At 60.8% G+C, this 57,671-nt stretch carries 51 protein-coding genes and 1 tRNA gene (1 of these 52 cut by a window edge); 23 read left to right on the top strand and 29 right to left on the bottom strand.

Annotated features, from left to right (window positions below):
• From DCC24_RS02545 to DCC24_RS02535, 3 genes are all read right to left on the bottom strand, one after another.
• Window positions 1-330 carry the start of a tRNA (adenine-N1)-methyltransferase gene (locus tag DCC24_RS02545; protein WP_110098341.1) on the bottom strand. 792 nt of this gene lie to the left of the window's left edge, so the window shows 330 of its 1,122 coding nt (coding positions 1-330); the start codon lies at window positions 328-330; the stop codon falls past the left edge of the window.
• Window positions 331-401: 71 nt separating this feature from the next.
• Window positions 402-1,613 carry a site-2 protease family protein gene (locus DCC24_RS02540; RefSeq protein ID WP_158524579.1) on the bottom strand — a complete coding sequence of 404 codons (1,212 nt, stop codon included), beginning with the start codon at window positions 1,611-1,613 and terminating at the stop codon, window positions 402-404.
• Complete coding sequence (locus DCC24_RS02535; RefSeq protein WP_110098339.1) at window positions 1,610-2,338, bottom strand: HAD family phosphatase; 729 nt, start codon at window positions 2,336-2,338, stop codon at window positions 1,610-1,612. The genes DCC24_RS02540 and DCC24_RS02535 overlap by 4 nt, the downstream gene beginning before the upstream one ends.
• A gap of 214 nt (window positions 2,339-2,552) precedes the next feature.
• On the opposite strand from DCC24_RS02535, the gene DCC24_RS02530 reads away from it, so the two are divergent.
• Window positions 2,553-3,506, top strand: a complete 954-nt coding sequence (locus DCC24_RS02530; protein ID WP_233491947.1) for a proteasome assembly chaperone family protein — start codon at window positions 2,553-2,555, stop codon at window positions 3,504-3,506.
• Here the strand turns inward: DCC24_RS02530 and mshC are convergent.
• The 3 genes from mshC to DCC24_RS02515 all read right to left on the bottom strand — a co-directional run bounded on the left by mshC (window position 3,454) and on the right by DCC24_RS02515 (window position 6,139).
• Window positions 3,454-4,785 (bottom strand): cysteine--1-D-myo-inosityl 2-amino-2-deoxy-alpha-D-glucopyranoside ligase, encoded by a 1,332-nt coding sequence (gene mshC / locus DCC24_RS02525; RefSeq protein WP_110098338.1) that lies wholly within the window; start codon window positions 4,783-4,785, stop codon window positions 3,454-3,456. The two genes, DCC24_RS02530 and mshC, sit on opposite strands and share 53 nt — an antisense overlap.
• 103 nt (window positions 4,786-4,888) lie before the next feature.
• Window positions 4,889-5,725 (bottom strand): undecaprenyl-diphosphate phosphatase, encoded by an 837-nt coding sequence (locus DCC24_RS02520; RefSeq protein ID WP_110098337.1) that lies wholly within the window; start codon window positions 5,723-5,725, stop codon window positions 4,889-4,891.
• Window positions 5,726-5,863: 138 nt separating this feature from the next.
• On the bottom strand, window positions 5,864-6,139 hold the full coding sequence (locus DCC24_RS02515; RefSeq protein WP_110098336.1) for a hypothetical protein: 276 nt from the start codon (window positions 6,137-6,139) through the stop codon (window positions 5,864-5,866).
• Window positions 6,140-6,336: 197 nt separating this feature from the next.
• Between DCC24_RS02515 and DCC24_RS02510 the strand changes: the two genes are divergently transcribed.
• A complete protein-coding gene (locus tag DCC24_RS02510) occupies window positions 6,337-6,567 on the top strand; it encodes a DUF5703 family protein (protein WP_110098335.1) in 231 nt (76 codons plus the stop codon).
• Between the two features lie 30 nt (window positions 6,568-6,597).
• Here the strand turns inward: DCC24_RS02510 and DCC24_RS02505 are convergent, their stop codons facing one another.
• On the bottom strand, window positions 6,598-7,782 hold the full coding sequence (locus DCC24_RS02505) for an acyl-CoA dehydrogenase family protein (RefSeq protein WP_369859753.1): 1,185 nt from the start codon (window positions 7,780-7,782) through the stop codon (window positions 6,598-6,600).
• A complete protein-coding gene (locus DCC24_RS02500) occupies window positions 7,779-9,131 on the bottom strand; it encodes a M20/M25/M40 family metallo-hydrolase (protein ID WP_110098334.1) in 1,353 nt (450 codons plus the stop codon). The genes DCC24_RS02505 and DCC24_RS02500 overlap by 4 nt, the downstream gene beginning before the upstream one ends.
• A gap of 164 nt (window positions 9,132-9,295) precedes the next feature.
• Between DCC24_RS02500 and DCC24_RS02495 the strand changes: the two genes are divergently transcribed.
• Window positions 9,296-9,381: transfer RNA gene (locus DCC24_RS02495), tRNA-Leu, on the top strand.
• Window positions 9,382-9,477: 96 nt separating this feature from the next.
• Here DCC24_RS02495 and DCC24_RS02490 read toward each other — a convergent pair.
• Window positions 9,478-9,879, bottom strand: coding sequence for a hypothetical protein (locus DCC24_RS02490; protein ID WP_146206256.1), 402 nt, complete (start codon window positions 9,877-9,879; stop codon window positions 9,478-9,480).
• A gap of 745 nt (window positions 9,880-10,624) precedes the next feature.
• Between DCC24_RS02490 and malQ the strand changes: the two genes are divergently transcribed.
• Together malQ and DCC24_RS02480 are read left to right on the top strand one after the other, a co-directional pair.
• On the top strand, window positions 10,625-12,886 hold the full coding sequence (gene malQ / locus DCC24_RS02485) for a 4-alpha-glucanotransferase (RefSeq protein WP_110098332.1): 2,262 nt from the start codon (window positions 10,625-10,627) through the stop codon (window positions 12,884-12,886).
• Window positions 12,879-14,294, top strand: a complete 1,416-nt coding sequence (locus tag DCC24_RS02480; protein WP_110098331.1) for a glycosyltransferase — start codon at window positions 12,879-12,881, stop codon at window positions 14,292-14,294. Before malQ ends, DCC24_RS02480 begins: the two co-directional genes overlap by 8 nt.
• Here DCC24_RS02480 and DCC24_RS02475 read toward each other — a convergent pair.
• The 3 genes from DCC24_RS02475 to DCC24_RS02465 all read right to left on the bottom strand — a co-directional run bounded on the left by DCC24_RS02475 (window position 14,206) and on the right by DCC24_RS02465 (window position 18,011).
• The gene (locus DCC24_RS02475) at window positions 14,206-15,225 is read right to left on the bottom strand and encodes a MaoC/PaaZ C-terminal domain-containing protein (protein WP_110098330.1); all 1,020 of its coding nucleotides are present in this window, start codon (window positions 15,223-15,225) and stop codon (window positions 14,206-14,208) included. The two genes, DCC24_RS02480 and DCC24_RS02475, sit on opposite strands and share 89 nt — an antisense overlap.
• A 3-nt stretch (window positions 15,226-15,228) precedes the next feature.
• Window positions 15,229-16,605, bottom strand: a complete 1,377-nt coding sequence (locus tag DCC24_RS02470) for a 3-oxoacyl-ACP reductase (protein ID WP_110098329.1) — start codon at window positions 16,603-16,605, stop codon at window positions 15,229-15,231.
• Window positions 16,606-16,673: 68 nt separating this feature from the next.
• Window positions 16,674-18,011 carry an acetyl-CoA C-acetyltransferase gene (locus DCC24_RS02465; protein ID WP_110098328.1) on the bottom strand — a complete coding sequence of 446 codons (1,338 nt, stop codon included), beginning with the start codon at window positions 18,009-18,011 and terminating at the stop codon, window positions 16,674-16,676.
• Between the two features lie 87 nt (window positions 18,012-18,098).
• On the opposite strand from DCC24_RS02465, the gene DCC24_RS02460 reads away from it, so the two are divergent.
• Both DCC24_RS02460 and DCC24_RS02455 read left to right on the top strand, forming a co-directional pair.
• On the top strand, window positions 18,099-18,833 hold the full coding sequence (locus tag DCC24_RS02460) for a TetR/AcrR family transcriptional regulator (RefSeq protein WP_158524578.1): 735 nt from the start codon (window positions 18,099-18,101) through the stop codon (window positions 18,831-18,833).
• Between the two features lie 148 nt (window positions 18,834-18,981).
• On the top strand, window positions 18,982-21,054 hold the full coding sequence (locus DCC24_RS02455; protein ID WP_110098327.1) for an acyl-CoA dehydrogenase: 2,073 nt from the start codon (window positions 18,982-18,984) through the stop codon (window positions 21,052-21,054).
• Window positions 21,055-21,180: 126 nt separating this feature from the next.
• Here DCC24_RS02455 and glgA read toward each other — a convergent pair whose 3' ends face one another.
• Window positions 21,181-22,380: a glycogen synthase gene (gene glgA, locus DCC24_RS02450; protein WP_110098326.1), complete on the bottom strand. Its 1,200-nt coding sequence runs from the start codon at window positions 22,378-22,380 to the stop codon at window positions 21,181-21,183.
• Window positions 22,381-22,529: 149 nt separating this feature from the next.
• Between glgA and glgC the strand changes: the two genes are divergently transcribed.
• The 3 genes from glgC (at window position 22,530) to DCC24_RS02435 (ending at window position 28,305) form a co-directional block, all read left to right on the top strand.
• The gene (gene glgC / locus DCC24_RS02445; protein WP_199445861.1) at window positions 22,530-23,789 is read left to right on the top strand and encodes a glucose-1-phosphate adenylyltransferase; all 1,260 of its coding nucleotides are present in this window, start codon (window positions 22,530-22,532) and stop codon (window positions 23,787-23,789) included.
• Window positions 23,790-23,841: 52 nt separating this feature from the next.
• Complete coding sequence (pepN, locus tag DCC24_RS02440; protein WP_110098324.1) at window positions 23,842-26,607, top strand: aminopeptidase N; 2,766 nt, start codon at window positions 23,842-23,844, stop codon at window positions 26,605-26,607.
• Between the two features lie 66 nt (window positions 26,608-26,673).
• The gene (locus DCC24_RS02435; RefSeq protein ID WP_110098323.1) at window positions 26,674-28,305 is read left to right on the top strand and encodes a Na+/H+ antiporter NhaC family protein; all 1,632 of its coding nucleotides are present in this window, start codon (window positions 26,674-26,676) and stop codon (window positions 28,303-28,305) included.
• Here DCC24_RS02435 and DCC24_RS02430 read toward each other — a convergent pair.
• Window positions 28,302-29,420: a lipoate--protein ligase family protein gene (locus DCC24_RS02430; RefSeq protein ID WP_369859748.1), complete on the bottom strand. Its 1,119-nt coding sequence runs from the start codon at window positions 29,418-29,420 to the stop codon at window positions 28,302-28,304. The genes DCC24_RS02435 and DCC24_RS02430 overlap by 4 nt on opposite strands.
• A 17-nt stretch (window positions 29,421-29,437) precedes the next feature.
• Here DCC24_RS02430 and DCC24_RS02425 point away from each other — a divergent pair, with 17 nt between their 5' ends.
• From DCC24_RS02425 to DCC24_RS02405, 5 genes are all read left to right on the top strand, one after another.
• On the top strand, window positions 29,438-30,028 hold the full coding sequence (locus DCC24_RS02425) for a hypothetical protein (RefSeq protein WP_110098322.1): 591 nt from the start codon (window positions 29,438-29,440) through the stop codon (window positions 30,026-30,028).
• 129 nt (window positions 30,029-30,157) lie between these two features.
• A complete protein-coding gene (locus tag DCC24_RS02420) occupies window positions 30,158-31,846 on the top strand; it encodes an ABC transporter substrate-binding protein (RefSeq protein ID WP_110098321.1) in 1,689 nt (562 codons plus the stop codon).
• Window positions 31,847-31,909: 63 nt separating this feature from the next.
• A complete protein-coding gene (locus tag DCC24_RS02415; protein ID WP_233491946.1) occupies window positions 31,910-32,947 on the top strand; it encodes an ABC transporter permease in 1,038 nt (345 codons plus the stop codon).
• On the top strand, window positions 32,944-33,759 hold the full coding sequence (locus tag DCC24_RS02410; RefSeq protein WP_110098319.1) for an ABC transporter permease: 816 nt from the start codon (window positions 32,944-32,946) through the stop codon (window positions 33,757-33,759). The genes DCC24_RS02415 and DCC24_RS02410 overlap by 4 nt, the downstream gene beginning before the upstream one ends.
• Window position 33,760: 1 nt before the next feature.
• The gene (locus DCC24_RS02405; RefSeq protein ID WP_110098318.1) at window positions 33,761-35,458 is read left to right on the top strand and encodes an ABC transporter ATP-binding protein; all 1,698 of its coding nucleotides are present in this window, start codon (window positions 33,761-33,763) and stop codon (window positions 35,456-35,458) included.
• A gap of 72 nt (window positions 35,459-35,530) precedes the next feature.
• Here the strand turns inward: DCC24_RS02405 and DCC24_RS02400 are convergent, their stop codons facing one another.
• The 4 genes from DCC24_RS02400 to DCC24_RS02385 all read right to left on the bottom strand — a co-directional run bounded on the left by DCC24_RS02400 (window position 35,531) and on the right by DCC24_RS02385 (window position 38,744).
• The gene (locus DCC24_RS02400; RefSeq protein ID WP_110098317.1) at window positions 35,531-35,788 is read right to left on the bottom strand and encodes a type B 50S ribosomal protein L31; all 258 of its coding nucleotides are present in this window, start codon (window positions 35,786-35,788) and stop codon (window positions 35,531-35,533) included.
• 188 nt (window positions 35,789-35,976) lie between these two features.
• The gene (locus tag DCC24_RS02395) at window positions 35,977-36,822 is read right to left on the bottom strand and encodes an RNA methyltransferase (RefSeq protein WP_110098316.1); all 846 of its coding nucleotides are present in this window, start codon (window positions 36,820-36,822) and stop codon (window positions 35,977-35,979) included.
• Window positions 36,823-36,875: 53 nt separating this feature from the next.
• The gene (locus DCC24_RS02390; protein WP_110098315.1) at window positions 36,876-37,721 is read right to left on the bottom strand and encodes a sulfite exporter TauE/SafE family protein; all 846 of its coding nucleotides are present in this window, start codon (window positions 37,719-37,721) and stop codon (window positions 36,876-36,878) included.
• A 165-nt stretch (window positions 37,722-37,886) separates the two neighbouring features.
• The gene (locus DCC24_RS02385; protein ID WP_110098314.1) at window positions 37,887-38,744 is read right to left on the bottom strand and encodes an ABC transporter ATP-binding protein; all 858 of its coding nucleotides are present in this window, start codon (window positions 38,742-38,744) and stop codon (window positions 37,887-37,889) included.
• 49 nt (window positions 38,745-38,793) lie between these two features.
• On the opposite strand from DCC24_RS02385, the gene serB reads away from it, so the two are divergent.
• Window positions 38,794-39,825 (top strand): phosphoserine phosphatase SerB, encoded by a 1,032-nt coding sequence (gene serB, locus DCC24_RS02380; protein ID WP_110098313.1) that lies wholly within the window; start codon window positions 38,794-38,796, stop codon window positions 39,823-39,825.
• A gap of 21 nt (window positions 39,826-39,846) precedes the next feature.
• Here the strand turns inward: serB and DCC24_RS02375 are convergent, their stop codons facing one another.
• Both DCC24_RS02375 and fabG read right to left on the bottom strand, forming a co-directional pair.
• Window positions 39,847-40,632, bottom strand: coding sequence for an SDR family oxidoreductase (locus DCC24_RS02375; protein WP_110098312.1), 786 nt, complete (start codon window positions 40,630-40,632; stop codon window positions 39,847-39,849).
• A gap of 66 nt (window positions 40,633-40,698) precedes the next feature.
• Window positions 40,699-41,439 (bottom strand): 3-oxoacyl-ACP reductase FabG, encoded by a 741-nt coding sequence (gene fabG, locus DCC24_RS02370; protein ID WP_110098311.1) that lies wholly within the window; start codon window positions 41,437-41,439, stop codon window positions 40,699-40,701.
• 189 nt (window positions 41,440-41,628) lie between these two features.
• Here fabG and DCC24_RS02365 point away from each other — a divergent pair, with 189 nt between their 5' ends.
• The 4 genes from DCC24_RS02365 to DCC24_RS02350 all read left to right on the top strand — a co-directional run bounded on the left by DCC24_RS02365 (window position 41,629) and on the right by DCC24_RS02350 (window position 44,982).
• Window positions 41,629-42,156 (top strand): DUF3099 domain-containing protein, encoded by a 528-nt coding sequence (locus DCC24_RS02365; RefSeq protein ID WP_110098502.1) that lies wholly within the window; start codon window positions 41,629-41,631, stop codon window positions 42,154-42,156.
• Window positions 42,153-42,413: a hypothetical protein gene (locus DCC24_RS02360; protein ID WP_233242744.1), complete on the top strand. Its 261-nt coding sequence runs from the start codon at window positions 42,153-42,155 to the stop codon at window positions 42,411-42,413. The genes DCC24_RS02365 and DCC24_RS02360 overlap by 4 nt, the downstream gene beginning before the upstream one ends.
• A gap of 11 nt (window positions 42,414-42,424) precedes the next feature.
• Complete coding sequence (locus tag DCC24_RS02355) at window positions 42,425-43,321, top strand: SURF1 family protein (RefSeq protein WP_110098310.1); 897 nt, start codon at window positions 42,425-42,427, stop codon at window positions 43,319-43,321.
• A gap of 170 nt (window positions 43,322-43,491) precedes the next feature.
• Entirely contained in the window at window positions 43,492-44,982 is a 1,491-nt protein-coding gene (locus DCC24_RS02350; protein WP_146206255.1) for an HNH endonuclease signature motif containing protein, read from the top strand.
• 2 nt (window positions 44,983-44,984) lie between these two features.
• On the opposite strand, the gene DCC24_RS02345 is transcribed toward DCC24_RS02350, so the two are convergent.
• From DCC24_RS02345 to DCC24_RS02315, 7 genes are all read right to left on the bottom strand, one after another.
• On the bottom strand, window positions 44,985-46,583 hold the full coding sequence (locus tag DCC24_RS02345; RefSeq protein WP_110098308.1) for an ABC-F family ATP-binding cassette domain-containing protein: 1,599 nt from the start codon (window positions 46,581-46,583) through the stop codon (window positions 44,985-44,987).
• A 110-nt stretch (window positions 46,584-46,693) separates the two neighbouring features.
• Window positions 46,694-47,425 carry an RNase H family protein gene (locus DCC24_RS02340; RefSeq protein WP_110098307.1) on the bottom strand — a complete coding sequence of 244 codons (732 nt, stop codon included), beginning with the start codon at window positions 47,423-47,425 and terminating at the stop codon, window positions 46,694-46,696.
• Window positions 47,426-47,678: 253 nt separating this feature from the next.
• Window positions 47,679-48,005 carry a metal-sulfur cluster assembly factor gene (locus DCC24_RS02335; RefSeq protein ID WP_110098306.1) on the bottom strand — a complete coding sequence of 109 codons (327 nt, stop codon included), beginning with the start codon at window positions 48,003-48,005 and terminating at the stop codon, window positions 47,679-47,681.
• Between the two features lie 66 nt (window positions 48,006-48,071).
• Entirely contained in the window at window positions 48,072-48,839 is a 768-nt protein-coding gene (sufC, locus tag DCC24_RS02330) for a Fe-S cluster assembly ATPase SufC (RefSeq protein ID WP_110098305.1), read from the bottom strand.
• An 83-nt stretch (window positions 48,840-48,922) separates the two neighbouring features.
• Window positions 48,923-50,134, bottom strand: coding sequence for a Fe-S cluster assembly protein SufD (gene sufD, locus DCC24_RS02325; protein WP_110098500.1), 1,212 nt, complete (start codon window positions 50,132-50,134; stop codon window positions 48,923-48,925).
• Window positions 50,135-50,199: 65 nt separating this feature from the next.
• Window positions 50,200-51,660 (bottom strand): Fe-S cluster assembly protein SufB, encoded by a 1,461-nt coding sequence (gene sufB / locus DCC24_RS02320; RefSeq protein ID WP_110098304.1) that lies wholly within the window; start codon window positions 51,658-51,660, stop codon window positions 50,200-50,202.
• An 80-nt stretch (window positions 51,661-51,740) separates the two neighbouring features.
• Window positions 51,741-52,520 (bottom strand): metalloregulator ArsR/SmtB family transcription factor, encoded by a 780-nt coding sequence (locus DCC24_RS02315; RefSeq protein ID WP_199446175.1) that lies wholly within the window; start codon window positions 52,518-52,520, stop codon window positions 51,741-51,743.
• A 174-nt stretch (window positions 52,521-52,694) separates the two neighbouring features.
• On the opposite strand from DCC24_RS02315, the gene DCC24_RS02310 reads away from it, so the two are divergent.
• The 3 genes from DCC24_RS02310 to DCC24_RS02300 all read left to right on the top strand — a co-directional run bounded on the left by DCC24_RS02310 (window position 52,695) and on the right by DCC24_RS02300 (window position 55,742).
• A complete protein-coding gene (locus DCC24_RS02310) occupies window positions 52,695-53,684 on the top strand; it encodes an ABC transporter ATP-binding protein (protein ID WP_233491945.1) in 990 nt (329 codons plus the stop codon).
• Window positions 53,681-54,568 (top strand): ABC transporter permease, encoded by an 888-nt coding sequence (locus tag DCC24_RS02305; protein WP_233491944.1) that lies wholly within the window; start codon window positions 53,681-53,683, stop codon window positions 54,566-54,568. The genes DCC24_RS02310 and DCC24_RS02305 overlap by 4 nt, the downstream gene beginning before the upstream one ends.
• A 61-nt stretch (window positions 54,569-54,629) precedes the next feature.
• Window positions 54,630-55,742, top strand: coding sequence for a heme A synthase (locus DCC24_RS02300; protein ID WP_233491943.1), 1,113 nt, complete (start codon window positions 54,630-54,632; stop codon window positions 55,740-55,742).
• 87 nt (window positions 55,743-55,829) lie between these two features.
• On the opposite strand, the gene DCC24_RS02295 is transcribed toward DCC24_RS02300, so the two are convergent.
• On the bottom strand, window positions 55,830-56,396 hold the full coding sequence (locus tag DCC24_RS02295; RefSeq protein ID WP_146206254.1) for a Cpe/LpqF family protein: 567 nt from the start codon (window positions 56,394-56,396) through the stop codon (window positions 55,830-55,832).
• Window positions 56,397-56,509: 113 nt separating this feature from the next.
• Entirely contained in the window at window positions 56,510-57,508 is a 999-nt protein-coding gene (locus DCC24_RS02290) for a heme o synthase (protein WP_110098302.1), read from the bottom strand.
• Between the last annotated feature and the right edge of the window lie 163 nt (window positions 57,509-57,671).

The following is a 57,671-nucleotide window of genomic DNA, read 5'->3' as shown; positions in this document are numbered from 1 at the left end:
CTGTTGCAGAATTTGACCGGAATCCTTCGGATAGACCACGGTGGCTCCGCGTGGCATGGAGAGCACGAAGTCGTTCAGTAGCGGTCGCAACACCCGGTACTGGTGGCCCAAGGAATTGGTGACCACCACGCCGTCGGGTCCGCCAATCAACTCGTCGTGGGATAAATACCCCTGGTGAGAATGAAACACTTCTCCCGGTACCAGCGTGATGGTGTTCATCTTGCCCTTCTCATCGGTGAGTTGCACTCGCTGGCCGGCCAGCAATGGGCCACGCCGGGCGGTCAGGCCGGTAGGCCGGGGCGTGCCGGGTGTGCAGGGAGTGTACGGCATTGAAGACGTCTCCTGTGGGGTTGAGGGATAGCGTTCGTTTTTGTGCGGGAGCCAGGACCGGGGTCGCAGGCTTATGGGCCGGTGGACAGATATACCGCGATGCGACTGCCCAACACAGCTGCCGCCGGGAGCTGGCTGGTGCTGGCCGGGGTGCCTGAGCCAGGGGTGAGCAGCAAGACCTGATCGGGATCTGTGGCTAGGGCCGAACCTAGCTCGGAGATCCGCCGGTCCGCGGGCACGTAGTGGGTGCTTCCGGTAAAGGCCTGGCTGACCTGGTGGGCGCTGGTCTGGTGGCGGAATTCGGTCGGTACCTGGGCCAGTGTGGCCGGATCAATCAGACCGGTCACCCGAGGGGGACCGGTCTCCTGCGACGAACTGAGCTGCACAATAAGTGGCTGGTCGTGATAACCGGACGGGTATTTCTGCAACTTGTCGATCACCTGGGCCACCGGGGTGGTTGCACTGACGAGGATGACAGCAACGGCGAGCTCTGCCAGCACCGTCGCCTCGGCGCGACGCAGGGCGTTGCCACGTTTAATTCCCTCACCGGCAGCCCCCCAGAGCATCAGCACCAGCACCCCGACGACGACCAATAACAGGATGGGTAGCTGATCGCCTCTCAGGATGAGCACAGCCACCACCCCGATGATCAGCGCGGCGACGATCAGGCGCCCAGACCAGCCGGCAGCAATCAATCCTTGGGCCTTGGAACCGGTGATCTTCCAGCCAATGGTTTCCACCACGCTACCACCGTCCAGCGGGTGCCCAGGCAGGAGATTAAAGGCAGCGATCAGCCAGTTTCCAGTGGTGAGCACGGAGATCAGGCCCAGCCAGGGGCTGGGAAGGTGGGGGCCGGTCAGCTCAGCCACCAGGGTCAATATCAGCGCCAGCAGGATATTGGCAGCCGGGCCGGCCAGAGCCACCACCATGGAGCGCATCGGGGTGCGGGGATGGTTGCCATCGTGCTCAGCAAAGGAGGTGTATCCGCCCCAGAGGGTCAGTCGGATCTCATAGACTCGCCACCCGAACGACCGGGCGGCGATGGCGTGGGCAAGTTCGTGGCAGAGCACCGTGATCAGTAGCCCGAGCACGAAGAACGCCGAGAGCAACCAAGGCAACCAGCCCGGGGCCGTCGGCGGGGTGAGGATCACGAAGAACGGGCGAATCAGGATCAGCAAGGCCGTAGCGAAGATCCACCAGCTCCAGGCCAACCGGATCGGGGTCCGATCGTAGCGGGCGATGACAATGCCCTGCTCCGAGATGGTGGCTGATGAGGCACTCACGATGGGGCCACCCAGTCTTGCAAACGCTGATAGCTCACTTCGGTGAGTGAATTCACCACCAACAACTTCCCGGACCGGGCCAGCCGGTGTTCGGTGATCTGGTCGGGTAAGGGGACCGAGCCGGTGCGACGGATGGCCACGGTGGGCAGTCCGGCGCTCAGTCCAGACAGGATCCCGGGGACCGAATCCTCCAAAACCACCACGCGACCAGACTCAGCGGCCCGGTCTAGCCCGAGCCGGGCGACGGCGGTGAGGTAGGGTTCTGGGTCCGGTTTGCCGTGGGTCACCTGGTCTCCCCCCACGGTGGCGGTGAACCCATGGTTCGGCACGGCAGACAACACGGACTCAATCAGGGAGGTAAACGAGGCAGAGACCACCGCGTGTAAAACCGCGCGCTTGTTGAGGTCCGCCAGTAGATCGGCTGCTCCCGGGGTCAGTGGCGCATGGCCGACCACCTGGGCGGTGACTCGCTCATATTCCATCCGGGTCAGCTCCTCGGCCGGAATCTGTACACCAAGTGAGCTGAAGATTTCGGCGGTCGCGGCCATGGTCTGGCCCTGGAGCCGGTGGGCCAGCTCCTCGGTGAACTCCACACCGTGCTCGGCTAAGATCGCGGCATGGGCGGCGTTCCAGGCCGGTTCGGTATCCACGAGGGTACCATCCATGTCCCACAGCACGGCCTGCAGTGCTCGGGGCGGAATGTCACAGCGGTTGGTGTCAGTCACAGTGGTGATGGTTTGCCTTCAGACGTTCGGTGGCATGAGGACTAAAGGTTAACTCTAGCGCTCGCCGTGGGCATTCCCCACTGATCTTTTCGCTCACCGTCGCTGACCCGGCACTTATCCAATAATGAACGTGAGGAGATTTCCCGGATGTCTCCAGCGGTAGTGGGTAAGGTGGATCAATAGTCTCTATTGCGTTGACCGAGGTGAAACGAGCGTGAGTTTTGAAGAATCCATGGATCGGCCAGCCGAGGCCGAGCCGGATGATCGGGAACCGGTGCGGTCTCTGCCGGACTACCTGCACTACCGTGCAGAACAGCCCACGTACCGTTCCCCGGGACCGTTGCGGATTATGGTTGCGGCCTTTGAGGGGTGGAACGATGCCGGTGAGGCGGCCACCGACGCGGTGGAAGAACTCGCCACCCAGGCCCATGCCGAGCAGTACCGGCAGGTCAACGATGACGACTATTACGATTTTCAGATGACTCGCCCGGTGGTCACTCGTGCGGAGAACTCCCTGGGGCAGATCAACTGGCCACAGACCCGGATTCTGCATTCTGCTGCCGGAACCACCACCGAAGACCAGCCGGATCTGTATTTTATGCTTGGCGTCGAGCCGTCACTGCGGTGGCGGGCCTTTGTGTCCGAGATCGTGGAAGTAGCCGAAGACCTCGACCTCGACGCGGTGGTGATGGTCGGTTCGTATCTTTCTGACGTGCCACACTCCAGGCCGCTGACCGCGACCTTGTTCTCGACCCAGTCGGCGGTACGGGCCGGTTTAGAGGATGTGCTCAGCCCCCACTATGAAGGCCCGACCGGCATTACCGGAGTGATCGCCGAGGAAGCCGCCCGTGATGGTTTTACGGTGCTCTCGGTCTGGAGCGTCGTTCCCCACTATGTCTCCCAGGCGCCCTCCCCGAAGGCGAAGCTGGGTCTGGTGACCCGGCTCGAGGAGCTACTGGGCATGCGGGTTGAGGTGGGCTCGCTGACCGAAGACGCTGAGGCCTGGGAGCGTGGCGTTGATGAGCTGGCCGAGGAGGATCAGGAAGTTTCCGATTACATTCGCCGGTTAGAAAAAGCCCAGGACACCGAAGAACTGCCCGAGGCCTCGGGTGAATCTATTGCCCGGGAATTTGAGCGGTTTCTGCGTCGACGGGATGATCAGCAGTAATCAGCTGGATCCCCAATACCGCCTCCACAACCTCCGCCACACCGGGGCGTGCCTCGGTTGGGGCGTGAGCCGAGGGTTGCGGTCCTCGTGCGCGGGCGCTTTCTGCCCAGACATCCACGGCCCGCAGTGCCGTGGGAGCATCCAGGTCATGGCTGAGGGCTTGGTGTATGGCAGAGAGCAACTCGGCCCCATCCTGTGTTGCTTCACCGGCCAGGGCTCGGCGCCAACCAGCGATCCGATCGGCGCTGTCGGTGAGCTCTCGGGTGGTAAATGACCAGTCGGTGCGGTAGTGGTGGTTGAGTAAGAGCGCCCGAATCGCTGCCGGCTCGTGGCCGTCGGCAGTCAGTTGGGAGACTAACACCAAGTTGCCCAAGGACTTCGACATCTTCTCCCCGTCGAGACCGACCATCCCGGCATGCACATATAACCGGGCCATCGGCGTGTGATCCACGGCGGTGGCGTGGGCAGCAGAGAATTCATGGTGCGGGAACCGCAGATCGGAGCCTCCAGCTTGCACGTCGAAAGGGGCCGGGAGGGTCTTGCGGGCAATCATTGAGCACTCAATATGCCAGCCGGGACGACCTCGACCGATGACGGCCGCATCCCAGGAGGGTTCCCCTTCGCGGGCGGCCTTCCATACCAGCGGGTCCAGCGGATTCTTCTTGCCGGGACGTTGCGGGTCTCCCCCACGTTCGGGAAAGACCTCCTGCATCTCCGCCAGACTCATCCCGGACACGCTACCCAAGCGCCAGTTGCAGGCAGCTTCGGCAGCCTCAATAGAAAAATAGAGGTCGCCGTCGGGGTCACCGTTGTCTCCGGGCACCGGATAGGCGATACCGAGCTCGTAGAGCTGGGTGACGATCTCAATGACCCAGTCCACCGTCTCGGAAACACTGAGGTAGTAGTCCGGTGGCAATACGTTCAGCTGGGCCATATCTGAGCGGAACAGATTGGTCTGGTCTTCAGCGAGTTGCTGCCAGTCCACGTTGGTGGATTGGGCGCGTTCAAATAGCGGGTCATCGACGTCGGTGACGTTTTGGGTGTAGACCACGGACTTGCCAGCGCTACGCCAAAACCGGTTCAACAGATCAAAGGCTACGTAGGTGTTGGCGTGGCCGAGGTGCGTGGCGTCGTAGGGCGTAATACCGCAGACGTATAGGGAGGCCTGATCGCCGGTGACCGTCGCATCCTGCAGGGACCGGGTTGCGGAATCGAAGAGCTCGAGGCGAGCTGATTGCGGTGGAAGCGACGGTGGTTGTGTGGCAGACCAGGATTCCACGGACCCTCCTGAAAGCGGTGTTGTCAGTGATGGCCGACGTCATCTCACAACGTCGTTGGTACCGTCTTGACTCTAATCGACGGTGCTGATCTGGTCATGTTGATTAGGCCGAGATGACATCAAAGCCCAGCAGAACGAACAGCACCGTACCCAGCGCAATGCGATACCACACAAAGGGCTTATACGAGTTCTGCGAGATGAACCGCATCAGCCAGGCAATGACGGCATACCCAACAACGAAAGACACGACGGTGGCCACGAAGGTCTCACCTAACCCGAAGGCTCCTTGGGCTTCGGCGGGGTCAGTCAGGGCGCCAAAGAGCTTATAAAAACCTGAGGCGAACACGGCCGGCACCGCCAGCAGGAAGGCGTAGCGGGTGGCTGCTTGGCGTGTGTAGCCCAGCGCCAGCCCCATAGTAATCGTGCCACCAGAACGCGAGACGCCCGGTATTAACGCCAGCGCTTGGGCGAAACCGTAGAGAATACCGTCACGCCAGGTGAGTTTCTCCAGCGGTTTGACCTGGCGACCTAACGTATCGGCGACAGCCAGCAACACACCGAAGACGATGAGCATGGTTGCCACGATCCATAGCGAACGGAAGCTGGTATCAATCCAGTCTTCTAACAGCAATCCCAGCACTCCAATGGGGATGGAACCGACAATGATCAGCCAGCCCATGCGCACGTCGGGATCGGATTGAGGTACTTTACGCGCTAAAGCCTGGAACCATTTGCTGATGATGTTGACGATATCTCGCCAGAAAAAAATCAGCACGGCCAGTTCCGTACCGATCTGGGTGATCGCAGTAAATGCAGCTCCGGGATCTTCGGCCCGGGGCAAGAACTCTCCGGCGATACGCAGGTGCGCCGACGACGATATCGGAATAAATTCTGTCAGGCCTTGGATTAGCCCGAGAATGATTGCCTCAATCCAACTCACGCCGGACGATTCTACGTCAGTTCTCTGAGAACCTTAGACACGGGTCGGGTGAGTCGAAAAATGTGGTGGTCGAACAGGGTTCATCCGCCCAGGCCAGCGATATACGTTCAGAAAGACGATCAGACCAGATGGGCCAGCCTAGTAATCCTCGTCCTCGTCGTCCTCGTCGTAGTCATCATCGTCAAAGTCGTCGTCATCGTCGTCGATGTCGTCATCTTCGAAAATGTCGAGAGGGGTGACCTCGCCGGTGACGTTGTAGAGGGCGTCCTCGTAGTTCTCAAATGCCTCAACCAGGGCGTCTTCGGCAGACTCCAACGTGGTCGTGTCCGAATCGTCCTTATTCAACGCCGCCATCATGTGCTCCTGCAGGGCGGATACTAACGACTGGAGCTCTACGCGTGGATCGCTACTCATAGTAGATACGCTAGCTGGAAATCGTGGCGTGGTACACCTTTATTCGGCATCTGTGTCCGATTTTCTTTCACGGTAAGCAATACGGTATTACGCCCACCTGCCTGGAGTGTCCTTGATCGGCTAGTCTGGACTCCAGCTGAGGATGCCTGCACCCCACACGCGTGCAGGTCCCACCACAACGTCAAGGAGAAGGCTCTGTGCGCGAAGATCCCGTGGTCTCAACCGTCGATAGTCTGACTCGCCAGGACCGCTGGGAATACCTGGTTTTGACAGTTGCCCCGAATGACTCCCTCCCAGAGGCTCGTCGCCGGCTGGTCGAGCACGCCGAGTACGGTAAATGGGAACTGAAACGGTCCTTGATCTACCGCGGTGGGGCGCGCCGTTTCTGGATGCGTCGGAAGATCTATAAAGTCGCGTCCACCCTCTAGACGGGCTGACTGGGGGATCCCGGTCCGTGGCTACTGGTCAAGCGGACCGAGCGCCCAGGTGGCCAACGTGTTGTGCGCCGACGCGTCGTTGGAGGGGTGGAAGAATCCGGCAATCACGTCACGATAAAGCCGTGAAATCTCGGTGTGGCGGTTGAAGCTGGCCCCACCCGATATCTGAAACGCGTAATCCACCTGTTCTTTTGCGGTGCGCACCGCGTGAGTCTTATTGGCCACCAGTCGTGGGAACCACTCCGGGCCGAAGTCTTTGTTGTCTCGGATTGCTTCGGACAGGTAGCGCAGTTGCGCGTTCTGGGTGAGTTGCCGCAGCGCTGCTTCACCGGCGTGATACCGCAACACCGGATCCTGATCCAAGGTGATGCCCTGAACTGTGGAGGTCCGAAGAGCCAAAGCCTGCTGGGCCAGTTCCGCCGCCCGGTCCCCGATCCCGGTGTAGACCGCAGACAGTAGCGTCAAAAAAGTCGAGAAAATACCGAAGACCAGCAGATCTTGGTTGGGGCCTACCGGTAAGCGACGAATGACTTTTTCTGCTGAGATTGTGGCCTGCTCCAAGCGGGTGACCAGTGAGAAGGTAGCGCGCATGCCGAGCATGTCCCAGCTGGAATCATCGGCGCTGATTCCCTCAGCGCTACGATCCAGGACGCCGAAGATCAGTTGCGATCCGTCGGGCGTTTTCCCGAAGGTCAGCAGGTGCGTCCAGGCCGGTGAGAGGCTGGTGAAGATCTTGGTTCCGGTCAACGTCACCGAGCCGTCGGGGTTCGCCACGGCTTCGGTGCTGGAGTCGAACAGCACGGCGTCATTACCAGCCTCGGAGATACCAAATGCGTATATCTCACCATTGGCAGAGCCACGGTGAATAAACCTCAGCGAGTCATCTCCGTGGATGGCGAAGACCGAGGCGACGGCGTTGATGATCTGGTGCATATTGACCGCCAACGCGGTCGCCGGAGAAGCGGTGGCTAGCAGCCGCTGGGCCTCGGTGATCACGGCGAAGTCCCACCCAAGCCCGCCCAATTCCACCGGGGTTTGGGCGCGCAAATAGCCGGTCTCGGCTAAGTCCTGAAGATCGTCGTGTGGGAACGTGTTGTTTTCATCGTGCTCGACGGCGCGAGCCCGCAGTGTTTCTAAGAGTTCAGGGGTGAGAACTCTGCTGATCTTTGCTGAATGCTCTGAGGTGATCTGCGTCAACAGTCTCACCGATTCCTTTCATCGTGTCCGGGTTCCAGCACGCGCACCAGAGTGCGTACTCCGAAGTCCAAGGAATCCACCGGAATACGTTCATCGATGCCGTGGAAAAGGGCCGTGAAGTCCAGATCAGCCGGAAGTTTCAGAGGCATGAAACCATACCCGGTGATGCCGAGCTGGGACAGGTGGTTATTGTCAGTGCCACCAGACATCATAAAGGGCAACACACGAGCGCCGGGGTCTTCGGCTTCAATGGCTGCGACCATCAGCTCAATGAGATCGCCAGAGAAGGGCACCTCTAAGGACGAGACCTTGTGTTCATAGTCGAACTCGATGCCGTCACCGGCCAGTTCACGAAGCTGTTCCATGACCTTGTCGTCTTCACCCGGTAACACGCGAGCATCGACTGTGCCTCGTGCTGTCCCGGGAATGACGTTGTGTTTATATCCGGCTGTCATGCCTGTGGGATTGGCGGAATTGCGCAAGGTAGAACCGACGAATTTTGCCGCAGAACCCAAAGCTTCCAACTGCGGGGAGGGATCGGTCTCGTCAAAATCGACCCCCATCATCTCTGAGACCTGCTCCATCAAATCCCGCGTGGTTTTGGTGTAATTTAGTGGCCAGGTGTGGTGGCCAATGCGGTCCATGGCTCCGGCCAGTCGGGTGACGGCATTATCGGGGTGCACCGAGGATCCGTGCCCCGGTGAGGCGGTGGCGGTGAGATTCAGCCAGGCGATGCCTTTCTCGCCGGTTTGCAACAGATAAGCCCGTTGCCCGGCAATCTCCGCGGAAAAACCGCCCACCTCGGAAATGGCCTCGGTGGCATCGGTAAGTAGCTCCGGACGGTTCTGCACCATCCACTGGGCTCCGTAGACTCCCCCGGCCTCTTCGTCGGAGAACAGGCATAAGATGATGTCACGACGGGGACGAAGCTCGTTGTGGACCAGGTATTCAAGTGCGGTGAGCATCATGGCATCCATGCCCTTCATATCCACCGCACCACGGCCCCAGATCATGCCGTCCTCGTCAATCTCACCGCTGAACGGGTCCCGGGACCACTCTTCAGCTTGAGCCGGGACGACGTCGAGATGGCCGTGCAGAATCAGTGCTGGAGCCTCCGCGTCCCACCCGGCTAAGCGACCGATGACCGAAAACCGGTCGGGTACCGATTCGATGATTTCGGGATTCATGCCCAGATCCGACATCACGTGGGCACAGTACTCGGCTGCTTCGCGTTCTCCGCGACAGTTATTACCCCCGAAATTCGTGGTGTCAATGCGAATCAAATCCGAGGTGATCTGCGCGACCCGCTGGCTGAGCAGACCGGGTTCTGGAATGTGCGACTCCGGTGAAGCTGTCATGTATCCCACTCTAACGGGAGGGGCTAAATTGGTCACAGATTCGCGGTGAGACGATACGCGCTATAGCACTGTTACCGCAGAACGTTTTTTCTCGTGCTAAGATGTACAGGTTGCCACTCCCCGATGCCGGTCTAAACCGTTCATGGTGGGACATTACTTCACCCGCGCGGGTGGCGGAATTGGTAGACGCGCAGCGTTGAGGTCGCTGTGACCTTTATCGGTCGTGGGGGTTCAAGTCCCCCTCCGCGCACGGATGGAAAACAGTTCGAGCCTGAGAGCATTTGCTCCCAGGCTCGAACTGTTTTGAGCCGTGACATTCCGGGGCTCATTGACGTTTAAGCGGTGCTTATACAGTGCGCTTCCGACCGAGTAGCTGCACCAAAAGCATGATGGAAAAGATCACCATACCCAAGGATGCCAGCAACAACAGCCACATACCGATTCCGGCCATCCCGCCGTCTTCGAAGAAGAAAACGGTGTAGTCATACCCGGCTTCTTCGTTGATCCAGTACAGCATGTAGATGATGTGGAAGGCACCGACCAGGGCCGCCAACAGCGCGGTGGTGAACTGAAAGCCACGAGCTGATTTGCCTAAAGCCAGCAAACTGAACGCCAGGGTGACCAGGAACAGGAGCAGGTGAACCCAGCCGAGGGTTTCAGCATCCTCCTCCAAGGCCGAGACGGACGCCGACAAGGGCTCCGAGAATGAAAAAATTCCGCCAGAATACGAAACCTGTGCTAATGGCATGAAAAGCGATAGTGTGCCCACCCCGGTGAGAACGGCCAGCACCACGGGAACCCAGGATTTCGTGGCGCCGAGCTCCTGTCCAGGAGCTTGTTGCTGAGCAGACTGTCTGGTTGGTCCTGGTGCTACTTGGTGTGCAGTTCAGTGGGCGGTTGGTGCTTGTGGCTGTGAGCGATCATGTGGTGGTTGGGGCTGCTGGTTTTCGGGTTGAGTCATGGTAATCCTCCGCGGTGTTGTACCGCCCAATCGCCAACCCTCGACCGGTGGACCATACCGCGCACCTCAGGCGATACCATCGCGTTGACTGGCCACCATAGACCACCGTTTTGGTCTCGTGGATCCGCTCGTGAGTGTGTTGACGGTCTCCCACGAGATGAGTTGGAAACGAGGTCGGAAGCCAATCATTAAGCGCAGTGTGTGGGTGCCACGAATGGCCCGCAAGAGGTCGGTGAATCGGACGGAGTGACGAGAACCCCTGGTCGAACGAAAGCCCTGATAGTCTTCAGTGCTGTTTTCGTCAGAAGTTGATGACAATAGGACACTGTATATAGAAAGTGCAACTATCACAATGGTTTAGCTCCTCCGTCCATCAACACTTCACTGAGACCTATGCTGGGTGAAGCACGACTCATCATCTCGAGTAGGCATGTTGAGGATGTCGGGGTATCGACAAAGGTTCAGCCAGGGCGAAGAAAAGTGAGACACTAAAGGGTGAAGTCCCGCTGAGTCTTGAGCACGGAGAAGCCAGATGCCTGCACGTCAACCTACACATCAGCCGTTGCGCGAACGGTTGCTGACGGAGCTAGCCGAATACTACGGGGTGCAAACGCATTTCACAGCCCAAAACGGGGACGACGCCAGCGTGGACCTCGACACCGTGGTGCAGATACTCCAGTTTTTCGCCGCACCCCTGCCCGATCAAGCGCAGGAGTTCGCCGACCTCAGCGCACTCGATCTACGTCAAGCCATCGATGAGGCAAAATCTCGACCGACTGAACAACCCTTCACGACCACGGTCATCGTCGATAGCGACCAGGGCCGAGAGCTGTCCTTGCCGTTTGAAACTGGCGACTGGGTGGTTGAATCATTCCAGCCCGTTGATGTGCTCGGAGGCCATGAGACCATCGCAACCGAGTGGTCCACACAGGAGTTGCTCCCTGAGATACAGCATGCGCCTCAGCGGGTCTCAACAGACTGTTCCGAAACCGCCCCGCGACTGATTTTTCCGGCCGGGCTTCCGGTCGGTGATTACCAGCTGAGACTGACTGCGCCGGCTTCAGATGTGGTCGATCTCTCAGTCATCGTGGTGCCTTCCACGATTTCGGCCACCGCAAGATACGACAACCGTCGCGGTTGGGGCGTGACCGTTCAGCTATACTCGGTGCGCTCCAGCGACTCTTGGGGTATTGGTGATTTTGCCGACCTGGCCCGGATCATGGAACTGGCAGCCTTAGAAGGCGCCGATTTTGTGCTCACCAACCCGCTGCACGCCTCAGAGCCGGTACCGCCACTTCTTGACTCACCGTATTCGCCGGTGACGCGAAGTTTCCTCAACCCGCTGTATCTCCGGGTAGAAGATGTGGCCGAATACCAGGGCCTCTCGGTGGATGATCAAAACCGGATTGCCCAGCTGGCTAGCCCGTTGAAGGCCACGAACAACACCGCAGACCGGCTGGACCGTACCGCAAGCTACCGGGCCAAAATTCAGGCGTTGCGCCTGATCTTCACCCGGTTCGAAGAAGAACTCACGACCAAGGCCATCACGGCCGGGGCCTTCCATGATTTCTGCCAGGATCGTGGTGCTCAGTTGCGCAATTTCGCTGCCTGGTGTGTCTTGCGCGAAGACGGACGAGACGACCAGATTCAGCTGAGCGACCTGCCAGCATGCCGGTCGTTGCTCGACCACGATCTGAACCATCACCCTCAGATCGATTCCTCACGACTGCTGTTCTTCGCCTGGCTTCAGTTCCTATGCACCACCCAGCTCCGGGTAGCCCACAAGCGCGGGCTACAGGCCGGGATGCGCACCGGGGTCATGGTGGATCTCGCAGTGGGAGCTGACCGGTATACCGCCGATGCTTGGATGCATCCGGACGCGCTGGTGGAGCCATTCTCGGTAGGTGCTCCCCCGGACATGTACAACCAGCTCGGACAAGACTGGTCCCAGCACCCCTGGAACCCTCGGACCCTCGGTGCCACCGGATACCGGGCCTACCGGCAGATGCTTCGTAGTGTCTTTGCCGGGGTCGGTGCGGTGCGTATCGACCATATTCTGGGCCAGTTCCGCCTGTGGTGGGTCCCCGAAGGCACCACGCCGAACCATGGGGCCTACGTTCGTTACGACTCCCGCGCCATGCTCGGCATTCTTGCACTCGAGGCCCAACGCGCCGGAGTGCTGATCGTCGGAGAAGACCTGGGGACCGTCGACGATTCGGTGGTTACCGAACTGTCCTCCCGAAAGATTCTGGGCACCAGTATTGTCTGGTTTGAACAAGATGACGGCATCCCCCACGATCCCTCCGAGTACCGCCGGTTGTGCCTAGCCACTGTCAACACCCACGATTTGCCACCCACCGCCGGCTACCTGCGCGGAGTCCACCTGGATTTACGGGAAGAACTCCAGTTGCTAACCACCTCTGCCGAGGCCGAGCGAGCCACCTTCCTCCGTGATATACGCGGCTACCTGAAGGCCCTGGTCCAACGCGGACTCTTGACGGCCAGTTCGGCCCGTGTGCACGACCTCGACGAAATTCCCCTTATTCCCGTGATTCAGGCGCTGCACCGCTTCATTGCTCGCGCACCCTCTCGGCTCCATGCCGTGGCCTTGGTCGATGCCGTGGCTGATCAACGCATCCAGAATCAGCCCGGCACCACCCAGGACCAGTATCCCAACTGGTGCCAACCACTCACCAACCTGCACGGTGACCCGGTGCTGGTCGACGATCTGGAGACCACCCCGGAATACCGTGAGCTCTTCCGCGTGATGAACACTGCCATCCATCATGACTAAAGCTGATCGTGCTCACTCAACCAGCAGTCGTGGAACCTCGCTGGCTCAGGGGCCACGTTGCCTGGTGGTGATGCTGAGTATGCACACCTCAGCCTTAGCGCAGCCTGGGTCCGGCGACGCTGGCGGGATGAACGTCTACGTGGCCAATATGGCCCGGGCACTGCGCGCCCTCGGCCACCGGGTGGTGATCTACACCCGTGCGACCGAACCGGTCACCGACCCGCAAGCCGGGGCCCTGCCCGCCGGGCGGCTACTACCGGGCACCGAGGATGTTGCAGAAATTTCCGTCCCCGCAGGTCCACGCCAGCCCATCGCCAAAGAAGCCCTGTCCGAATACGTTGAGGAATTTGCGCAAGCCGTCCACGCTCACCTGTCTGGGCCCGTAAGCCACCTGCCTGGGTTCGACGAAGACATTCTGGTCTATAGCCACTACTGGCTATCGGGCTTGGCTGGGCGGAGCCTCGTCGCCCGGCTACGCGATGAGCACCAGGCGGTCCGAATTACCCACGCCCACTGCATGCACACCATCGCCGCGGTGAAAAATCACGGAGAAGCCCACGCCTGGCAGGACGCTTCCGGCCAACGGTCTCACCCCGAGCCCTCGGCGCGCGAAGCCGGTGAAACTCAGATCGTCGCCGCAGCTGATATATTGACCGCCAATACCGCCACCGAAGCTGAAGAGCTGGTCACCTATTGTGGGGCCGATCCGGACAAGATCCAGATCATCACCCCCGGGGTGGACCACCGGATCTACACCGAACACGGCCCCCGATGGTGGCCCAGCACCGCTGAAGATAGCCCCGAGTCCGGATTCCGCATCCTTTTCGCTGGTCGTTTCCAACCTCATAAAGGCCCGCAGATTCTGCTCCACGCCTTAGCACAGGTACAAGCGGACCTCGATCGGCAGCGCTCGCCACAGACCGGGCTACTGGACGTGATCTTCACTGGAGCACCGTCCGGGGCGGTAGCACAGCACCTGCCCGAGCTCGCCGATCGGTTGGGAGTCTCCGACGTGGTGCGCTTTATCCCGCCGGTGGAACCCACCAAGCTGGCTGCCATGATGCGCACCGCCGATCTGGTGGTTATGCCCAGTGTGACCGAAAGCTTTGGTCTCGTTGCTGCCGAAGCCCAAGCCTGCGGCACCGGTGTGCTGGCACACCGAGCCGGAGGGCTCAGCACTGTCGTCGACCACGGTCACACCGGAGAACTTCTCGAGGACCTCAACCCAGATACGTGGGCCACCGCCTTGAAACAGGCGCTGGCCCAGCCACAGGTCTGGGAGAACTACGGTCGCGCAGCGGTTGCCCATGCCCAAGGCTTTAGCTGGCAGACCTCGGCGCAACGGGTGATGCAGTTCGTAGCTGACCGAAGAAATGCGGCAATTTCTTCATCGGGTTCCAGCCGGTGAACTCGGTAACCTCTTCCGAGTTGTGCTCCACGGCCACCGCGACCGTGGTCGGTAGCGTCACCGGTTTGGCGAAGCTGATCTGCCACGAAAACGGTGCCTGGGGCTCACGCCCGGCCAGCATGCGTCCGGCCAGATACATCCCGTGGGCAATCATCCCGGGCATCCCCAGTGCTTTGGCGGTCAGATGATTCATATGAATCGGGTTGACGTCTCCAGACACCCCGGCGTAGTTCCGACCGGTATCAGCCGGCAACCTCCAGGAGGCGGTGGCTACCGGTGGCTGGAAATCCCGGTGCGCGGAGCCTGTCGAGTCACTGTCTTCGGAGCCGGTTTCCGCTTCGGGCCGGCCGGCGAGGAAAAATCCTCGGGATAAATAGGTGGCCCGGCCCTGCCAGAGCAGTTTCCGCGGGTTCGCCTCATCGTGGATCTGCACCCAGATCGCCACGGTCGTTCCTCGTTGGTGTGCCCCCAGAGAATCCGCCCAGGTGGTCACGATCAACGGCTGATCGATCGCCACCGGATGCAGATGATCTACTGTGTGGTCTAGATGCACCAGGCCCAGCAGTGGTAGCGGGAAGTTCTTGGAGGCCATCATTCCCATGGACAACGGGAACGTGGCAATGTGTAAGGCCAACGACGGAACCGTGTCGTGACCGATAGCCCCGGTGGCCCCAAAGAGCTGAATGTAGTCATCGACTTGCTGGCGGGAGACCGCCTGGCCGGTGACTTTCCACCCGGCGGTGGGCAACGAGCCGGAGCCCTTGCCCGTCGCCGAGGTTCCCGGGGTGATCTTGCCAATCAGTGACGACAGGGTGGCCCCGACCGTTCCGGCTGCCACCTTGCCATACAGTGCCCCGAGGCTGGGAAGTTGTTCCTGATGTTTCCAGTGTGTCGGTGGTGTGACGTCGTGCAGGAGAGGTGGTGTGGTCATCGGTTAGGCCCCCATCACTGCTTGACCGCACACGCGCAGGGTGCGCCCGTTGATGCCGGCTGACTGATCGGAAAGGAGGAAGCCGATCGCTTCGGCCACATCCACCGGCAGGCCACCCTGGCTCAAGGAGTTGACGCGACGACCGACCTCACGGGTGAGCGTCGGCATTTTTGCGGTCATGTCGGTCTCGATGAAACCGGGAGCGACCGCATTAATGCTGCCGCCGTTGGTAGCCAGCCGGTCGGCATAAGCCTGGGTGAACCCGATGATCCCGGCCTTGGAGGCCGCGTAGTTGGTCTGGCCACGGTTACCGGCTATACCGGAGGTGGACGCCAGTGAGACGATGTGGAGGTTGTCGGCCACTGCGGGGTCGCCGGTATCGCGAGCGGCCAACAGTTGGTCGTTGATGCGCAACGGAGCCTGCACGTTGACGGCCAGCACCGAATCCCAGCGCGAAGCGTCCATATTGGCCAGTAACTTATCGCGGGTAATCCCGGCGTTGTGCACGATGCCATCCAGGCGACCGATGCGCTCGGAGACGAATCTCAGGATTTGCTCTCCGGCGTCCTCGGCGGTGATATCCAACTGCAAGGCGAGGCCTTCGACCCGGTTGATGGTCTGTGCCAGCGCTTCACCGGCGGCCGGCACGTCCACACCGACGACCTTGGCCCCGTCCCGGGCCAGCACCTCGGCGATGGCGGCCCCGATACCGCGGGCAGCTCCGGTGACCACAATCGTCTTGCCGGCCAGGGGCTGATCGGCGTCAGCCGGTAGCGCTCCGGCGTCGGAGGTGACGGTCAAGAACTGCCCGGAGACATAGGCCGAGCGGGTCGAGAGGAAAAAGGAGATCGCGCCCATCACCGAGGGCGCATCGGCAACCACATCATCGCAGATGAGAATGCCATTGGCGGTGGAGCCGTAACGCATTTCGTGGGCCACCGAGCGGGTGATGCCGGTGATTGCCTGGCGAACACCGAGCTGTTGGGGATCACCGGCGATCGGGGCTGCCTGTGGATCCCGACCGATGATGATCACGCGACCGTTTTTATCCAGCTGGCGCAGACTGGCACCGAGCTCGAGGATCGGTTCGGAGAGCTGGGAGAGATCATCTACATCATCGACAGCGACAATGATGCCGGCGAACCTCGTCTTCAGGCCACGGTCGCGACGGACATCGGCACCGAGGTGGAACAGGTAGCTGGCGGTGGCCTCAGCCACCGGGGACGTGCCAATGATCAGTGCTGGGCCGTCAACGACGGGCTGACCTGGGGCATAGCGTTTCAGCGGTGTGGGCTGGGGCAACCCCAGGGCACCGGTGACTTTCTTGCCGAGCGGGTTTTGGACAAAAGCGGTGTAACCATCAGTGGGTTTAGTACTCATCAATCAACCTCAATGTCAACAGATTGGTTTGTGTAGCTGGGGTGTGCAGAAGGTGGAGCAGGCGGGGGTTAGCGACCCTTGACGATGGCCACCACGCCCTGACCGCCGGCCGCGCAGACTGAAATCAGACCCAGTGACCCGGTCCCGTGGGCGTGCAAGGTCTTCGACAGGCTGGCCACAATCCGCGGACCGGTGGCTGCGAAGGGATGACCGGCAGCTAAGGAGGACCCGTGGACATTGAGCTTGCTACGATCGATGGCGCCCAACGCGCCATCCAGTCCCAAGACTTCGCGACAGTACTCATCAGATTCGAAGGCAGCCAAAGTGGACAGCACAGTGCCCGCAAAAGCTTCGTGAATCTCGTAGTAGTCGAAATCTTGTAGGCGCAGACCATGGCGAGCCAACATTCGCGGGATCGCGTGCGTGGGGGCCATCAGCAAGCCCTCAGCGCCATCAACGAAGTCCACGGCGCCGGACTCAAAATCGAGAAACTCGGCCCAGACCGGCAAAGAGCGCTCGGTAGCCCACTGTTCGGTCCCCAACAGCACCGTAGCGGCACCATCGGTGAGTGGAGTCGAGTTACCGGCGGTCATGGTGGCTTCGTCACCGAATTGCTTGCCGAAGACCGGCTTGAGTTTAGCCAGCGATTCCATGCTGGAATCTCGACGGAGGTTATTATCTTCGCTCAGACCGCGGAAGGAGGTCATCAGATCGGTGAAGAACCCGGAATCGTAAGCCTGCGCTAAGTTCTGGTGGCTGGCCAAGGCCAACTCGTCCTGTGCCTGACGGGAAATGCCGAAGGCGTGGGTGGTCACCGCCTGGTGATCACCCATCGACAAGCCGGTGCGAGGTTCACCGGCGGTGGGTGCATGCGGGGCGAAGTGTTTGGGACGCAACGATGCCAGGGCGGCCAATTTGTCTTTGGTGGACCGGGCCCGGAACAGTTTCATAAACGCAGCGCGTCCACCGCGGTTGAAAGCCAAGGGCGCATCCGAGGTGGTGTCTGTGCCGGCGCCGATCCCGGAATCGATCTGTCCCAGCCGAATCTTATTGGCGATCTGTCCGATCGCTTCCAAACCGGTGGCGCACGCTTTCTGCAGTTCGGTAGCCGGAGTGTGCGGGTCCAAGGCGGTGCCCAGCACCGATTCACGGGTCAGGTTGAAGTCCGAGGAGTGCTTCATCACCGCACCGGCGACGACTTCGCCCAGGCGTTCGCCCTGCAACCCGAAGCGCGCAATGAGTCCTTCTAAGGCAGAGGTCAGCAGGTCCTGGTTCGATGCGGTGGCATAAGCGCCCTGAGAGCGGGCGAAGGGGATGCGGTTGCCACCGATGATCACAGCCGGACGGAGCGGGCCGCCAGCCACAGCAGCAGGTGAGGAGGTAGCGGTGGTGTGTTGTTCAGCCATGAGGTGAGAATCCTCTTTCATCAGATTTCAGCAAATTTTCGTGGCGTGCATTACTCAGAACCGATCTTACCTGATACGCTCGGTACCGTGAACAGTCAGTACCACCCACATTCTGTGCACCCGGTCCGACGTGCTACGCCACGTCCGGTAGCGCGTGCTGACCGAGCGGCCAGCGCCACAACCGCCGCGGTCGATGGCCGTTCCACGCGTTGGGACGACCACCGTCGCGCGCGGCGTGCCGAACTGGTCAAAGCCGCCCGTGAAGCCGTCCACGACCTGGGCCCGGACGCCTCTATGGCCGATATTGCCCATCACGCCGGAACGTCCAAACCGGTGTTCTATCGGTATTTCGGCGATAAGCTCGGACTTCAGTCTGCGGTCGGGCAGGCCTCGATTCATTTCATGGAAGACGCCCTGCGCACAGCGATTCTGACCCCCAAAACGGCGCTGGAAGGGTTGCACACGATGATCACCGTGTATCTGCGCCTGGCCCGATCCTCCCCCAATGTCTATTTCTTTTCGACACGTGGCGAACATGAGGTTTCGCAGTTCTTCTCCCGGACTGCCGAACTCGTCGAGCAGCGGGCCCAACAGGAATTCCCTGTGGAAGATAATGGCGCCGATCAGGCAGCTCGTCGCTACTGGTCCTATGCTGCGGTTGGATTCATCCGCAACGCCGGCGAGAAATGGTTGATTGATATGAGCGCCGGGCGCCAGGTGCCATCGGCTGACGATTTAGCCAAACGGATGAGCCACTGGCTCGTCCAGGGCCTCAACGCCCCGATGACGACTACCCCTCGGGCAGTGAGAGTGCGGACCTAAACATCGACACTATTTGGGCTCCAGACTGTCACACCGCCGGTGGCCTCTGCACGGTCCCACCGACCAAACGCCAACAACCTACGGACAACACACCAGATAGCACACGATCTCAAAAATCCCAACACCAATAACGAGGAGATAGATCACCATGGGCATTACCCCGTTCCCCGCTGATGACGAGAAACTCACCATCGATTCCGACGAGCTCCAGAAAGCAACGTTGGGGCGTTGGTCCGACGCACACCTGTGGATGCGCAAAGAGGCTGAATCGGCTGACCTACACCACCCCATTGATCTCACGCTGGCCGAGCACCGGGCGCGCAACCTGGAGCAACTCAAGTTGCTCACCGAGAGGAATCTCATCTCGAAGGCCTTCCCGAAGCGCTTCGGTGGCGAAGACGATCACGGTGGCAACGTGGCTGGGTTCTCCGAACTCGTCCACGCACACCCCTCGCTGCAGATTAAAGCCGGTGTGCAGTGGGGACTGTTCGGAGCCGCCATCCTGCACCTGGGCACCGAAAAACACCACGAAAAGTGGCTTGAAGACGTGATCAGCCTAGAGCTTCCCGGCATTTATGCGATGACCGAAATCGGCCACGGTTCCGATGTCGACAAGGTGGCGACCACCGCAACCTATATTCCCGAAGACGGCGAATTCGAAATCCACACGCCGTTTAAGGCCGCTTGGAAGGACTATCTGGGTAACGCCGCGCTGCACGGTAAGGCCGCGGTGGTCTTCGCTCAGCTGATCACCAAAGGCGTCAACCACGGCGTGCATGCCTTCTTCGTGCCGGTTCGCGATGAGCAGGGCAACTTCCTGCCCGGCGTCGGCGGTGAAGATGACGGTTATAAGGGCGGTCTTAACGGTGTCGATAACGGCCGGTTGCACTTTGACCATGTGCGCATTCCGCGCTTCAACCTGCTCAACCGGTACGGCGACGTGGAAGAGGATGGCACCTACACATCTGATATTGATTCCCCGGGCCGTCGTTTCTTCACGATGCTCTCCACCCTGGTACAGGGCCGTGTCTCGTTGTCGGTATCCAGTTCGCTGGCCTCTGCGGTGGGCCTGACCGGTGCGATCACTTACGCCAACCAGCGCCGTCAGTTCAATGCCTCCTCGGATATCGACGAAGAATTCATCTTGGACTACCAGCTGCACCAGCGCCGTTTGCTGGACCGACTGGCTCGCACCTACGCCGATATGTTCGTCTCTAATGACCTGCTGGAGAAGTTCAATGAGGTCTTTTCAGCAGAAGACGATTCCGATCAGAACCGTCAGGAACTGGAAACCTTCGCGGCCGCTATCAAGCCGACGACCACCTGGAATGCCTTGGATACCTTGCAAGAATGTCGCGAAGCCTGTGGTGGTGCCGGGTTCTTGGCTAAGAACCGATTCACACAGTTGCGCGCCGACCTCGACATCTACACCACCTTCGAAGGCGACAATAACGTGCTGTTGCAACTGGTCGGACGCCGTTTGCTGACCGACTACTCCAAAGAATTCGCCGGTCAGTCAGCCGGAACCGTGGGTCGCTACCTGGTCGAGCAGGCCAATGAAGCCGTCTACCAGCGCTCGGGCCTGCGCCGTGTCGCGCAGCAGGTGGTGGATCTGGGCTCAGATATTCGTGCTGGTGAATGGCTGAAGAACGAAGAAGTTCAGCATGAGCTGCTGGCTGACCGGGTGCGGACTCGGATCGCTTCGGTCGCCAGTGCCTTGCGCTCGGTCGCTAAGAAGTCTCAAGCTGAACAGGCCGCGGTCTACAACCAAAACCAGTACGAGGTCATCCAGGCCGCCAAGTGCCACGCCGAGTTGCTCCGGTGGGAATCCTTCACCAAGGTGGTTCATAACACCAAGGACGACGATACCCGCACGATCTTGACCTGGTTGCGCAATCTGTTCACCTTCAGCGCCATCGAAAACGATCTCGGGTGGTTCATCGAAAACGGTCGGATCTCCCAGCACCGCTCCCGCGTGCTACGTGAGTACAACAACCGTTTGGTGGCCCGCCTGCGTCCTTACGCTCAACAACTGGTGGATGCCTTCGGATTCTCCCAGGAGAATTTGCGTATGGACATCACCAGTGGCGTAGAGCAACAACGCCAGGACGAGGCCGCAGAATACTACCGCGCTCAGCGTGCTTCTGGCGATGCACCGATTCATGAAAAGGTGCTCCGCCGTCGCGCCAAGCAGGCTGCGAAACAACAAAAGAACGGATAGCTCGTCATTCGCCTTTTGAGACAATAGCCCCCGCAGCAGTGACCGAAACGGTCCTGGTCGGGGGCTATTGTCGTCGCGAAAGCCGGGCGGATCCCAACTCCGTCAGCCGGTCTTCGCGCCAGCCAGTTAGCCGTTGAGCACCTGTCGGTAGAGCTCAACGGTCTGATCCGCGATGGCCTCCCAGGAGAAGTGCTCAATAGCACGCTGACGACCGGCCTCCCCCATGCTCTGAGCCCGTTGCGGGTCATCCAGCACCTGTTGTAGCGCGGTAGCAAAGTCCGAGGAAAAGGCATTGGGATCCACCGGTTCCCCGGTTTGATCCCCACGATCTTGATAATGGACCAGCAACCCGGTGGTGCCGTCGTCGACAACCTCGGGAATACCGCCGACCGCTGAGGCCACCACAGCGGTCTGACAGCCCATGGCTTCCAAATTGACAATCCCCAGTGGCTCGTAAATCGACGGACAGGCGAAAACCGTGGCGGCCGAGAGCAGTTCTTGCAGGTCATCACGCGGAGTCATGCCGCGCAGGATGTGCACGCCCTGCCGTTCTTTCTGCAAAGTCGCGAGCAGATCATCCACCTCGTGTTGCAATTCCGGGGTATCGGCAGCTCCCAGGGCCAAGACAACTTGGACCTCAGGTGTCAGTTCACGGATCGCACGCAAGAGGTGCGGCACACCCTTTTGACGGGTGACGCGTCCAACGAAGACCACAGTGGGAGCCTCCGGATCAATGCCCAGCCGCTGGTGGACCTTGCGGGTGGTGCGAGGTTGCCAGACCTGCGTGTCAATGCCGTTATGAATGACGTGCACCTTCCCCGGATTGATCTGCGGATAGGCGGTCAGGATGTCATTCTTCATCCCGTGGGACACAGCAATCACGGCAGCCGCCGAGGCATACGCGGTGGCCTCAGCCCACGATGACAGCTGATATCCCCCACCCAATTGTTCGGCTTTCCACGGTCGCAGTGGCTCCAGCGAATGGGCGGACAGAATGTGGGGCACCCCGTGGAGGAGCCCTCCGAGGTGACCGGCCATATTGGCATACCAGGTATGGGTGTGGATCAAATCGGTGCCGGCCAGATCATCGAGGATGGTCAGATCGGTCCCCAACGTTTGAACCGCACCGTTGGTTGCGGACAATTCGGCAGGGGTGGGATACGAGGAGACTGTGGCCCCGTGATAGTTCGGATCGCGATCCGTACCGAAGGCGTGAACCATCAGCTCAACACGTTGGGCCAGCACTTTAGTGAGCTCGGCAACATGAACACCGGCTCCGCCATAGATTTCGGGTGGGAATTCCTTGGTCACGATATCGATGCGCACACTCTAACCCTAAACGGAAATTCGCCGAATTGATACGGGGGTCCGGCCCAGAACTATGGCGTTAAACCCTCGTGGCTGGGTAGTCTCGAATCACAGGCTCGGTTGATGTCAACCCTGCTCTGGTGGTACGTCGTTGGAGGGATGAACTCGTGAAAAAGAAGGTTTTGGCCATTGTGCTAGCCGGTGGAGAAGGAAAACGTCTGATGCCTCTCACCGCCGATCGAGCCAAACCTGCGGTTCCCTTTGGAGGCCAGTACCGCCTGATTGACTTCGCCCTGTCAAATATCGTCAACTCGGGTTACCTCCAGGTTGTGGTACTGACCCAGTACAAATCTCATTCTCTGGACCGTCACATTTCTGAGACATGGCGACTGTCCACGCAGTTGAGCAACTACATCGCCTCGGTGCCGGCCCAACAGCGTCGCGGTAAACAGTGGTTTCTCGGCTCGGCTAACGCGATCTATCAGTCCATGAACCTCATCTCGGACGCCATGCCTGACATTGTGGTGGTCATCGGTGCTGACCACGTGTACCGGATGGACTTCGAACAGATGGTGCAGGCACATATCGAATCCGGTGCTGAAGCCACCGTGGCAGCCGTTCGTCAGCCGGTGGAAATGGCGTCCTCCTTTGGTGTTATCGAGACCGATGACCAGGATCCGACCCGGATCGCTCGTTTTGTGGAGAAACCGGCCACCACCGACGGTCTTCCCGATGACCCGAATCATTTCCTGGCATCGATGGGTAACTACGTGTTCACCAAAGACGCCCTGGTGGATGCTCTAAACCGTGATGCCAAGCTTGCCGATACCAAACACGATATGGGTGGAGATATTATCCCCCGCTTCGTCGAAGCCGGCACCGCCGGCGTGTATGACTTCACCCGCAATGAAGTCCCCGGTGCCGGCACGGACTATCACTACTGGCGCGACGTGGGTACCCTTGACTCCTACTACGAAGCCCACATGGACTTGGTCAAGCCCTGGCCGGACTTTGACCTCTATAACGAACACTGGCCGATCTTCACACACCAATCTGTCTCTCCCCCGGCGAAGCTGGTCCGTTCGGCCTCAAAACGTCCCGGTACCGCAGTGGATTCCATTGTCTCCCAGGGGGTTATCATCTCTGGCGGGACCGTCTCCCGCTCAGTGCTCAGCCACAACGTTCGGGTCATGCACGATGCCTGGGTGGAGAGCTCCGTGATCCTCGACGGAGTACAGATCGGTGAGGGCGCGCAAATTAAAGACGCGATTATCGACAAAAACGTCGTGGTCCCCGAGGGTGTCTCGATTGGGTTGGACCCCGAAGAAGACCGCCGGCGGGGGTTCACCGTGACTGACTCCGGGCTGACCGTGCTGCCGAAGAACCAGATCATTCTGCCATCGGGACACGCCGCGACGTTCGGCTAACCCGGACCAGATTCCTGCAGGACCGCTTGGGCAGTGGTCTAGCATGGAGAACATGGTCGACATCAACAGCGCTGCTCAGCCCCAGATCATTGACGGTATCCCCGATACCACCCGATTGTCCCGAGCCGAAGCCCAGCAACGGGCTGAGATGTTGCGAGTGATCAGCTATGACGTCGACGTCGATATCACCGGCGCCGAAAATCTTGACCAACCCGACTACCCGGTCCACACCCAGATCCACCTCGAGGTCACCAGTGACCAACCGTCGGTGACCACCTTCCTGGATTACCTGGGCGCCAGCGTGACACAGGTCCTGGTCGACGGCGTCGCCGTACCCGGGGAGATGCTTGGTCACAACCGGATCGTCCTCACCGAGCTGGCCCCGGGCGAACACCAGGTCAGCATTTCCTCGCGATCGCGATACTCCCGCTCAGGAGAAGGGCTTCACCGGTTCCAAGACCCTCAGACCAACCAGGTCTACCTCTACACCCAATACGAGCCCGCCGATGCTCGTCGCGTATTCCCCACCTTCGAACAGCCTGACCTGAAGGCGCGCTTCACCTTCCACCTCTCCGGGCCTGAGCAGTGGGTGCTGGCCTCCAACCAGCCCGAGACCGAGCGTACGACGCTGGACCAGCCGGGCATGGTTCGGGTGAGCTTTGCCCCCACAGCGCCGATCTCGACCTACATCACAACCCTGCTGGCCGGTCCCTATCGTGTGTTCACCGACCGGTGGCAAGGCCACGCCGAGACCGACACAGCACCGATCGAACTGCGGATCTTCGCCCGCGAGTCTCTGGCCGATGCTGTTGATGCCGAGGAACTCTTCGATCTCACCCGACGCGGGTTGGACTTTTTCCACCACCACTTCGGTTTCAGCTACCCCTGGGGCAAATACGATCAAGCCTTCGTCCCCGAATACAACCTGGGCGCCATGGAGAACCCGGGGCTGGTGACCTTCACCGAGGACTATGTTTTCACCTCCTCCAGCACCACAGCACAACACCAAGCCCGGGCCAACACGCTGATGCACGAAATGTCACATATGTGGTTCGGTGACTTGGTGACCATGAAATGGTGGGATGACCTTTGGCTCAAAGAATCCTTCGCTGACTTCATGGGAGCCTTAGCCGTGGCTGAGGCCACCGAATTCCCGGGCTCCTGGACCACCTTCGCTCACGGACGCAAGGGTTGGGCCTACCTCCAGGACCGCTACAGCACCACCCACCCGATCGTGGCCGATATTGCCGATCTGGAGGCAGCCCGACAAAACTTTGATGGCATTACCTATGCCAAAGGTGCCGCGGTGATCAAACAGCTGGTCGCCTTCATCGGCCAAGACAACTTCATGGCCGCCTGTCGGGACTACTTTGACCGTTTCGCCTACAGCAACGCGACCCTGAAGGACTTCATGGAGGTCCTGGGTCGCACCGCCGGGACCGACACCACCGCCTGGGCACAGGCCTGGTTGCATACCAGCGGATTCTCAACCCTGAGATTGCACCCCGACGAACATCTCAGTAGTGTCACGTTGACCCAACATGGTACCGACCCGGCCACCGGCAACGATCAGCTTCGCCCGCACACCCTCGAGGTCGGTATCTACCAACCCAATCCGGAACGCGCCACCGAGGGCACCACCTGGTTAACCCGGGCCCTGTCGGAACCGGTCTTTTTTGACACGACCGAGACCACTGTGTCTCTGCAAGGTCACGAGTCCCAGGTCAGCGCCCCGCACACACCCCGGTTGCTGCTCGCCAATGACCGTGATCTGACCTACGCCCGCCTTCAGCTCGATCCGGCCTCGGTCTCGGCCGCACTGACCTACCCCATAGCAGATGACCTCGCCAGTGGCGTCACCTGGGCGTCGCTGTGGACCATGGTCCGCCACGCCGAACTTCCAGCCGAAGACTTTGTGGCCGGGGTAGCCCGGATTAGCCCCCAGATCAACGATGTGGGCGTCCATGCCCGGATGCTGAACCAGGCGATTACCGCCCTGGAACGGTTTGCACCGACCGGGCAGCGTGTGCAGCTCCGACGCCGTCTTGCCGAATCTCTGACCGGTGGACTCGAAACTCTCGGTGATGGCTCCGATCGTCAGCTCAATGCGGCCCGGGCCCTGGCCAGGCTCGCCCATCACCTCCCTGAGCTCGGTGGCGACCTGGTGGTCCTGCTCGGCAGTAGCGACCCGGTCCACACCTCTGGGCTCGCCCCCGGGCTGCGGGTGGATGATGAGCTACGTTGGCAGTTCTTAATCGCGCTCGCCAGTCACGGTGCTGTCGACCAGCAGCGACTAGACCGTGAACTGGACCAACACGTCTCGGCCGCCAACCGAATCCACTATCTCACCGCCCGCGCCGCCCTGCCCGAGGTCGAACAGCAACACCGCTTCGTCGATCAGGTACTCACCGGTACCGATGATCACGGCACGGCCCTGTCTAACCACGAGCTGACCGCCATCGCCCGCGGGGTGAGTATCAGCGGACAGGCTGTCCTCGACAACACCTGGGACCGTCTGCGCGATCACCTTGAGTCCATCTGGTCTGACCGGTCCAACGGCTTGGCCTCCCGGACCATCACCGGACTGTACCCCGGTCACCAGGACTTCACCGGCTCCTTTCAACAAGCAACTCAGCCGGATCAGGACAACACCAGTCAGCTCGTGGACTCCCAGTGGCTCCTGGCACAAAGCACCAGCTGGTTGACGGAGCACCGCGATGCCCCGGCCGCATTGCGTCGGGTCATCACCGAACTGGCCGAAGATCTGCGTTGTGAGCTATACGCCCAGGCCAAACGGTGGCATAATAACCGGCAATAGTTTTCTCGCGGTCCCACGCGTGCGGGCCGTGGGGGGTCCGCTCACGCGCCGAAAGACTCATCACTCATGGTTGAACAACTTCCTTGGCTTACTATCCTTCCACCCGTGCTGACCATCGTGTTGGCCATCCTTACCCGTCGGGTGGTGACCTCGCTGGCATCCGGTCTCGTGCTCGCCGCCCTGCTGGTCGCCAACTTTCATCCGGTTGAGTTTCTGGTGGCGGTCTGGGAAGCTTTTGCGGCCCAGTTCTGGGCCGACGGGGAGTTCGACACCTATAACCTCTTTATTGTGATCTTCCTGTGGCAGCTGGGAGTGATGACCACCCTGATGATGATGGCCGGGGGAAATCGAGCCTTTTCCCATTGGGTCAGCACGAAGATCAGCTCCCGCCGTGGCGCCCAAGGCCTCAGTTTGGGTATGGCCTTCTTGTTGTTTATCGACGACTATTTCTCCGCGTTGGCCGTCGGCCAGGTTGCTCGGCCGGTGACCGATAAGTTCGGGGTCTCCCGCGCAAAACTCTCCTATATCGTCGATTCCACCGCAGCCCCGATGACCGTGTTGGTCCCCTTCTCCTCCTGGGGCGCTAGCATCATCGGGCTACTCTCCCCCGTCATTGCCGCCTCCACGCTGGGATTCAACGACGTGGTGCTCTTCCTCGGGGCCGCGGTGTCCAACTACTACGCCATCGCCGCAGTCATCCTGGTGATCGCCGTCGTCGCGCTACAACTAGACCTTGGCAGTATGCGGGTTGAAGAGCGCCGGGCAATCACCGAAGGTAAACCCTACCGGGACGGAGAACTGATCCCCGGCGAATTGGATGAAGACCTTCCCAGTGCGAAAACGGCCGGAGTATCCACCCTGGTGGTCCCCCTGGTGGTCTTGACCCTGAGCGTGATCGGCCTGATGTATGTTACCGGCTGGCTGGAATCCGGTGCGCTGAACCCCATCGATGCGCTCGGTGAAACGATGCTTACCGAATCGCTGGTACTCGGCGGCTTGTTAGGTATGATCGTCGCGTTGTTCTACTACATCCGCAACACCGGCACCGACACATCTTTCTCCCATTCTGCCCGCGCGCTGGGTCGTGGCGTGTTCGCCGGGCTGAAATCCATGACCCCGGCGATCGGTATCCTCATGCTCGCCTGGATGCTCGGCGCCCTGATTGAAGTGCTCGGCACCGGTGAATTCCTCGCCGAGCTGATCAGCGACTCCACCCTGGGGGTCGAGTGGTTGCCACTGATGCTGTTCCTGGTGGCTGGATTCATGGCCTTCTCCACCGGCACTTCGTGGGGTTCCTTCGGCCTGTTGATCCCGATCGCTGGAACCATCGTGGTCTCGTTGGGTGCCGATGACCATTTGATGGTCACTCTGGGCGCGGTACTGGCCGGGGCGGTGCTAGGCGACCACATCTCCCCGATCTCAGACACCACGATCCTGTCCTCGACCGGGTCCCAGGCCAACATCATCACCCACGTGCGCACCCAGCTACCCTACGCAACCGTGGCCGCCGGGGCCGGGCTGGTCGGCTATCTGGTCGCCGGGCTGACCCCGGGGCCCTGGTGGGGTCTGGGTGCCACCGTCGTGGCGCTGTTCATCGAGTTGTGGATCCTCAGCCGGATCCTGACCGATTTGGAAAAGGAAGAAACGCTCCACGGCCGGGTCCACATCGGCGGTTCCCCGCACACCAGCTGGCCCTAAGGCACCCGGTGGGTCCAGGACTCGGTGGAGAACTTCTCGGCCGCCAACGCCTCAGCACGGGTGATCTCCTCATCGGTGAGGTCCCGCACCTCGGCCTGGTAGTGCTCGGCAAAGGTGTTGATCAGCACGTCCCAGATCTGTTGCCGGCTGAGACCGGTTTGGCGCCGGAGCGGATCCACGCGCTTCTTGGCCGAACGAACACCCTTATCAGAGATCTTCTCTCGGCCGATGCGCAACACCTGGGTCATCTTCTCGGCATCAATGTCGTAACTCATCGTCACGTGGTGCAACATTGACCCAGCAGCCAATCGCTTTTGCGCTGCCCCACCGATCTTGCCCTCCGGAGTGGCAATGTCATTCAGTGGCTGGTAGAACGCCTTTACCCCGGTGGAAGCCAATGCGTCCATGACCCAAGAATCCAGGAACGGGTACGAGTCGGTAAAGCTCATCCCATCGACGAGCGAGGTCGGTAAGTACAGCGAGTAGGTTAGGCAGTTATCGTCTTCCATGAACATCGCCCCACCACCGGAGACGCGACGCACCACGGTGATCCCGTGCTCGTCGACGGCCTGGGGATCGACCTCATTGGAGTAGGACTGGAAGGAGCCGATCACCACCGAGGGTTGATCTTCGGGCCACTGCCACAACCGCATCGCCGGGCGGGTGCGTCCGGCGGCCACATCCTCGGTGAGCAACTGGTCCAGGGCCACTTGGGTCTGGATCGGAATCACCTGTGGGCGGATGACCTCCCACTGGTGATCCTCCCACCGGGTGGCATAACCGGTGGCACGACGCACCGCGGTGGCGACCGCATTGGCATCAAAACCGAACATCACCGTGCCTTCGGCCACCGCGTGATTGACCGCACTGGCCAGCTCGGCATGCGAGGCATCCACCGGCAAGCCCAACAGGGCCCGGTTGATCTCGGCTAGGGCCTCATCGGGTTCCAAGAAGAAATCCCCGTTGAGGTTCATGGTGGTGATGACACCGTCGGCCACCTGCAGATCGGCGACTACGAGTTTTCCCCCGGGGACCTTAAACTCCCCATGAAAATCTTGGGTGGCACCGTGGACGGCGGAACGGGACTGCTGGACTTCGTCATGATTTTCGCTCACATCTCTAGCCTACGCTGTTGACCGGTAACCTCGAAGGCATGGCCGAAGATTCCTCCCAGATGACCACCAGCACCCATCCGCCGCGTCCCGGTCTGGTGGGACTGACCTGGGTGGCACTTATCCTGGTGGTGGCATGGGTCGGGCTTTCTCGTGTGCTGATCGGCACCGCCGGAGCGTTGAGTGTGATCTACGCACTCACGCTGGTGCCCGTGCTGGCTATCCTCGGAATACTCACGCTGACGGTTCCGCATCTGCGAGGCACCCGCGTTCCCAGCCGAAGTCTGGGCTGGTTGGGGATCTCACTGGGTTGCGGTCTGGTGCTTGGTTTCTTCCTGCCCGACGCCCCGGGAAGCACGTCCTCTGTGGTCGGCGTAATGTTTGGAGAAGCCATGGCAGGAGCCGCCTCAGCAATCTCCAACCCCATGGCCGTAATCATGGTCTTTTGCGCGGTGATGGCCTGCGTTATGGCCTTCCTAGACTCCCGCCCTGCGGGCCCGCGCCGGACCACCGATGAGGACCGCTACCAGGGCACGGGATTCTTCCCCCTCTTAGAGACAGACAACTCAGACAAATCCGGCCACGATCCCCGTCCAGACTCGGATGCATGAGTGCCCTGTGTGACCGCTGTGACGTCGCTTCTGACGTGACACCGGGACATACGATACGTTGGAGTTCGGTATTAAGTTTGTGCCAACATTAGGTTTACTCTCATCACAGATCTTGGAGCACACTCCCTCATGTCCCATCGCTCACATCGTTCCCGTTCACGACGCGCCCTGCTCAGCGCTCTGCCACTCAGCGCGCTGATCCTGGCCGGTTGCTCCGGTGATAACTCCGGGCCGGCCGCCGATGAAGACCGCGAACCGGTTGTCGGTGGCACGCTGACCTATGCGACCGGTGATGCCGAACCCGACTGCCTGGACCCGCATAATGGGGGCAATTATCCGCAGTCCCTGGTCTCCTCCCAGTTCTTGGAGACGCTGTTCACCCGCGATGAGAACGACGAGATCATTCCGTGGTTGGCCGAGTCCGCCGAGCTGTCCGATGATGGGCTGACCTATACGATCACCGTGCGCGAAGGCATCCAGTTCTCGGATGGCACCCCGCTGACCTCGGAGGCTATCAAGGCCAATGTCGAGCACCTGCAGGATCCCGAAACCAAGTCCTCGACCGGGTACCTGGGGGTCGAACAGGTCGAGTCTGTGGACGTCGTTGATGATCGGACCGCCGAGCTACACATGTCCCGCCCCGATAACTCCTTGCTGGAATCCCTGGCCATGCAGTGGACCGCGATCCACTCTCCGGAGTCCCTGGACCGGACCGAAAATGAGATCTGTGAACAACCGATCGGAACCGGGCCCTTCGTCGTCGAATCCTGGGATCGGCAACAGCAGATCATCTTGCAACGCAACGACGACTACGTGCTCCCCAACCGCGATGAGGGCCGGGACGCCCGAGCCGAAGACAACGACGGCCAAGCCTACCTGGATGAGATCATCTGGCGGTTCATCCCCGAAGCATCCACCCGCTATGCCGCCCTGGAATCCGGCGAGGTCGATGTGATCGACAATCCCCAGCCCGATAACGTCCGGCAGGCCATCGATACCGGCACCTTCGGCCATCTCGACGCACCCCGTCCGGGATCATCGAACCGCCTCGAGCTGAACTCCGCCAAGGCGCCCTTTGATGATCCCGCCGTGCGCGAGGCGTTCATCAAATCCCTGGATATCAACTCCTCAATCGATGGGCTGTTCTTCGACACGGTCGACCGCAGCTACTCGCTGTTGAGCTCGGTGGAACCGTTGGGCATCTCCGCCGAAGAGCTGTTTACCCCGGATGTCGATCGGGCCAATCAGTTGCTCGACGAGGCTGGATGGGACACCAAGGATGACGACGGGATCCGCACCAAAGATGGCGAACGCCTGGAATTAACTTTCCCGGTCTCCACCAACCAGTCCGTGCCGGCCGAGCAGTCGCTGTTTGAACAGATTCAGGCCACCGCCGCGGAGGTGGGCTTCGATGTCCAGATCGAATTGCTCGACCTGTCCAGTTGGTACGCTGCGCTGGGTGAGCACAACTACAATCTGGTTTCGGCCCCCTACACCAAGGTGGGTCCGTCGGTGTTGCGGATTCTCTACCACTCCGAGGGCACGATCCCGGCACCGTCGGGATATTTCGCCAATAACGCCCAGGTCACTGATGACGAGATTGACCAGCTGTTGATGGATGCCGAACAGACCACCGATGAGCAAGAGCGGGCCGATCTGTACGAGCAGGCTCAGCGGCGCATCCTGGAGGATTACCACGTGTTGCCGTTGTACAACCAACAGAACCAGTTCCTCTATCGGGCCGACGTCGGCGGTATGGGTGATACCAACGCGGTCGCGAACCCGCTGTACTACAGCGTCTTTGTTGATGCGCAGTAAAACAATCGGCCACCGGTCAGCGCATGACGAGGCCGGGGTGGCTTGATGAGGAGGGCCTCCGCCGTGCTCAAACCCCTCGGAACCTGGTTGGTGCGCCAACTGGTCCGCGCCGTGGTGGTGCTCTGGCTGGTAGTGACCGCGATCTTTATCGGGGTGCGGGCGATCCCCGGAGATCCGGCCGAAGCCATTATGGGCGGGCCCGGCTCCCAGGCCTCGGCCGAAGCACTCGATATGGCCCGTGCCGAATATGGTCTCGACCGCCCACTGGTCGAACAGTATCTGATTTTTCTGGGCAATCTGCTCCGCGGTGATCTTGGGGTGTCCTATTCCTATCAGGACCCGGTGACCGAGATCATCGGCGACGTCTTCCCGCAGACACTGTTGTTGGCCGTGGTCTCGTTGCTCACCGCGTGGCTCCTGGCATTGGTCTTGTCGCTGATCTCGGTCGGTCGTGGCCGGGCCAGCCGGTGGATGACGAGTCTGTTAGAAATCATCGCTGCCGCGGTGCCACACTTCTGGCTCGGCGCGGTATTGATCACCGTGTTCTCCACCAACCTGGGTCTGCTCCCCTCGATCGATAACGGTCGGGCCTCTGGTCTCATCCTGCCAGCGCTAACCCTGGCGATCCCGATGTCTGGGTTCATGGCCCAGCTGATGCGCGACTCGCTCACTCAGGCGATGTCCAGCCCCTTCGTGTTGGCTGCCCGCGCCCGTGGGGCGAGCACCGTGCAGGTGTTTTTCGCCCACGGACTGCGCCACTCGATCTTGCCGGTGCTCAATATGTCGGGTTGGTCGTTCTCGTCGTTGCTGTCCGGGGCGGTGGTGGTTGAAGAGGTCTTTGCCCGGCCCGGTATCGGACGGGCCCTGCTACAAGGGGTACTCAGTCGCGATATCCCGCTGGTGACCGGCATCGCTGTGCTGTGCGCGGTCTGCTACATCGTCGTCATGGCCCTGGCCGAAGCTACCGAGCAGCTCATTAATCCCGCCGGCGCGGATCAGCACCCCGACCAGGACAGCCCCGACGGTCCACTCTCAGCCACCGTAGCCGAGGAGACCATCGCACCTAGCGTGGTGCCGGAACCGGGGGTGAGACGTTCGTGAGTCGCACCGGTCAAATCTTCTCTGTGATCTTCATCGGCCTGCTCGCCGTCGCTGCCGTGTTCCCCGGAGTGCTGGCCCCCGGCAACCCGCTGGCCGTCGATCCAGCGGCAGCGTTCAGCTCGCCCTCGGTCGATCACCCGCTGGGCACCGATGAATCCGGCCGCGATATCTACACTCGCATCATTCACGGCACCGCCGACTCGCTGCAGATCGGATTATTGGCCACCGCACTCGGCATGAGCGTCGCCCTGGTCCTGGGCTCACTGGCGGCCTTAGGACCGCGGTGGATCGACCAGGCCATCCTGGCCGTGTTGGAAACACTCTACGCGGTTCCCGCCCTGTTGCTGGCTCTGATCATTATCGCCTTCACCGGACCCGGACCCGAACCGGCGATTATCGCTGTGGGCTGCTCAACGGCCCCGGGCTACGCCCGCCTGATCCGTTCCCAGATCCGGATCCTGCGCGGTAGCGAGATGATGGAGGCAGCCACGGTACTGGGCCGGGGACCGGTGCGCAAAACCGTCAACCACCTGATCCCCAATGCGCTGCGGACCTTGATGGTGCTGGTCACCCTCGGGATCGGTCAAGCGGTGGTATGGGCCTCAGCTTTGAGCTTCTTAGGGCTGGGCACCCCGCCTCCGGCCCCGGAATGGGGAGCGATGCTGGCCAGTGGCCGCACCTACCTAAACCTGGCCTGGTGGATGACCGTCTTCCCCGGGCTAGCCATCGTGGTTGTTGCCGCCGGAGCCACCCTGATTGGTCGCGGGATCGGTGCCGGATCGGCCCATTCGTCCGGAAAGGTCACCCTCTAGCATGCAACACCGCCTCCCCTGCTCCAACCGCCCAGAACCTGTCGATCGCCCCGCACCCAGCGACCCGCTGATCACCGTCGAAAACCTCACCGTCAGCTTTTCGGCCACCCCGGCGGTGCAAGGCATCAGCTTCAGCGTGCACGCTGGGGAATGTTTGGCCCTGGTGGGTGAATCCGGCTCCGGCAAATCTGTGACCGCCCGTAGCCTGATGGGCTTATCGGGTGGCACGGTCCACGCCGACACCCTGGAGATCTTCGGTGCTGACGCCCGGACCTATGGCGAACGGGACTGGCGGGCTCTGCGCGGTAACCAGATCGCGATGATCCTCCAAGATGCCCTGTCCGCCTTGGACCCGTTACGTCCCATCGGTCGGGAGATCGACGACGTCTTACGCCGGCACGGCTGGCTGGATCGCACGACGCGTCGCGACCGGGTGCTCCAGGCCCTGGAAGCGGTCAAAATGCCGGATCCGGACCGACGTGCTCGACAATACTCCCACCAACTCTCCGGCGGGATGCGCCAACGAGTGTTGATCGCCCAAGCCCTGATTGGAAACCCCGAGGTGGTCATCGCCGATGAAGCCACCACCGCCCTCGATGCGCCGCTGACCGCGGTGGTGCTCGACCAGCTGGCTACCATGCGGGACCAGGGCCGCGCGGTACTGATGATCAGCCACGATCTGGCCCAAGTTGCCCGGGTAGCCGATCGGATCGCGGTGATGCGCCAGGGCGAAATTGTCGAAACCGGTACCACTGAGACCATGCTCACCGCCTGCGAACACGACTACACCAAAACCCTGCTCAAGGCGATGCCCCGCGGGGTTCCCCGACACCAGCCGCTGTCGCCGACCACGGTCGAACCCTCACGCCCCAAACAACCAGCCGACCGCCCAGAACTCTCTTCAGTGACGACCACCCAGCAGCAGTCCTGCCCGGTGCTGGTCGCGGACGGGCTGAGCAAGTCCTTCGGATCTCTGACCGCCGTGGACGGGGTCAGTTTCAGCCTCAACCGAGGCACCACCCTAGGGATTGTTGGCGAATCAGGGTCCGGCAAAACCACGACCGCCCGGCTCATCCTCGGGTTGGAAGAACCCGAGGCCGGCACCGTCAGGCTCGGCCAGACGCAGTTTACCCCCGCCACCGAATCGGATCGACGCGCCCACCGGGAACGGCTCGGTGCAATCTATCAAAACCCACTGGCCAGTTTCGATCCGCGCTACAGTGTCGAAAATATCCTCGTTGATGCGCTCAGCCGTGGCCGTCACCGACGCGGGGCACGCTATCGTGACCAGGTCACCGACCTACTCGACAGCGTCAGGCTCGCCCCCTCATTCGCCTCCCGCAACCCGGCCCAACTCTCCGGGGGGCAACGTCAGCGACTGGCTATTGCCCGGGCCTTGGCCACTAGCCCCGAGGTGCTGGTGCTTGACGAACCGGTGTCCGCCCTCGACGTTTCGATCCAAGCCACCATCCTGGACCTGCTAGATGAGATTCAACGCGCGCGTGGGACCAGCATGGTGCTGATCTCCCACGATCTGGGAGTGATCGAGCACATGAGCGACCAGGTGGCGGTGATGTATCGGGGCCGGTGCGTGGAACAAGGGGCCACCAGCGATATCTTCGCCTCGCCGCGCCACCCCTACACACAACAGTTGCTCACCGCTGTGCCCGAACCGCAGATCGACCGCTCCCGGCTGTAAACAAAAAGCTCCCACCCGGTCGTCGAAACCGACCGAATGGGAGCTATCTGAGCGTCGAGTTGATCAACAAGCTTACTTCTTACCGCCGAAGCCCTTGAAGCGGGCGTTGAAGCGCTCCACACGACCCGCGCTGTCCATAATGCGCTGTTTACCAGTGTAGAACGGGTGAGAGACTGAGGAGATCTCGACGTCGATGACCGGGTACTCGTTGCCGTCTTCCCACTCCATAGTGCGCTCGGAGGTGACGGTGGACCGGGTCAGCACTTTTTCGCCGGAGGCCAGATCGTTGAAGATTACCAAGTGGTAATCGGGGTGAGTATCAGTTTTCATCAGGATTCCTTCGCTGGGTGTCCCTGGATTTTGCCAGGGACACGAAAGATCGATCAATCATCGTGCAATAGCCCATCAGGGCCAGCTATTCATCATACACCGTTGGTACCGTGCACGGCCAATGGCCCTGGCGAGACCGACATTACGCCGGATCTGTCAGTGCTGGGGCTGGGGCCGTGCCAGGCCGATCAGGGCGATGGGGCGCGTAATTGCCACATGGCGATCGAGGCCGCGTGGGCGACGTTGAGCGAGTCGACCCCGGTGTGCTCGATGGCCCCGGTGTGCTGCGGGATCTGCACGTGGGCATCCACGGCTTCCAGGGTCGGTTGGGTGATTCCGGGGCCTTCAGCGCCGAGGACCAAAGCCAGCCGATCGAGATGTTGCCACATCGGATCACCGATATCCTGGGCCTGATCGGTCAATTCTAACGCGATCGTGGTGAACCCCTGGGCCTGCAGTCGCTGGATCGCCGAGACCGTATGGGTTACCCGAGCAAAGGGCAACGTGAAGGTCGCGCCCATCGACACCCGCAATGCGCGCCGATAGTACGGATCGGCTGCGGTGGGAGTCAGAATGACCGCGTCCCAGCCCAATGCCGCGCCGGTGCGAAAAATTGAGCCCACATTGGTATGATTATTGACCCCTTCGGCCACGATCACCCGCCGGGTGCCTTTCCCGGTGACCGCCTCCAACGTCCTCGGTGCGGGTCGTTCCATCGCCGCCAGCGCCCCGCGATGCAGATGGAATCCGGTCAGTGCCGCAAGCAGGTCGTCATCGGCGGTGAATACCGGCACCTCGGGGTACGCCGCCAACACATCGGCAAAGGAGTCCAGGTACCGGTGGGCCAGCAGAAAGGAGCGCGGGGTGTGCCCGGCCATCAACGCCCGGCGCACCACGGTCGATGATTCGGCTAGATAGATCCCATAGCGGGCATCGGTACGGGCGCGTAGCGTGGCGTCTTTCAGGTTAAAGTATACCGCCAGCGTGTCCGCAGGATGCTGAAGATCCTGTGGAGTTACCTCATAGCGGGTCATGGTCGACACCTTCGGGTGTTGTTGACTGGGTTGTCGGTGTGAAAAATGTTGGGCTACGCCCCGGTTCCAAAGGGATCGAAGACCAGGTTGATCAGACCGGCCACGGCTACGATCACGATCACGATCCGTAGCACCAACGGCGAGATCCGGCGACCAATCTGGGCTCCAACAGAACCACCGATCAGGGATGAGACCGCGATCAGTAGCACCGCGGTCCAGTTGATCCGGTCGAAGGCGAAGATGATGTACCCGAGCGCTGCCACCACATTAACGACCGTGGACAGCCAGGTTTTGACCGCATTAGCGTGCACCAGCAAACCATTGAGGAACACACCCAACACACCGATCAGCAACACGCCTTGGGCAGCGACAAAATACCCGCCGTAAATACCGATCAAAAACACCAGCACCCACAGCAACGGTGACACCGGGCCGGTGGGCACCGGCACGATGGATTCGGATCCGGCCGGCGGTGCATCGTCTTGCTGCTGTCCGGCCTTGCGCGCTTTCACCCAGGCGGACATTTTCGGTTGCAGGATGACAAAAATGATCGCGAACACGATCAGGATTGGTGCCACGAAGCTGAACACGGCCTCGGGGAGCACCATGAGCAAACCGGAGCCGATCAGTCCACCAAGTAATGAGGCGGTGGTCAGCACTGGGACGACGGGTTTAGCCTGGTACAGCTCGCGACGGTAGCCCCACGTGCCGGAGAATCCGGCGGCGACCAGGCCGATGGCATTGGACATCTGGGCTGTTACCGGCGGGAAGCCCACCGAGACCAAGACCGGGAACGTTACCAGCGTGCCCGAGCCCACCACCGAGTTAATAGTTCCGGCCCAAAAGCCGGCCAAGAGCACCAGCAGAACCTGCCATAGTTCCAATCCGAGTATTTCCACCCAAGGTAGTGTACCGTCCGGTGGGCCAGAAGTAACGTCGATCGCACTGCCGTGGCTCGATCCGGCTCAGGTGAGGGTTTGCGTCCCCCTGCACGGGAACCCATCCGAGGAATGGGCCGGACGTGCTCTGGGGGTGTTCCGCGGTCGCGCGTTTGCGAACCGGTCCTAGCCGCGGGCGAAGGCGGTGAATCGTCCCTCGGCGGTACGCGAGACGTGCAACGGCAACCGGAAAGCCTCCGAGAGTGTTTCTTCGGTCAGTGCCGTTTCGATCGGTCCGGCCGAAACCACCCGGCCGTTGCGGAGCACCAAGGCGTGGGTGAAGCCTTGGGGGATGTCCTCCACGTGATGGGTGACCAGCACCGGGGTGGGGGCCAAGGGGTCCTCAGCCAGCTGGGCTAAGGAGCGCACCAGCGTTTCACGCCCGGCCAGGTCCAGTCCGGCCGCCGGTTCATCCAAGAGCAGTAATTCTGGGTCCGTCATCATCGCCCGGGCGATCAGCACGCGCTTGAGTTCACCCTCGGACAGAGTTCCAATGCGCCGGTCGCCGTCGTGAGCGATGCCCCACCGACGCAACAACCAGCGGGCCCGATCCAGGTCAAGCTGATCATATTCTTCAGTCCACCGGCCGGTAACACCCCACGACGCGGTGACTACGGTATCCAAGATCTTCTCCGTGGCCGGAATCTGGCGGGCCACCTGCACTGAGCTCACACCCACCAGCGGGCGTAACTCGAAGACATTCACCGCGCCTAAGGTCTCCCCCAGAATCGCGACATTACCGCGAGTCGGGTGCATCCGGGTGGCAGCGAGGTTGATCAGCGTGGACTTACCGGCCCCGTTGGGGCCCATCACGATCCAGCGTTGCCCTTCTGTCACGGAGAAGCTCACCGCATCCAGGATGGTTTGCTGGCTACGCACGACCGTCGCGTCGGCAAATTCCAGCACCGCGTCGGGTTGGGGATCAAATTCGTGGGGTGATGGCAGGGACGTGGCGGGCGTGTCAACTGTATCGGAAGAGGCCATGTCTCCAGACTAGGCTAAAGCACGGTTGTACGTCTTGAAAGGAATCGGCATGGCAACGAATCAGTCCTGGAAAAGCTTTCGCGCGTTGCAATCCTGCGAGCAGAACGTCGGCGAGCTCGCCGGGCGTGAACTGGCCGGGGTGTCGGATATCCCTGCCGGATCCCGCATCGTGCTCTACCGCTCAGATTCCGCTGCCGAAACTGCTGATGGTCCACGGTCCGTTGCGTGTCAGCATCCCAAAGCCCGCCACGTTGAGCCAGTCGCCGGTCCCGGGTGGGCCGGTTATCGTTTCGTGGTTGCAGATCAAGGGCAGGATCACCAGACTGAGGACCATGACGAGAAAGGTACTGCCTCATTAGAGTCCGCTCTGGCCGGGGATCGTGCCGAAGGGTTCCATGTTGCTGTGCTACCGGCTGATTTGGTACAACGCCTCAACACCGCACCCGTTGTGTTGGTTTTTGATGTGGACTCCACGCTGATCCAGCAAGAAGTCATTGAACTATTAGCCGCCCACGCGGGCCGGGAAGCCGAAGTGGCCGAGGTGACCGAGCGTGCCATGCGTGGCGAAATCGACTTCAGCCAGTCCCTGCACCACCGAGTCGCCGCGCTGGCCGGACTGCCTCGCCAGGTCATTGCCGAGGTGGCCCAGCTGGCTACCCCGACCACCGGCGCGACAAACCTGATCAACGCGGCCCACGCCCACGGCGGAACTGCCTGCGCGGTCTCGGGTGGCTTCACCCAGGTGCTGCAGATCCTCCGCCACCGACTGGGATTAGACGAGTTCAGGGCGAATACCCTGGAAATTGTCGACGACCGTCTGACCGGTGCCGTGGTGGGCGAGGTTGTTGACGCTACCGTGAAAGGACAGCAACTTACTCGCTGGCGCGAGACCCTCGGAACCACCGACCCGCCCACTGCTGCGGTGGTCGTCGCCATCGGTGACGGTGCCAATGACATGCAGATGGTGCAACGTGCCGACTATGGCATTGCCTTCAACGCCAAACCAGCACTGCGCCCGCACGCGAATCTAGAACTCGATATTGCGTCCCTGGATCCGGTCCGGGCGCTACTGGGTTACTGATCCGCCCCCAGCGCGGTCTGATCAGTTCTCTGCGTGGTCTGGATCGCCGGCCACGGCCAAGAAGTCCTCGGCTCCCCCGACATATTCAGTGTGACCGGTCTGAAGATCGGTGCGACCTACCAATCCGGCAATTTCTTCGGCAAATTCCGCCACAGTATAGAGCTTTCCGGCAGCTTGGCGACGTGCCTCGATCGCTCCGGGACGCATGCGGTTGAGCAAGGTGGCGGTAATGGTGCCTTCGATCATGTCGGCGGTGGCGACCACCAGCCGGATGCCCTTGGCAGTCAATGCCGGGATCTGCGCGCGCAGGGCCACTTCTCCGGCGCGCTTGGACCGGGCAACCTGCTCGTATTCCGGCAAGGTATCAACCTGATCGATGAAGTGTGCCTGGTGGCTGGTCACAAACACGACCTCGGACTGTTCGGGCATCACCTCAGCGGCTTCGGTCAACAGCGCCACCTGGGCGTCACGGTTCAATCGCATGGCGTAATCTTCACCCAGATCGGATTCCATGCCCCCGGAGGCATTCAGGATCAGGATCGACAGCTCTCCGAAATTCTCCGTGGCTGCCTGAATCATGGCGGTCCGGCCCTGAGCCTCAGTGATATCTGCGCCAACAGCCACCGCCTTGCCACCGGCTTCCTCGATGGCGGAGACGACCTTCTTGGCCCGCGGTGCTTTCTGGCGGTAGTTCACCACCACCCCGGCGCCACGCTCGGCTAAAAACTTCGCGGTATCGGCTCCGACCCCGCGAGACGACCCGGTGACGATCGCCCCGCGACCGGTGAGATCTGGTAATTCGGTCATGATGCTCTTTCTCCTCGTATCCATTCCCTCTGACGATATCTCACGATCAGAGCTGATCAGTTCGGGTCAGTGTCCCATCCCCAAACCACCGTCGACCGGAATGATGGCCCCGGAAATATAGCTGGCCTCATCGGAAGCCAACCAACGCACCACACCGGCCACTTCGGACGGCTCGGCGAAACGCGCCGCCGGAATCTGGGTCTTGTACTTCTTCTTCAAGTCCTCGTCCAGCGACTCGGTCATCTCCGTATTGATATATCCCGGTGCCACCACATTGGCGGTCACATTTCGGGATCCCAGTTCCCGGGTCAACGACCGGGCCATGCCGATCAGTCCCGATTTCGAGGCCGCGTAGTTGATCTGCCCCGGCGAGCCCAACATGCCCACCACCGACGAGATCAGCACCACGCGACCTTTCTTGGCCCGGATGAAGCCCTTAGCAGCGCGCTTGAGCACCCGGAAAGCACCGGTCAGATTGGTATCGACCACGTTGGAGAAGCTGTCCTCGTCCATCCGTAGCAACAACTGGTCGTCGTTGATCCCGGCATTGGCCACCAGCACCTCGACCGGCCCGAATTTTTCTTCCACCTCGGTAAAGGCCGCATCGACTGAGGCCATATCGGTCACATCGGCTGTCACGCACTCTAGCCCCTCGGGACCGGTACCGGAGCGGGAGGTAATCACCACGCGCTCTCCGGCATCCCGGAAGGCTTCGGCAATGGCCAGGCCGATCCCCCGGTTACCACCGGTAACCAAAACGGTGCGGGCGGTTATGGACTGCGGGCTCTGATCAGACTGCTCGGACATCTCTGCTCCTTGGTGCGAGGGGACGATTTCACGACGGTACGGGATTGGGCGTTCACCGGGGAAGAAACACCCGGATTGATCAGTGTCCACTCTACGGGCGAAAGTGGGACAATGGAGGATGACTTGCAGGATAACGAGACAAAACGGGACAACCAACCGCGCTATGGCACCCACCCAGAAGGCAAGCCGATGACTGAACACCACCGAGGTCGCTCCTCGCGGCCGGCCTCCGGTCGTGGCGGGCACGACAACGAGGTGTACGAGATCACCTCGGCCGACACCTCGTTAACCGAAGATCAGTCCGGCCGCATCCGGCGTTACACCATCCAGATGACGATCCGTACCGTATGCTTCATCGGTGCGGTGCTCGCCGACGGCTGGTTGCGTTGGATGCTCTTCATTGCCGCGATGGTCTTGCCTTACTTCGCCGTCGTGTTGGCCAACAACACTCGACAGATCGGATCCACGACCGTCGAAGATCAACAGGCACTTCCGCAACCCGAGCCCAGTCCCGGTTCTTCCTCCTCGTCGTCGGCGCAGGGTTCGGCGCTTTACGGGCAGCTCATGCCCTCTGAGGAACCGGATGCGTCTGAGGAAGCGGAGGCGTCGCCGGGGGCACCGCAGAACCAACACGCCGATCCTCTTGCGGATGATCCCGGCCACAACCGGGCCGACCGCGCTGACCGGGTCGACCGCGCTGACCGGAGCACGTCATGACCGATCATGGACACGACGTGCTGGGCCAACTGTTTGCAGCCAGCTCGGCAGCCACCGATGCTGGGCAGACCGAGGTCGAACAGAAATGTTCCCGTCGCGGATGCCAAGAAACCGCCCGATGGAAGATAGTCTGGAATAACCCCAAAATTCACGCCCGCGAGCGGGAAAAGACCTGGCTGGCCTGCGATGCCCATCGCCAGTACCTGGAACAATTCCTCGCCGCGCGCACTTTCTGGAAATTCACCCGACCCCTCTGACAGAGACGTCCATGGTTTCACACACCACCGACCCGAAACCGAAGCTGGACTTCCGGTTTCTCTTATCCGGCCCCTGGATCGCCGGATTCATATTCTGCATCCTCTTCGCGGTGGTCTGTTACTTCCTTGGCGACTGGCAGATGGATCGTCGCATGCACAAGCTCGATGAGATCAACAAAATCGTGGCCAATTACGATCAAGACCCGGTCCCCTACGCCGAAAATTCCTCAATGTTTACCGAGTTCGACGAGCAGGACAAATGGACCCCGGTCAGTATAGAGGGCGAGTACCTGACCGACGACACCTTGCTGGCCCGCAACCGGCCCCGAGCTGGAAGCCCCGGTTATGAGGTGCTGGTACCCTTTCGCACCGTTGAAGGCGATACGATCCTGATCGACCGTGGTTGGTTGCCCACCGGTGCTGGCGCCGATGGTCCTGACGCCGTCCCCGACCCGCCGGGAGGCACCGTCCAGCTTATTGCCCGTGTGGTCGACGGCGAGCCCACCCTGCAACGTCAGGCCCCCGCCGGCCAAGTCGCCTCGATTGATCTACCGGCGATCAATAATCTCGTCGACGACGATATCGCCGAGGCAGCCTATGGGCTGATGGCCAGCGAAACCCCCGATGCCGAATCCACGCCCCAACAACTGCCCCCGCCCGAGCGGGATGAAGGACCGCACCTGTCCTATTCGATGCAGTGGTTCACTTTTGGGTTGATGAGCTTCGTCGTCTGGGGTTATATGGCCCGTCTGAAGGCCATTCAACGTCGCGAAGACGAGATGTCCGGAGAAACCGAAGAACAAGGTTTCCTCTCCGCCCAGCGAATCGAGCGCGCCAAGCCGGTCAAGCGTCGCCGTGATGGTTCCAAGACCGATGAGGAAATTGAAGACGAGATGATGGGATACTGACCGCACGTTGCACCGTGCGCGATCGTCCCTACGTGCTCAATCTTCCCAACTTAGTACTGCTTTCGCATCGGTCGGCGGTAGCCTCCACATGTGGCGGTTTTGCGGCCAGGACTCCACAATCATCATCCCCATCAGCCGTCCATGATGGTCCCCCACCTAGTGTGGTGGCCATGAGCCCACAGATTCCCCGCGAGAACTCCGATCAGACCGTGCTGGCAGAGCTCACCACGCTCCACCAGCACCATCGGGCGCTGGCCGAATCCTTGACGCTCACCGACGAATCCACCGCGATCGATGTCATCTCAACCTTGGAAAAAATCCAAGCTACGGCTGTGGCCATGCAGGCTCAAGCCGCCTCCCAGTTAGAGAAGCTCCGTCTGGACCGCGAAAAAGCCGCCGGCATCCCCAAGAATCGGCGTGGTTCGGGGCTCGGGGCCGAGATCGCCATGGCACGTAAACAATCCCCCGAACGTGGCAATGGATTTCTCAACGCCGCCCGTACCATCACCCACCACATGCCCGGTGCCCTCGGTGCCATGCGCTCCGGGGAGCTCTCCGAAGCCCACGCTATGACCCTATCCCGGGAAGTTCGTGGCCTGGCCCCCAGGATCATCACCGAGATCGACGATCTGCTCAGCGACCAATACGGTCGGCTCTCACCCAGACAGTTGGGCAAGCGGTCACGTGGCCATGCTCAACGGCTCGACGCCGACCAGCTGGCTCGTCGCGCGGCTACAGCCCGCAAGAATCGACGTGTGACCACGGGGGGCGCTGGCCCCGGTATGGCCAACCTTAACGCGTATCTGCCCTCCGAACAGGTTGCAGCTGTTTACAACACCTTAGAACGTGATGCCAAGAAACTCCTCGCGCCCACCCAACGCACGACATTAGAACGGCACGGTCCGGCCGATCACCGCACTCTTGAACAAATCATGGCTGACCTGTTGGTCGAACGCATCACCGGGCAGTCCAAGGCCGGTAATGTCGCTGCCCAAGTCAACATCGTGCTCACCGCCGACGCATTCCTCGGCGAGGATAACACCCCGGCCATGATTGCCGGCCAGGGCCCCGTGCCCGCAGCCACCGTTCGGAAATGGTTGGCCAACCCCGAGGCCAAGCTGTTCCTTACCAAGCTCTTTGTCGATCGACAGACCGGCAAAATGGTGTCCATGGAATCCGGTTCCCGGCTCTTTCCGGCAGGACTGAAGAAGATGATCAGTCTGCGCGACGATATCTGCCGCACACCGCACTGCGAGAACCCGGTAGAAGAAACCGACCACGCGCAGCGACACACCGATGGTGGCGCCACCAGCTATGACAACGGTCAGGGACTGTGTCGGGTGTGTAACCAAACCAAGGAGAAGATCGGCTGGAAGCACGAGTCCGATGCCGACGGGCTGCAGGTGACCACTCCCACCAATCATACCTATGAAGCCCCCACCGATCCGTTGCTTCCCGGTAGCCTCAGGCCGTTACCGCCACCCAAACCACCGTTTCAGCAGAGACAATCACCGCGCTGTGAAACCTGCTCCAACGACCCACCCGATGACGATTCTCCCGCCGGTCCGGCCGATCCCAACGCTCCGACACCTTCCGAGGACCTGCAAGGTCGCGACCGATCGGATGGGGAATTTAACGATTACCTTTCCGGCATGGGTTGAGCTCAGGTCAGTGAAACCAGGTCCAGATAGTCCTCTGACCACATATCCTCATCGGCGTCCGGCAGGATCAACACGCGGTCGGGGTCCAAGGCCTGGACCGCACCCTCGTCGTGAGTCACCAACACGATCGCACCTTGATAGCGACGGATCGCGTCCAAGATTTCCTCACGAGATGCCGGATCTAAGTTGTTGGTTGGCTCATCGAGCAACAACACGTTGGCCGAGGACACCACCAAGGTTGCCAAAGCTAAGCGAGTTTTCTCGCCACCCGAAAGGACCCCGGCTGGCTTGTAAACATCGTCGCCGGAAAATAAGAATGATCCGAGCACAGTTCGCACCGCGGTATCGTCCAGGTGCAACGAGGAGCGTTGCATATTTTCCAGCACCGTGCGGTTGACATCCAGCGTCTCGTGTTCCTGGGCGTAATACCCCAGTCGCAGGCCATGTCCGGGAACGACCCGTCCCGCATCAGGCTGTTCCAATCCCGCTAAGAGCTTCAGCAATGTCGTTTTACCGGCCCCATTGAAGCCGAGGATGACCACGCGAGACCCCTGGTCGATAGCCAGGTCCACCCCGGTGAACACCTCCTGGGTGCCATAGGATTTGGTCAACCCCTCGGCCGACAGAGGCACCTTACCGCACGGGGCTGGAGCCGGAAATCGTAGGTTGGCCACCTTTTCGGTGTGACGCTCTTCGGCCAGTCCCTCCAACATCTTGTCGGCCCTTTTAGCCATCTGCTGGGCGGCCACCGCTTTGGTCGCCTTCGCGCGCATCTTATTGGCCTGCGCATACAAAGCCGCTGCTTTCTTCTCTGCTGAAGCCCGTTCCCGGCGACGCCGACGTTCATCATCCTCACGCTGTTTCAGGTAGGCCTGATACCCCATGTTGTAAATGTCAATGACACTGCGCGTGGCGTCGAGAAAAAAGACGGTATTGACCACTTCATCGATCAATGCCAGATCGTGAGAGATCACGATCAGTCCCCCGGAGTAGGTTTTGAGGTAGTCGCGTAACCATTCCACCGAGTCCACATCCAAGTGGTTAGTGGGCTCGTCTAGGATCATGGTGTCCGGAGCCGAGAAGAGGATCCGGGCCAATTCAACTCGGCGACGTTGCCCACCGGAGAGCGTTTTCAATGGCCGTTCCAGCATTTCGGCGTCGATCCCTAAGTTCCCGGCGATGGCATTGGCCTCCGATTCGGCAGCGTAGCCTCCGGCGGAAATAAACGCGGCCTCAGCGGCGGGGTACCGCTTGATGCCTCGTTCCATCACGTCGGGATCTGGCGACGACATCTCCGCCTCGGCTTTGCGCATCCGGCGGAGTAGTTCTCCGAGCTGACGCGCTTCTAAAATCCGTTCTTGCACGGTTTGCTCGGGATCGCCCGACCGTGGATCCTGTGGCAGATATCCGACCGATCCGGTTCGGGTCACCTCGCCGGTGGCTGGGACTACCTCGTCCATCAACACCTTGGTCAACGTGGTCTTGCCGGCCCCGTTGCGCCCGACTAAACCGACCCGGGTACCGCGGTCCACACGGAAACTCACGTCCTCTAGCAGGGTGCGCGAGCCAACGGTGACGGTCAGATTATGAGCAGAAATCATCAGGGTTACCTTTGGGGGTTGTGGTCGTAGCTGAAACGGTTCTGCACGGAGGCACACCAGGGTGGCGCAGAGGTGCACATCTGGGGCAACTCCAGACTAGAATAATAGGCTCAATGGCCGGGCGGGCTCTGGTAATCGTGGTTCATTGCCAGTCGGATCAGGCGGGCGAGCTCTTGTTGCGGACTACGCTGAGCCTGTCGGGCTCGGGCAATAATCGTCTCCGATTCATCGTGACTGAGCTCGGTCGTCACCTGCACCCCGGGTCTCGGTTGCGTCGTGGTGGTTCCAGACGCGAGACGGTCGGCTGAGGCTGGCTGTGCGACCGACTCCGAGGCCGTGAGATGCGATGATCTCCCCGCGCTGTTTAATCCCGGGCCATAATCAGGTACGGTACCGTCCCGGAAGGCTTCGGCAACGGCCCGTGCCCGTTGATCGGCGGCCTCATTCAGCTCATGCCCGGTGTGACCTCTCACCCAGTCAAACCGGATTTTTCGTCCGGCCTGCTGGGCTTGAGTCATCAGCCGATCCAGGTGGATCATCATCTGCTGGTTCTGCACCGGTTTGCCGTCCTTCTTCTTCCACCCGCGTTTCTTCCAGCCCGGCATCCACTGGGTGATGGAGTTGATGACGTATTGCGAATCCGCCACGATGTGCAGGTCGGTGTCCAGATTTGCCGTGGTCGCCAGCAACTCAATCACAGCCTGTAACTCGCCCTGGTTATTGGTGGCCTCGTCCCACCCGCCAGCGGCCCAGTGCTCGTCAGAGATATACCAGCACCATCCGGCAGGACCGGGATTGCCCAGGGCCGAACCATCCACGGCGACGGTCAACAGCTCAGTCATGTGCGGTCCTTTTCTGTGCGGGACGTGACGATGTCACGAACGGGAGTTTACGAGAAGAAATGGGGTGGTTGGAGTAGATGGAGACGATCAAGGACCGTATCCACCGGTGTCAGGTGACAACACAGGTGAACACGGCCCTCGAGGTGGATCAGGAGTCACTGCAACAGGTGGGGGTTGCCCCCTCCTGCCGGACAGTCCGATCAGCTGGATCGATCGGACGTGCCAGATCGACACACGATCGCCCTCACCGATCTTAGATGTTGAACCCTAAGGCCCGCATCTGATCGCGCCCGTCTTCAGTAATGCGTTCTGGGCCCCATGGTGGCATCCAGACCCAGTTCAGTCGCCATTCGTCCACCATCGTGCCGATAGCCCGACCGACCTGATCTTCGATTTCATCCGTCAGCGGGCAGGCTGCAGTGGTCAATGTCATGTCCACGATCAGCACACCGTCTTCGGCGTAGTTCAGACCATAGAGTAACCCCAGATCCACGACGTTGATACCCAGTTCGGGGTCAATCACGTCTTTCAGGGCCTCTTCGAGGTCCTCGATCGGTGTTTGTGCACTCACGTCAGTCATGATGGGAACACCTTCTTCAGGTCGGTCGTGGCTTTCGCGCTGTCAGGCTGTGGCCACACGGGCCGACTAGGCCTGAGCTACGGCAGCCTTTTCGTAGTTGATGTAGCCTTCTTCTTCCAGCTTATCGGCCAGCTCAGGACCTCCGGAGTCCACCACGTGACCGTCCACGAACACGTGCACGAAGTCTGGCTTGATGTAGCGCAGAATGCGGGTGTAGTGCGTGATCAACAGGGTGCCCAAGCCGTTGGCGTCCTGTGCCCGGTTGACACCTTCGGACACGATACGTAGCGCGTCAATGTCCAGACCGGAGTCGGTCTCATCCAGGATGGCGAACTTAGGCTTGAATAGTTCCAGCTGCAAGATTTCGGCGCGCTTCTTTTCACCACCAGAGAACCCCTCGTTCACGTTACGGGTGGAGAACGCCGGGTCCATCTGGAGCCGTTCGAAGGCGTCCTTGACTTCCTTGGACCAGTGGCGCAAGGAGGGCGCCTCACCGTCGATGGCGGTCTTGGCGGTGCGCAGGAAGTTGGTCATGGTCACGCCGGGGACTTCCACCGGGTACTGCATGGCCAGGAACAGACCGGCCTGAGCGCGTTCGTCGACAGACTTTTCCAGCAGGTCCTCACCGTCGAGCAGGATCTCACCTGCGGTGACTTCATAGGCCGGGTGACCGGCGATGGCCGAGGCCATAGTGGACTTTCCTGAGCCGTTGGGGCCCATCAGCGCGTGAGTCTCACCGGAATTGACGGTCAGGTTCACGCCTTTCAAAATCTCTTTGACGCCGTCTTCGGTCTCGATCGAAACGTGGAGGTTCTTTACCTCAAGGGTTGACATAGCTACAAATTCTCCTTGATGCCTTGGTTTGGTGAAGGCCAACCGGCCTCCGGTCGTCGTTGGTAGTGGGTAGCTCGCGGGAATTAGAATTCTAGCCCGCGGATTTCGGCTTCCATGACTTCCACGAGTCGGCGTTCCACATCGTCGATACCGATCTTCTGGATGATTTCGTTCAAAAACCCACGCACGATCAGCTTGCGGGCCTGGGGCTCGGGAATACCCCGGGCCATCAGGTAGAACAGCTGATTCTCATCGAAGCGACCGGTGGAGGATGCGTGTCCGCCACCTTCAATGACGCCGGTTTCGATCTCCAGGTTTGGAACCGAATCGGCTTGCGCGCCGTCGGTGAGCAACAGGTTCTCGTTCTTCTCGTAGGTATCAGTGCCTTCGGCCTCTTTACGGATCAGCACATCGCCAACCCACACAGTACGAGCCGAATCACCCTGTAGCGCTCCCTTGTACAGCGCATCGGAGACGCAGTTCTCGGTGGAGTGATCCACGAAGATCCGGTGCTCCAGGTGCTGGCCGGCATCAGCGAAGTATAGGCCGTACATCTCCACGTTGGCGCCGGGACCGGCGAAGCGGGTCGTCGGAGTCAATCGGACTAACGAACCGCCGTAGGTGACCAAGGTATGGCGGTACTTGGCGTCGCGACCCACCTTGGCCTGCTGGGATCCGGCGTGCACTGAATCCTCGTCCCAGGCTTGGATGCTGACCACGTTCAGTGAGGCACCCTCATCCACAGTGATCTCGATATTTTGACCCAGCACCGCTGATCCGGACTGGTTGATCACCAGCACCACCTGGGAATGGCGACCTATGTGAATTCGCACGTGTTGAGCGGCTGGCTCCTGGGACTCGCCAGCGATATCGACCAGCAACGGCTTGTCGAGTTCGGTTTCGTCAGCCACAGTGATCACGGTGGCCTCCTGAAAGTTGTGCCAGGCAGCCGCTGAGACGCGATCATCAGGAATGAAAGCCTGCCCCAGACGCTGATCGTCGCGGCCGACGGTTTCGACCGTGACGCCCTGGGTTTCTTCCACGGTGACCTGCGGAGCCGGTCCGGTCAGTCGCTGCTCATCGCCACCGGGCAACTCCAGACCGGAGAGCCGCTCGATCGGCGTGAACCGCCATTCCTCTTCGCGTCCGGTGAGCTGTGGGAAGTCCGCCAGATCGTAGCTGATGGTCCGGTCGGCGCGTGAGGTACCGAATTTCTGTTTGGTCTCGGCATCCAGATGGGACGCCTGGGTGGCATCGGCGATCTCCGTGGACAAGGTCTCACCCTCATCCGTCATGCCTGGAATCCGGGGAGCCGCTCCCCCGGTTTCCGTGTCACGAGCGTGTGTAGTGTTGGTCACCGTTAGCCCACCGATCCTTCCATTTGCAATTCGATTAGCTTGTTCAGTTCCAGTGCGTATTCCATGGGCAAGTGCCGGGAAATCGGCTCCACGAACCCGCGGACGATCATCGCCATCGCATCCGTCTCGGACAGGCCACGACTCATGAGGTAGAACAGCTGCTGTTCAGAGACCTTGGAGACGGTGGCCTCGTGGCCGAGAGTGACGTCGTCTTCGCGAATATCGATGTAGGGGTAGGTGTCGGTGCGCGAAATGGTATCAACGAGCAGTGCGTCACAGATCGTGGAGTTCGCGGAGTTCTTCGCCCCGGACACGATCTGGACCAGGCCACGGTAGGCTGCGCGCCCCCCACCACGCGCCACCGACTTGGAGACGATGTTCGAGGAGGTATTCGGAGCCAGGTGTACCATCTTGGAACCGGTATCCTGGTGCTGGCCGGCGCCGGCGAAAGCCATCGACAGGGTCTCACCGCGAGCGTGCTCACCGGTGAGGTAGACGGCTGGGTACTTCATGGTGGTCTTGGCGCCAATGTTGCCGTCGATCCACTCCATGGTCCCGCCCTCTTCACACACGGCACGCTTGGTGACCAGGTTATACACGTTATTCGACCAGTTCTGAATGGTGGTGTAACGCACGCGGGCGTTCTTCTTGACCACGATCTCCACCACAGCTGAGTGCAACGAATCGGTCTGGTAGATCGGCGCGGTGCAACCTTCGATGTAGTGGACGTAGGAGTCCTCGTCGGCGATGATCAGCGTCCGTTCGAACTGACCCATGTTCTCGGTATTGATCCGGAAGTAGGCCTGCAACGGGATCTCGACGTGTACGCCCTTGGGGACGTAGACGAAGGACCCACCGGACCAGACCGCGGTGTTCAGCGCGGCGAACTTATTATCGCCGACCGGAATCACCGAGCCGAAGTACTCCTCAAAGAACTCCGGATGTTCTCTCAAAGCGGTGTCGGTATCCATGAAGATCACGCCCTGGGCCTCCAGATCTTCACGGACCTGGTGGTAGACCACCTCGGACTCGTACTGGGCGGCCACACCGGCGACCAGGCGCTCACGCTCGGCCTCGGGGATACCCAACCGCTCGTAAGTCTCCAAGATGTCTTCGGGAAGTTCTTCCCAGGTGCTGGCCTGACGCTCGGTGGAACGCACGAAATACTTAATACGATCGAAATCGATCCCGGACAGGTCGGCACCCCAGGTCGGCAACGGTTTGCGGTCGAAGTAGCGCAGACCCTTCAACCGGGTTTTCAGCATCCATTCGGGCTCTTCTTTGATGCTGGAGATGTGCCGGACGACGTCCTCATCCAGGCCACGTTTGGCAACAGCGCCGGCCTCGTCGGAGTCGTGCCAGCCGAATTCGTAGTTACCCAGGGACTTCAGTTCTGGATTGTCGTCCAGAACTCTCTGAATGACCCGTGGATCGGCGGTGTCTTGACTGATCTGATCGGTCATCATCAACCTCTTTTATCGCTGGTTGTCATGGTCGGGTGGTCGCAACGGCTTGCCTCCGGATCACTCCGGATGGTCACCGCTTAAGCTCGGGCAGCATTCTGTTCGGCTTGGGCAGTCAACGACGCATAGGCCTTGCGCCCTAGGGGCACGTGCGTGGTGCACACATGCCCGCCGGTGGGCAGGGTCGCCAATCGGCGCACATCTACCTGCAACAACCGGGCGAACAGTTCGGTTTCTTCTTCACAAAACTCGGGGTACTGCGCGGCCAGATCCTTGATCGGGCAGTGTCCCTGACAAATCTGGGCTGCCCGCAGGGTCGTCACGCGTACACCGCGTCCGGCGCGCCGGGTGGTGGCCGCGTAACCGAGTTCATCCAACACGGCGGTGAGCACCTTGATCCGCTCCGACAGTGTCATCTCGTCGGTGGCTCGATCCAGGAATAGCGTCTCGACCTCGGCGAAATGGTCCCGGGCGAACCGGCGGACCGCCTCGGGCCCACCCAGCTCGGCAATCATTTCCATGGCAGCGCTCGTCACGGCCAAGTAATCATCCCCGAGCTGTTGTTGTCCTTTGTGCGTGACGACATAGCGTTTGGAGGGACGCCCAGCACCCGCATCGCCGGAGACCGACTTAACCTCGATCAACCCCTCGGACTCGAGAGCGTCGAGGTGGCGTCGCACGGCCGCGGCAGTCAGATGCAACTCGCTACCGATGGCAGCGGCGCTCACCGGCCCGCGCGTCAGCACGGCATGGAGCACCTTCTCGCGGGTGTTCTCCCGAGAGCTACCGGCCGGTTCGCCAGACTGCGTCGCAGACTTCGTTCCGGAAGTCTCTTGGTGACGGGGGGAATAAGTAACCATGATATTTCCTAATTATACGCGGGATCGTGCGGACTGATAGTTTGGCATGCCTAAGTTCGCGACGAGATGACGGCGGATGACCGGTCAAGACCGGCACCCACCTGCTCCACGTCTGATCTCCGAATAGCTTCTGCTGTCCGAATAGCCATGATCCAAGTAGCTATAGTGAACACCGTGACTTCTGCATCCTCTCTCCATCCAGACACGAGCAACGCTGGATCAGATCAGATCCTGCTCGACGTTGATGATGTGTGGCTGAGCGTGAATTCTGACGAAGGCACCGTCAACATTCTGCGGGGTATGAGCCTGCAAGCCCGCGCCGGGGAGGTGACAGCCCTATTGGGGCCCAACGGTGCCGGCAAAACCACCACGTTGTCGATTGCCCAGGGACTGGTCAAGCCCTCTGCCGGTCGTGTCCGGCTGTTAGGTCAGGACCCCTTTACCGCCACCGCAGCGCTGCGCAGCCAGGTTGGGGTGATGTTGCAGGATGGCGGATTACCACCGTCGGTGACGCCCTTGCGCCTGATTGAACATCTGGCTCACCTCTACCGAGAGCCCCTGGATATTTACGCTTTGATCAACAGGTTGGAGATCACCGAGTTTCAGGATCGGACCATACGCCGACTGTCGGGGGGGCAGCAACAGCGGGTTGCAATGGCTGCCGCGCTGATCGGTCGGCCCTCGGTCATCTTCTTGGATGAGCCCTCGGCCGGACTCGATCCAGTCTCTCGCCGGGTCGTGTTTGAGCTGATCCAGCAGATGAAACACGCCGGACTGGCCATCGTGCTCACCACCCACCTCCTCGATGATGCCGAAAAGCTAGCAGATCGGGTCATCCTGATCAATCACGGCCGGGTGGAGCGTGAAGGAACCGTCGCGGAATTGACGGATCATCATGACCGTCCCGCTGTGCTGTTCTCGGTCGAAACTCCCCTGTCGGACCACGCCCTGGCCGATGTGCCGGAGGCGTTGAGCGTACACCGGGTTACCGCTACCGAAGCGACCGGTATGGTCGGGATGGAAACCTGGCAGGTGCGCGGACTGCAAGAACCAGCCGACTACGTGGAATTGACCCGGTGGTGGCAACGCTGGGATATTCTGCCGCGTGATCTGTCGATGTCCCGGCGGTCGTTAGAAGATGTGTTTTGGGAGGTGACCCCGTGAGCCAACAGCACCCGGACCAACCGGCACGGCCCGACCCACACCCGGATGACCGGCCCGATGGACAGCTCCGTGAACAGGCCGATGAGTTGACATACCGTTCGCACTATCAGGATCGTGTGCTGGACCTCACGCCGGTGGCCAGGCCCCACGCCTCAGGTTTGTTTCGGCGCGTGATTGCTCAGGGCGGCTATGAAACCCGCACCACCTTGTCCAATGGGGAACAGCTACTGGTGTCGATCATCTTGCCACTGATGGTGCTGATCGCGCTGTCGGTGACTGACTTCATTGTCGCTGAAGGGTCCACGATCTCGCCGGTGAACCTCGCGACCCCCGGCGTGTTGGCCTTGGCGGTGTTGTCCTCGGGACTAACTGGTCAGGGCATCGCGACCGGATTTGACCGACGCTACGGGGTGCTACGCTACCTGTCCACCACTCCCCTGGGACCGACTGGGCTCCTACTGGGCAAGGCGGTTGCGGTGGTACTGGTGCTGATCGTGCAACTGATGGTTTTAGGGCTCGCCGCGCTGTTTCTCGAGTGGCGACCGGTCGCTGTCGGGGTGTTATACGCTGGGATCTTCATCGTACTGGGAGCGGTCACCTTTACCGCCTTGGGCCTGCTGATTGCTGGAACCGTCCGCCCGGAAGCAACCTTAGCGATCACGAATCTGCTCTGGGTGATCCTGGGTGCCGCCGGTGGCGTGGTTTTTGCCGTGCCTGAGAACCTGTTCGGTGAGCTCTTGCAGTTTTTGCCCTCGGCTGCCCTGGGTGAGGGGTTGCGGGCCGCCACGGTGCGCGGTCAATTCGATCTGCTCAGCTTCGTCATCTTAGTGGTCTGGGCGGCGATCTTCACCGGGTGCACAGTACGCTGGTTTAAATGGCGATAACTAAGAGTTTCGCTCCGATTGCCGTGACCCCTGGGCCGAATGTTGAAAGAGGTTGATCAACGTGTCTGGTTTCGCGCTGCGGGATGATGTCCACACTCAGCACCACACTGAAACGTCCCGGTCCCCGCTCCAGCGGACCAAAGACTGGTTGATGCCCACCTCGGTGACCGGGTGGACCATGGCGATGGCGGTGGCCTCACTGATAACGCAAATTGGCATTATCGTTACCGGTGGCGCGGTGCGACTGACTGAATCTGGGCTGGGGTGTCCGACCTGGCCGAAATGTACCCCCGAGTCTTTGACGAACACCCCCGAAATGGGAATCCACGGTTATATCGAGTTCGGCAACCGGACGCTGACCTTTGTGCTCACCGCGGTCGCGGTGCTAATGCTGTTGGCAATCTGGCGACTGCGGGCCACCTACCGTGCAATCTTCTGGCTGTCGATTATTCTGCTGTGTGGCATCCCCGGGCAAGCGGTGATCGGTGGAACCACGGTCCTGACCGAGCTGAACCCCTGGGTGGTCTCCCTGCACTTCTTGTTATCGAGCTTCTTGGTCTGCCTGGCCGCCCTACTGGTCAACCGGGTGGGACTGGAGCGTCGCATCGGCGGCGGCGAGGTGGAGCAGGTCCCGTCCCTGGTGGATGGCGAGACCACCGCCACGACCCGCGGGTTGGCACGTGCGGCTTTCGTGCTGGGCTGGATCACCTTGATCCTCGGCACCGTCGTCACCGGTTCGGGCCCCCACGGCGGAGATGCCGAGGCGCCCCGCCACGATTTTGATCCGGCGATCGTGACCCGCTGGCACGTCATCCCGGTTTACCTGCTGATCGCCGTGGTAATCGTCCTGCTGGTGTTGGTGCATCGGTTGGCGTCCTCCCAGCGCCAGCGGATCAGCGTCTGGGCCATGGTTGCGGTGATCGTCCTGCAGGCCAGCGTGGGCTACTATCAGCACTTTAACGGTCTGCCCATCGTGGCCGTGCTGGGGCACATGCTCGGAACCGGCCTCCTAGCGTGGCTGATGACCAATATGATGGATCGGCAATGCTCGTCCTATTCCTGGCACGACACTGTGGTGGATCCCCGCTCTCCGAGATTCGCGGCCAACGTGGACCCGGCCAATCTGGTGGCTGACGCCCAGGCCGAAGGCGCCTCTCCCGGCCCGGCCCGCTAACACCCGCTTTCCCTCCTGCACCCCTTGATGGTGGGTCAGGATCACACCTTCCGACAGACCGGTGTCGGTGAGTGGGGAGGCCAGACCTTAGCTGGGATCAGCGCTGGCTTCGTCGCTGGGATCAGCGGTGGCGCTCGGATCGTTGGTATCGCGGTACCACAGCTCGGTGAGTCGTCCGGCCTCGTCGATACTGAAGTGCAGATCCAGTGGCTGGGCGGAGATATCGGGAGTCAACGTCATCATCGCGCTAGCCTGGTCGGTCTGTTCGTAGTGGGTCATCACATACGGTTTCTGGGGGCGTAGCTCGGCATTGAGGGTGCCCACCAACGAGTCGACGGGGATCTGTTCGGTCAGTTCAGGGGCCACCCGGTCGTACCAGTCGGAGCGGTCAATGGCGCGGTTGCCGTTAATTTGGTTCAGGATCCAGCGCCCGGTGTCGCCGAGTTGGTTGTCCGGAAAGTGGTCGGGTGCGACATGGGTGGGGGCGGCATTGCCATCCGGGGTGGCCTCGCGGTGCTCGGATTCGACGCAACCGCTCAGCCCCAAGGAGCCCACCAGCGCCAGCCCAGCGAGCAAGGCCAGCCCACGGTGCGCGCGTCCTGATACGGACGTCGCGGTGTGCGGAGAGTGTACGGCACGGTACCTGAATGTCACGATGAGTCCTTTATCTGCTATCTGCAACAGCTTGACCTGCAACAGCGTGCCCACAGCGACCGAGCCTGTCCCGGAGCGATAACCGTACCGGACCGAGACCCGGTCTATCGGGGCTAAAGCGCCGGGGCGGTCACGGCCTCGGCCATCAGCGGCTCACCCACGAACGGGTCGACGGCCAGGCCGATGAACAGCAGGGTCAAATAGGTGATCGACAAGTGGAAGACCTTCATAGCCTGTTTGTCCTGAAAATCCGGTTTCTGCGATTCCCGGTAAAGAACGTGGCTCTCATAGATGAACCAGCCACCCACCGTTGCCGCGATCACGGTGTAGACAACACCAGCCCACCCCAAGGGCACCAGCAACAGCGAGCACATCACCGTCGCCCAGGTATAGAGCACACACTGGGTGGAGACTTTCCGGGCGGTGGCGATTGCACCCAGCATGGGGACGTTGGCCTGCCGGTAATCGGATTTGTACTTCAGCGACAGCGGCCAGTAGTGCGGAGGGGTCCATAAGAAAATCACCGCGAACAGCACCACGGCTGGCCATTCGATGGTCTCGCGCACGGCCGCCCAGGCGATCAGTACCGGGAAACAGCCGGCGATCCCGCCCCAGACGATGTTCTGTTCGGTGCGGCGCTTGAGGATCAGGGAGTAGACGACCACGTAGAAGAAGATGGCCAGTGCCCCCAGCGCGGTGGCCAGCCAGTTGGTGCCGACCGCGAGGATGACCAAGGAGATCGCGCCCAGCACCGATGCGAAGATCAAGGCTTCGCGCGGGGTGACCTCACCGGTGACCAGCGGCCGGGATCGGGTGCGGTCCATCACCTTGTCGATATCGCGATCGATGTAGCAGTTGAACGCGGCCGAAGACCCGGCCGCCGCGGCACCGCCGACCATGGTGGCTAGCATCAGCCACCCCGAGGGGAAGCCCTGGGCGGCGAAGATCATGGTTGGCAACGTGGTGACCAGCAACAGCTCCATCACGCGGGGCTTGGTCAAGGACACGTAGGCGGCGATCTTACGCTTCAGACCGATCGAGCCTGGCCGTGAGGTGGTTTCGGAGGCGGAACCCGGTGTGGTCTGCTGAGTGCTTTTAACGGAAGTCGACATCTATCGTGAGTCCGATTCGGTAGGGTGCGGTCTTGGCCCACGTCGCGATGATGCAGTCAGGCAGATGAGGTGTGGTGATGCCAGCAGATACCGCCACGGTGGGTGTCGGGACGCGTGGTTAATATTCTCGTCGTCTGGTGTCTGTGTCTAGTCTACCCGGTTG

Origin of the sequence: Auritidibacter sp. NML100628, assembly GCF_003185985.1 — a bacterium.
Taxonomy (GTDB): Bacteria; Actinomycetota; Actinomycetes; order Actinomycetales; family Micrococcaceae; genus Auritidibacter; species Auritidibacter ignavus.
Note: the sequence above shows the minus strand (reverse complement) of the source record. Positions and strands in the feature narration are given on the sequence as shown.

What these genes read in the sequence shown, in the direction of transcription:
- DCC24_RS02515 (WP_110098336.1), bottom strand. Translation starts at nt 6,139, where the DNA reads ATGAGTAGCGATCCACGCGTAGAGCTCCAGTCGTTAGTATCCGCCCTG.
- DCC24_RS02500 (WP_110098334.1), bottom strand. Translation starts at nt 9,131, where the DNA reads ATGACAGCTTCACCGGAGTCGCACATTCCAGAACCCGGTCTGCTCAGC.
- DCC24_RS02490 (WP_146206256.1), bottom strand. Translation starts at nt 9,879, where the DNA reads ATGCCATTAGCACAGGTTTCGTATTCTGGCGGAATTTTTTCATTCTCG.
- malQ (WP_110098332.1), top strand. Translation starts at nt 10,625, where the DNA reads ATGCCTGCACGTCAACCTACACATCAGCCGTTGCGCGAACGGTTGCTG.
- DCC24_RS02480 (WP_110098331.1), top strand. Translation starts at nt 12,879, where the DNA reads ATGACTAAAGCTGATCGTGCTCACTCAACCAGCAGTCGTGGAACCTCG.
- DCC24_RS02475 (WP_110098330.1), bottom strand. Translation starts at nt 15,225, where the DNA reads ATGACCACACCACCTCTCCTGCACGACGTCACACCACCGACACACTGG.
- DCC24_RS02470 (WP_110098329.1), bottom strand. Translation starts at nt 16,605, where the DNA reads ATGAGTACTAAACCCACTGATGGTTACACCGCTTTTGTCCAAAACCCG.
- DCC24_RS02465 (WP_110098328.1), bottom strand. Translation starts at nt 18,011, where the DNA reads ATGGCTGAACAACACACCACCGCTACCTCCTCACCTGCTGCTGTGGCT.
- DCC24_RS02455 (WP_110098327.1), top strand. Translation starts at nt 18,982, where the DNA reads ATGGGCATTACCCCGTTCCCCGCTGATGACGAGAAACTCACCATCGAT.
- pepN (WP_110098324.1), top strand. Translation starts at nt 23,842, where the DNA reads ATGGTCGACATCAACAGCGCTGCTCAGCCCCAGATCATTGACGGTATC.
- DCC24_RS02435 (WP_110098323.1), top strand. Translation starts at nt 26,674, where the DNA reads ATGGTTGAACAACTTCCTTGGCTTACTATCCTTCCACCCGTGCTGACC.
- DCC24_RS02420 (WP_110098321.1), top strand. Translation starts at nt 30,158, where the DNA reads ATGTCCCATCGCTCACATCGTTCCCGTTCACGACGCGCCCTGCTCAGC.
- DCC24_RS02405 (WP_110098318.1), top strand. Translation starts at nt 33,761, where the DNA reads ATGCAACACCGCCTCCCCTGCTCCAACCGCCCAGAACCTGTCGATCGC.
- DCC24_RS02400 (WP_110098317.1), bottom strand. Translation starts at nt 35,788, where the DNA reads ATGAAAACTGATACTCACCCCGATTACCACTTGGTAATCTTCAACGAT.
- DCC24_RS02395 (WP_110098316.1), bottom strand. Translation starts at nt 36,822, where the DNA reads ATGACCCGCTATGAGGTAACTCCACAGGATCTTCAGCATCCTGCGGAC.
- DCC24_RS02385 (WP_110098314.1), bottom strand. Translation starts at nt 38,744, where the DNA reads ATGGCCTCTTCCGATACAGTTGACACGCCCGCCACGTCCCTGCCATCA.
- serB (WP_110098313.1), top strand. Translation starts at nt 38,794, where the DNA reads ATGGCAACGAATCAGTCCTGGAAAAGCTTTCGCGCGTTGCAATCCTGC.
- DCC24_RS02375 (WP_110098312.1), bottom strand. Translation starts at nt 40,632, where the DNA reads ATGACCGAATTACCAGATCTCACCGGTCGCGGGGCGATCGTCACCGGG.
- fabG (WP_110098311.1), bottom strand. Translation starts at nt 41,439, where the DNA reads ATGTCCGAGCAGTCTGATCAGAGCCCGCAGTCCATAACCGCCCGCACC.
- DCC24_RS02365 (WP_110098502.1), top strand. Translation starts at nt 41,629, where the DNA reads ATGACTGAACACCACCGAGGTCGCTCCTCGCGGCCGGCCTCCGGTCGT.
- DCC24_RS02360 (WP_233242744.1), top strand. Translation starts at nt 42,153, where the DNA reads ATGACCGATCATGGACACGACGTGCTGGGCCAACTGTTTGCAGCCAGC.
- DCC24_RS02355 (WP_110098310.1), top strand. Translation starts at nt 42,425, where the DNA reads ATGGTTTCACACACCACCGACCCGAAACCGAAGCTGGACTTCCGGTTT.
- DCC24_RS02350 (WP_146206255.1), top strand. Translation starts at nt 43,492, where the DNA reads ATGAGCCCACAGATTCCCCGCGAGAACTCCGATCAGACCGTGCTGGCA.
- DCC24_RS02345 (WP_110098308.1), bottom strand. Translation starts at nt 46,583, where the DNA reads ATGATTTCTGCTCATAATCTGACCGTCACCGTTGGCTCGCGCACCCTG.
- DCC24_RS02340 (WP_110098307.1), bottom strand. Translation starts at nt 47,425, where the DNA reads ATGACTGAGCTGTTGACCGTCGCCGTGGATGGTTCGGCCCTGGGCAAT.
- DCC24_RS02335 (WP_110098306.1), bottom strand. Translation starts at nt 48,005, where the DNA reads ATGACTGACGTGAGTGCACAAACACCGATCGAGGACCTCGAAGAGGCC.
- sufC (WP_110098305.1), bottom strand. Translation starts at nt 48,839, where the DNA reads ATGTCAACCCTTGAGGTAAAGAACCTCCACGTTTCGATCGAGACCGAA.
- sufD (WP_110098500.1), bottom strand. Translation starts at nt 50,134, where the DNA reads ATGACGGATGAGGGTGAGACCTTGTCCACGGAGATCGCCGATGCCACC.
- sufB (WP_110098304.1), bottom strand. Translation starts at nt 51,660, where the DNA reads ATGACCGATCAGATCAGTCAAGACACCGCCGATCCACGGGTCATTCAG.
- DCC24_RS02315 (WP_199446175.1), bottom strand. Translation starts at nt 52,520, where the DNA reads ATGGTTACTTATTCCCCCCGTCACCAAGAGACTTCCGGAACGAAGTCT.
- DCC24_RS02290 (WP_110098302.1), bottom strand. Translation starts at nt 57,508, where the DNA reads ATGTCGACTTCCGTTAAAAGCACTCAGCAGACCACACCGGGTTCCGCC.